55 protein-coding genes (1 of these 55 cut by a window edge) are annotated in these 56,734 nt (G+C 61.8%); 28 read left to right on the top strand and 27 right to left on the bottom strand.

Annotation, left to right across the window (positions count from 1 at the left end):
• Positions 1-228, top strand: the end of a protein-coding gene (locus tag BJN45_RS17490; protein WP_170873024.1) for a transglutaminase-like domain-containing protein. It extends 840 nt beyond the left edge of the window; only the last 228 of its 1,068 coding nucleotides appear in the window; its start codon lies beyond the left edge, outside the window; its stop codon occupies positions 226-228.
• 11 nt (positions 229-239) lie between these two features.
• Here the strand turns inward: BJN45_RS17490 and dnaB are convergent, their stop codons facing one another.
• The 9 genes from dnaB to BJN45_RS04700 form a co-directional block, all read right to left on the bottom strand.
• A complete protein-coding gene (gene dnaB, locus BJN45_RS04745; protein WP_076092673.1) occupies positions 240-1,646 on the bottom strand; it encodes a replicative DNA helicase in 1,407 nt (468 codons plus the stop codon).
• A 60-nt stretch (positions 1,647-1,706) separates the two neighbouring features.
• Positions 1,707-2,153 carry a 50S ribosomal protein L9 gene (gene rplI / locus BJN45_RS04740; RefSeq protein WP_076092671.1) on the bottom strand — a complete coding sequence of 149 codons (447 nt, stop codon included), beginning with the start codon at positions 2,151-2,153 and terminating at the stop codon, positions 1,707-1,709.
• 18 nt (positions 2,154-2,171) lie between these two features.
• The gene (gene rpsR, locus BJN45_RS04735; protein ID WP_076092669.1) at positions 2,172-2,447 is read right to left on the bottom strand and encodes a 30S ribosomal protein S18; all 276 of its coding nucleotides are present in this window, start codon (positions 2,445-2,447) and stop codon (positions 2,172-2,174) included.
• Entirely contained in the window at positions 2,419-2,733 is a 315-nt protein-coding gene (priB, locus tag BJN45_RS04730; protein ID WP_170873057.1) for a primosomal replication protein N, read from the bottom strand. The genes rpsR and priB overlap by 29 nt, the downstream gene beginning before the upstream one ends.
• 40 nt (positions 2,734-2,773) lie before the next feature.
• On the bottom strand, positions 2,774-3,151 hold the full coding sequence (gene rpsF, locus BJN45_RS04725; protein ID WP_076092665.1) for a 30S ribosomal protein S6: 378 nt from the start codon (positions 3,149-3,151) through the stop codon (positions 2,774-2,776).
• A gap of 149 nt (positions 3,152-3,300) precedes the next feature.
• Positions 3,301-5,070, bottom strand: coding sequence for a type IV pilus assembly protein FimV (locus BJN45_RS04720; RefSeq protein WP_139326288.1), 1,770 nt, complete (start codon positions 5,068-5,070; stop codon positions 3,301-3,303).
• 43 nt (positions 5,071-5,113) lie between these two features.
• Complete coding sequence (locus BJN45_RS04710) at positions 5,114-5,779, bottom strand: energy-coupling factor ABC transporter permease (protein ID WP_076092659.1); 666 nt, start codon at positions 5,777-5,779, stop codon at positions 5,114-5,116.
• Between the two features lie 9 nt (positions 5,780-5,788).
• Complete coding sequence (locus tag BJN45_RS04705) at positions 5,789-6,721, bottom strand: electron transfer flavoprotein subunit alpha/FixB family protein (RefSeq protein ID WP_076092657.1); 933 nt, start codon at positions 6,719-6,721, stop codon at positions 5,789-5,791.
• A 1-nt stretch (position 6,722) separates the two neighbouring features.
• Complete coding sequence (locus BJN45_RS04700; RefSeq protein ID WP_076094059.1) at positions 6,723-7,472, bottom strand: electron transfer flavoprotein subunit beta/FixA family protein; 750 nt, start codon at positions 7,470-7,472, stop codon at positions 6,723-6,725.
• Positions 7,473-7,584: 112 nt separating this feature from the next.
• Here BJN45_RS04700 and BJN45_RS04695 point away from each other — a divergent pair, with 112 nt between their 5' ends.
• Positions 7,585-8,208, top strand: a complete 624-nt coding sequence (locus tag BJN45_RS04695; RefSeq protein ID WP_083650848.1) for a TetR/AcrR family transcriptional regulator — start codon at positions 7,585-7,587, stop codon at positions 8,206-8,208.
• Between the two features lie 9 nt (positions 8,209-8,217).
• Here the strand turns inward: BJN45_RS04695 and ppx are convergent, their stop codons facing one another.
• From ppx to BJN45_RS04675, 4 genes are all read right to left on the bottom strand, one after another.
• Positions 8,218-9,705 (bottom strand): exopolyphosphatase, encoded by a 1,488-nt coding sequence (ppx, locus tag BJN45_RS04690; protein ID WP_076092655.1) that lies wholly within the window; start codon positions 9,703-9,705, stop codon positions 8,218-8,220.
• Positions 9,706-9,835: 130 nt separating this feature from the next.
• On the bottom strand, positions 9,836-11,728 hold the full coding sequence (locus BJN45_RS04685; protein WP_076092653.1) for a propionate--CoA ligase: 1,893 nt from the start codon (positions 11,726-11,728) through the stop codon (positions 9,836-9,838).
• 50 nt (positions 11,729-11,778) lie between these two features.
• Positions 11,779-12,894, bottom strand: a complete 1,116-nt coding sequence (locus BJN45_RS04680; RefSeq protein ID WP_076094054.1) for a GGDEF domain-containing response regulator — start codon at positions 12,892-12,894, stop codon at positions 11,779-11,781.
• A 1-nt stretch (position 12,895) separates the two neighbouring features.
• A complete protein-coding gene (locus tag BJN45_RS04675) occupies positions 12,896-13,891 on the bottom strand; it encodes an oxidoreductase (protein ID WP_076092651.1) in 996 nt (331 codons plus the stop codon).
• Positions 13,892-14,027: 136 nt separating this feature from the next.
• Here BJN45_RS04675 and BJN45_RS04670 point away from each other — a divergent pair, with 136 nt between their 5' ends.
• The 3 genes from BJN45_RS04670 to BJN45_RS04660 all read left to right on the top strand — a co-directional run bounded on the left by BJN45_RS04670 (position 14,028) and on the right by BJN45_RS04660 (position 16,404).
• The gene (locus BJN45_RS04670; RefSeq protein ID WP_076092649.1) at positions 14,028-14,537 is read left to right on the top strand and encodes a C40 family peptidase; all 510 of its coding nucleotides are present in this window, start codon (positions 14,028-14,030) and stop codon (positions 14,535-14,537) included.
• A 114-nt stretch (positions 14,538-14,651) separates the two neighbouring features.
• Positions 14,652-15,668 (top strand): Fe(3+) ABC transporter substrate-binding protein, encoded by a 1,017-nt coding sequence (locus tag BJN45_RS04665; RefSeq protein WP_076092647.1) that lies wholly within the window; start codon positions 14,652-14,654, stop codon positions 15,666-15,668.
• Between the two features lie 70 nt (positions 15,669-15,738).
• Positions 15,739-16,404, top strand: coding sequence for an ankyrin repeat domain-containing protein (locus BJN45_RS04660; RefSeq protein WP_076092645.1), 666 nt, complete (start codon positions 15,739-15,741; stop codon positions 16,402-16,404).
• A 10-nt stretch (positions 16,405-16,414) separates the two neighbouring features.
• On the opposite strand, the gene BJN45_RS04655 is transcribed toward BJN45_RS04660, so the two are convergent.
• Positions 16,415-18,052 (bottom strand): ABC transporter permease, encoded by a 1,638-nt coding sequence (locus BJN45_RS04655; protein ID WP_076092643.1) that lies wholly within the window; start codon positions 18,050-18,052, stop codon positions 16,415-16,417.
• Positions 18,053-18,082: 30 nt separating this feature from the next.
• Between BJN45_RS04655 and BJN45_RS04650 the strand changes: the two genes are divergently transcribed.
• From BJN45_RS04650 to BJN45_RS04610, 9 genes are all read left to right on the top strand, one after another.
• Entirely contained in the window at positions 18,083-19,222 is a 1,140-nt protein-coding gene (locus tag BJN45_RS04650) for an ABC transporter ATP-binding protein (protein ID WP_076092641.1), read from the top strand.
• Between the two features lie 10 nt (positions 19,223-19,232).
• On the top strand, positions 19,233-19,934 hold the full coding sequence (gene aat / locus BJN45_RS04645; RefSeq protein WP_076092639.1) for a leucyl/phenylalanyl-tRNA--protein transferase: 702 nt from the start codon (positions 19,233-19,235) through the stop codon (positions 19,932-19,934).
• Between the two features lie 5 nt (positions 19,935-19,939).
• The gene (locus BJN45_RS04640) at positions 19,940-20,686 is read left to right on the top strand and encodes an arginyltransferase (RefSeq protein ID WP_076094052.1); all 747 of its coding nucleotides are present in this window, start codon (positions 19,940-19,942) and stop codon (positions 20,684-20,686) included.
• A gap of 157 nt (positions 20,687-20,843) precedes the next feature.
• A complete protein-coding gene (locus BJN45_RS04635) occupies positions 20,844-22,055 on the top strand; it encodes an EAL and HDOD domain-containing protein (RefSeq protein WP_076092637.1) in 1,212 nt (403 codons plus the stop codon).
• Between the two features lie 76 nt (positions 22,056-22,131).
• On the top strand, positions 22,132-22,725 hold the full coding sequence (locus BJN45_RS04630) for a LemA family protein (protein WP_076092635.1): 594 nt from the start codon (positions 22,132-22,134) through the stop codon (positions 22,723-22,725).
• 6 nt (positions 22,726-22,731) lie between these two features.
• Positions 22,732-23,547, top strand: a complete 816-nt coding sequence (locus BJN45_RS04625) for a TPM domain-containing protein (RefSeq protein WP_076092633.1) — start codon at positions 22,732-22,734, stop codon at positions 23,545-23,547.
• Position 23,548: 1 nt separating this feature from the next.
• Entirely contained in the window at positions 23,549-24,046 is a 498-nt protein-coding gene (locus tag BJN45_RS04620; protein WP_076092631.1) for a TPM domain-containing protein, read from the top strand.
• Positions 24,047-24,121: 75 nt separating this feature from the next.
• Positions 24,122-24,583: an ankyrin repeat domain-containing protein gene (locus BJN45_RS04615; protein ID WP_076092629.1), complete on the top strand. Its 462-nt coding sequence runs from the start codon at positions 24,122-24,124 to the stop codon at positions 24,581-24,583.
• Positions 24,577-25,068 carry a DUF411 domain-containing protein gene (locus tag BJN45_RS04610; RefSeq protein WP_076092627.1) on the top strand — a complete coding sequence of 164 codons (492 nt, stop codon included), beginning with the start codon at positions 24,577-24,579 and terminating at the stop codon, positions 25,066-25,068. Before BJN45_RS04615 ends, BJN45_RS04610 begins: the two co-directional genes overlap by 7 nt.
• A 3-nt stretch (positions 25,069-25,071) precedes the next feature.
• Here BJN45_RS04610 and BJN45_RS04605 read toward each other — a convergent pair whose 3' ends face one another.
• The 5 genes from BJN45_RS04605 to BJN45_RS04585 form a co-directional block, all read right to left on the bottom strand.
• Positions 25,072-26,319 carry an NAD(P)/FAD-dependent oxidoreductase gene (locus BJN45_RS04605; RefSeq protein ID WP_076092625.1) on the bottom strand — a complete coding sequence of 416 codons (1,248 nt, stop codon included), beginning with the start codon at positions 26,317-26,319 and terminating at the stop codon, positions 25,072-25,074.
• 99 nt (positions 26,320-26,418) lie between these two features.
• Entirely contained in the window at positions 26,419-27,639 is a 1,221-nt protein-coding gene (locus BJN45_RS04600; RefSeq protein WP_076092623.1) for an ABC transporter permease, read from the bottom strand.
• Positions 27,636-28,334 carry an ABC transporter ATP-binding protein gene (locus BJN45_RS04595; protein ID WP_076092621.1) on the bottom strand — a complete coding sequence of 233 codons (699 nt, stop codon included), beginning with the start codon at positions 28,332-28,334 and terminating at the stop codon, positions 27,636-27,638. Before BJN45_RS04595 ends, BJN45_RS04600 begins: the two co-directional genes overlap by 4 nt.
• Entirely contained in the window at positions 28,334-29,524 is a 1,191-nt protein-coding gene (locus tag BJN45_RS04590) for an efflux RND transporter periplasmic adaptor subunit (RefSeq protein WP_076092619.1), read from the bottom strand. The genes BJN45_RS04595 and BJN45_RS04590 overlap by 1 nt, the downstream gene beginning before the upstream one ends.
• Positions 29,521-30,855: a TolC family protein gene (locus BJN45_RS04585; RefSeq protein WP_240494491.1), complete on the bottom strand. Its 1,335-nt coding sequence runs from the start codon at positions 30,853-30,855 to the stop codon at positions 29,521-29,523. Before BJN45_RS04585 ends, BJN45_RS04590 begins: the two co-directional genes overlap by 4 nt.
• A 146-nt stretch (positions 30,856-31,001) precedes the next feature.
• Between BJN45_RS04585 and BJN45_RS04580 the strand changes: the two genes are divergently transcribed.
• From BJN45_RS04580 to BJN45_RS04535, 10 genes are all read left to right on the top strand, one after another.
• Positions 31,002-31,718, top strand: a complete 717-nt coding sequence (locus tag BJN45_RS04580) for an AzlC family ABC transporter permease (protein ID WP_076092615.1) — start codon at positions 31,002-31,004, stop codon at positions 31,716-31,718.
• A complete protein-coding gene (locus tag BJN45_RS04575; RefSeq protein WP_076092613.1) occupies positions 31,715-32,035 on the top strand; it encodes an AzlD domain-containing protein in 321 nt (106 codons plus the stop codon). Before BJN45_RS04580 ends, BJN45_RS04575 begins: the two co-directional genes overlap by 4 nt.
• A gap of 74 nt (positions 32,036-32,109) precedes the next feature.
• Complete coding sequence (locus BJN45_RS04570; protein WP_076094051.1) at positions 32,110-33,156, top strand: quinone-dependent dihydroorotate dehydrogenase; 1,047 nt, start codon at positions 32,110-32,112, stop codon at positions 33,154-33,156.
• A 74-nt stretch (positions 33,157-33,230) separates the two neighbouring features.
• Positions 33,231-33,815, top strand: a complete 585-nt coding sequence (gene rsxA, locus BJN45_RS04565; RefSeq protein WP_076092611.1) for an electron transport complex subunit RsxA — start codon at positions 33,231-33,233, stop codon at positions 33,813-33,815.
• A gap of 5 nt (positions 33,816-33,820) precedes the next feature.
• Complete coding sequence (rsxB, locus tag BJN45_RS04560; protein WP_076094049.1) at positions 33,821-34,393, top strand: electron transport complex subunit RsxB; 573 nt, start codon at positions 33,821-33,823, stop codon at positions 34,391-34,393.
• Complete coding sequence (gene rsxC, locus BJN45_RS04555; protein ID WP_076092609.1) at positions 34,393-36,120, top strand: electron transport complex subunit RsxC; 1,728 nt, start codon at positions 34,393-34,395, stop codon at positions 36,118-36,120. The genes rsxB and rsxC overlap by 1 nt, the downstream gene beginning before the upstream one ends.
• Entirely contained in the window at positions 36,117-37,139 is a 1,023-nt protein-coding gene (locus BJN45_RS04550; RefSeq protein WP_076092607.1) for an RnfABCDGE type electron transport complex subunit D, read from the top strand. Before rsxC ends, BJN45_RS04550 begins: the two co-directional genes overlap by 4 nt.
• Positions 37,136-37,804, top strand: coding sequence for an electron transport complex subunit RsxG (gene rsxG / locus BJN45_RS04545; RefSeq protein ID WP_076092605.1), 669 nt, complete (start codon positions 37,136-37,138; stop codon positions 37,802-37,804). The genes BJN45_RS04550 and rsxG overlap by 4 nt, the downstream gene beginning before the upstream one ends.
• The gene (gene rsxE, locus BJN45_RS04540; protein ID WP_076092603.1) at positions 37,801-38,499 is read left to right on the top strand and encodes an electron transport complex subunit RsxE; all 699 of its coding nucleotides are present in this window, start codon (positions 37,801-37,803) and stop codon (positions 38,497-38,499) included. The genes rsxG and rsxE overlap by 4 nt, the downstream gene beginning before the upstream one ends.
• An 11-nt stretch (positions 38,500-38,510) precedes the next feature.
• Positions 38,511-39,584 (top strand): RNA methyltransferase, encoded by a 1,074-nt coding sequence (locus BJN45_RS04535; protein ID WP_076092601.1) that lies wholly within the window; start codon positions 38,511-38,513, stop codon positions 39,582-39,584.
• On the opposite strand, the gene BJN45_RS04530 is transcribed toward BJN45_RS04535, so the two are convergent.
• Genes BJN45_RS04530 through BJN45_RS04520 form a run of 3 tightly spaced genes read right to left on the bottom strand, consistent with a single transcriptional unit; the run spans position 39,549 to position 44,125 of the window.
• Entirely contained in the window at positions 39,549-42,131 is a 2,583-nt protein-coding gene (locus tag BJN45_RS04530; RefSeq protein ID WP_076092599.1) for an EAL domain-containing protein, read from the bottom strand. The two genes, BJN45_RS04535 and BJN45_RS04530, sit on opposite strands and share 36 nt — an antisense overlap.
• Positions 42,132-42,139: 8 nt before the next feature.
• Positions 42,140-43,153, bottom strand: coding sequence for a cytochrome-c peroxidase (locus BJN45_RS04525; RefSeq protein WP_076092597.1), 1,014 nt, complete (start codon positions 43,151-43,153; stop codon positions 42,140-42,142).
• A 6-nt stretch (positions 43,154-43,159) separates the two neighbouring features.
• On the bottom strand, positions 43,160-44,125 hold the full coding sequence (locus tag BJN45_RS04520) for a sensor domain-containing diguanylate cyclase (protein WP_076092595.1): 966 nt from the start codon (positions 44,123-44,125) through the stop codon (positions 43,160-43,162).
• A gap of 93 nt (positions 44,126-44,218) precedes the next feature.
• On the opposite strand from BJN45_RS04520, the gene nth reads away from it, so the two are divergent.
• From nth to BJN45_RS04500, 4 genes are read left to right on the top strand one after another with little or no spacing between them, the layout of a single operon-like run.
• Positions 44,219-44,851, top strand: a complete 633-nt coding sequence (gene nth / locus BJN45_RS04515) for an endonuclease III (RefSeq protein ID WP_076092593.1) — start codon at positions 44,219-44,221, stop codon at positions 44,849-44,851.
• Positions 44,848-45,879, top strand: a complete 1,032-nt coding sequence (locus tag BJN45_RS04510) for an FIST C-terminal domain-containing protein (protein WP_076092591.1) — start codon at positions 44,848-44,850, stop codon at positions 45,877-45,879. The genes nth and BJN45_RS04510 overlap by 4 nt, the downstream gene beginning before the upstream one ends.
• Entirely contained in the window at positions 45,860-46,291 is a 432-nt protein-coding gene (locus BJN45_RS04505) for a DUF1841 family protein (protein ID WP_076092589.1), read from the top strand. The genes BJN45_RS04510 and BJN45_RS04505 overlap by 20 nt, the downstream gene beginning before the upstream one ends.
• Before the next feature lie 40 nt (positions 46,292-46,331).
• Positions 46,332-46,988, top strand: coding sequence for a hypothetical protein (locus BJN45_RS04500; protein WP_076092587.1), 657 nt, complete (start codon positions 46,332-46,334; stop codon positions 46,986-46,988).
• Here BJN45_RS04500 and BJN45_RS04495 read toward each other — a convergent pair.
• The 5 genes from BJN45_RS04495 to htpG all read right to left on the bottom strand — a co-directional run bounded on the left by BJN45_RS04495 (position 46,985) and on the right by htpG (position 56,511).
• Positions 46,985-47,758, bottom strand: a complete 774-nt coding sequence (locus BJN45_RS04495) for an MBL fold metallo-hydrolase (protein WP_076092585.1) — start codon at positions 47,756-47,758, stop codon at positions 46,985-46,987. The two genes, BJN45_RS04500 and BJN45_RS04495, sit on opposite strands and share 4 nt — an antisense overlap.
• A gap of 75 nt (positions 47,759-47,833) precedes the next feature.
• Positions 47,834-49,618: a GspE/PulE family protein gene (locus tag BJN45_RS04490; RefSeq protein ID WP_076092583.1), complete on the bottom strand. Its 1,785-nt coding sequence runs from the start codon at positions 49,616-49,618 to the stop codon at positions 47,834-47,836.
• A 46-nt stretch (positions 49,619-49,664) separates the two neighbouring features.
• Positions 49,665-54,173, bottom strand: coding sequence for an EAL domain-containing protein (locus tag BJN45_RS04485; protein ID WP_076092581.1), 4,509 nt, complete (start codon positions 54,171-54,173; stop codon positions 49,665-49,667).
• 185 nt (positions 54,174-54,358) lie between these two features.
• Positions 54,359-54,571: a DUF3820 family protein gene (locus tag BJN45_RS04480; protein WP_076094047.1), complete on the bottom strand. Its 213-nt coding sequence runs from the start codon at positions 54,569-54,571 to the stop codon at positions 54,359-54,361.
• A gap of 29 nt (positions 54,572-54,600) precedes the next feature.
• The gene (htpG, locus tag BJN45_RS04475) at positions 54,601-56,511 is read right to left on the bottom strand and encodes a molecular chaperone HtpG (protein WP_076092579.1); all 1,911 of its coding nucleotides are present in this window, start codon (positions 56,509-56,511) and stop codon (positions 54,601-54,603) included.
• Between the last annotated feature and the right edge of the window lie 223 nt (positions 56,512-56,734).

Below are 56,734 nucleotides of genomic sequence, written 5' to 3'. Positions count from 1 at the left end.
ATTCCGGAGCACGACAGCCGGCTCACTTCGCTGAAACGGATTCTCTTCGGTGTCTGGGAGATGAACTGGACGGCCTTCCATGTCGGCACTGACCTGCGGCTACCGGAGCACCCCGACCGCCTGCCTTTTTTCGTCATGCCCGAACTGTATCTCAATGGTCAGCGGGTCAATGAAGCGCACCCGGCAAAAATGGCCTATTCGATCAGCGCACGCCAAGTCGAACTTTAATCCGCCCAGAATTAATCTCTTGCGTCCTGGAAACCGCCCGACGCGAGGTTTTCAAATCGCGTGTATTCGCCCAGGAAGGCGAGGCGTACGGTGCCGGTCGGACCATTACGCTGCTTGCCGATGATGACTTCTGCCATACCCTTGTCTGGCGTGTCCGGCTTGTAATATTCATCGCGGTACATCATCAGGATCACGTCGGCATCCTGCTCGATAGCACCTGATTCGCGCAAGTCGGACATCATCGGGCGCTTGTCGGTACGTTCTTCAACCTTTCGCGACAACTGCGAGAGCGCAACGATGGGCACCTGCAGTTCCTTGGCCAGCGACTTGATCGAGCGGGAGATTTCGGAAACTTCAGTCGCCCGGTTTTCGCCCTGCTTGTTACCACTCATCAACTGGATGTAGTCGATGACCAGCAGGCCGAGTTTGCCGCCGTACTGGCGGGCCAGGCGGCGCGCCCGGGCGCGCAGGTTGGCCGGGCTCAGGCCACCTGTCTCATCGATATAGATCGGTGCTTCATGTAGTTTGCCGAGCGCGAACGACAGCCGGGACCATTCGTCATCCGACATCCGCCCCGTCCGCAAGCTCTGCGAGTTCAAACGACCAATTGACGCAAGCATACGCATGGCCAGCTGGGCACCACCCATTTCCATGGAAAACACACCGACCGGCAAGCCGGTATCGACAGCCACGTTTTCAGCGATGTTCAGCGCGAATGCAGTCTTCCCCATCGATGGGCGACCGGCCACGATAATCAAATCTCCCGGCTGGAAACCTGAGGTTTTCTGATCCAGGTCGACAAAACCTGTCGGCACCCCGGTGATGTCAGAGGGATTGTCCCGGTCGTGCAGCTCCTGAATACGCTCGACCACCTGGGTCAACAGCGGATTGATATGAACGAAGCCCTCGGCATGCCCGGCACCCGCTTCAGCAATCTTGAAGATTTTCGACTCGGCTTCGTCAAGCAACGAGGCCGCGTCACGCCCCAATGGATTCAGGGCATCGGAAGCAATTTCATCTGCCGTCGCCACCAGTTGGCGAAGCACGGCTCGCTCCCGGACGATTTCCGCATAACGGCGGATATTGGCCGCCGATGGCGTATTCGCCGCGAGTTCACCAAGATAGGCCAGACCGCCGGTCTGATCGCCCTCCCCTGCCGCATCCAGTGCTTCGGCAACAGTGACGACGTCGGCCGGTTTGGCCTTTTCCAGCAGATTGCGGATTTGACGAAAGATTCGCCGGTGCTCATCACGATAGAAATCCGTCTCGGCTACCTGATCGCCGATCCGGTCCCAGGCCTGATTGTCCAGCAGCAAGCCGCCAAGCACCGATTGCTCCGCTTCGATGGAATGCGGAGGCACCCGCAGCATATCGAGGGAGGGATCAGTATTTCTGGGCTTGTTCGGACGCTGGTTCATGGTGACTTAAAGTAAAAAGGCCTCGCAATTGCGAGGCCTTGAAGCGTAAGTTAAACCGTCTTACTCGGCAACAACGGTCACCGAAATATTGGCCAGCACATCGGTGTGCAGCGCAACATCAACCGGGAACTCGCCAATCGCCTTGAGCGGACCGTCCGGCAGGCGGATGGACGACTTGTCGACGGTGAAACCGGCAGCAGCCAGCGCCTCGGCGATGTCGGCATTGCCAACGGAGCCAAACAAGCGACCGTCCATGCCTGCCTTGCGGGCGACGGAAACGACAGTACCGTTCATCTTGTCGGCAACAGCCTGAGCAGCAGCAAGCTTCTCGGCAGCAGCCTTTTCCAGTTCGGCACGGCGTGCTTCGAACTCGGCCATGGCAGCCGGCGTGGCACGCTTGGCCATGCGTTGCGGAATCAGGAAGTTACGGGCGTAGCCATCCTTGACCTTGACCACGTCACCGAGGTTACCCAGGTTGACAACCTTCTCGAGCAGAATGATTTGCATGTTTCGTCTCCCCGGAAATTATTGATGGTTGTCGGTGTAGGGCAGCAGGGCCAGGAAGCGGGCGCGCTTGATCGCGGTGCCCAGCTGGCGCTGATAGCCGGCCTTGGTGCCGGTCAGGCGAGCCGGCATGATCTTGGCGTTTTCCTGGATGTATTCCTTGAGGACGTCGACGTCCTTGTAGTCGATCTGCTCGACCTTTTCCGCGGTGAAGCGGCAGAACTTGCGACGCTTGAACAGGCTGTTGCCGCGACGCTTTTTCTTGTCATCAACCTTCTTCTTGAAGAATCGTGCCATTTTCGTTTCCTTCCAAATATTCGATAGTGTTCGCGTGGATCACGGGTGTTCTGCTGTTGCGTCCCCGGGCAGCGACGAATCCTTCGATTCGCATCATGCCGCCGAGCGGTGCTGCTTCGAGCCAGCGCGCTGCATCTCCCAGAGCCAGGACTGCCATTTCAACTTCCACCTGTCTTTCGCTGCCGTTTTCGATCAGCGCCGAGTGGTGTTGCAGCCTGCCTTCACTGACCGGGATGCCTGCCGGTGTGTAGCGCAAGGGTTTGCGCTCGACCAGGCTGCCGGACAGGGTGATGTTGTTCAGTACGCTATTTCCCGTGAAACCCGGATCAGGCAGCAGCGACTTCGGCTGCAGCTTCGGTTTCGCCAGCCAGCAGCGACTTCGACTTTTCTTCCTTCATCATCGGGGAAGGCGTCGTCACGGCGGCCTTCATCTTGACGGTCAGATGACGCAGGACTGCATCATTGAACTTGAAGGAATGCTCGAGCTCGCCCAGCGTCTCGCCGTCGCACTCGATATTCATTAGCACGTAGTGTGCCTTGTGGATCTTCTGGATCGGATAAGCCAGCTGACGGCGGCCCCAGTCTTCCAGACGGTGCACCGAACCACCCTTGGTGGTCACGATGGAACGATAGCGCTCGACCATGCCGGGCACTTGTTCGCTTTGGTCCGGATGGACGATAAAGCAGATTTCGTAATGGCGCATGCAAACTCCTTTTGGGATAAGCCCCCCGTCATGCGATAGCGGTAGGGCAAGGTGGAAAAGCCCACGACTATAACATCAATCGTGGGCTTTATGAACAAAAACAAACCAGAACAATCCGCCAGCCAGTCCCTTAAGCTCAGCACACAGCATCACCCGTGCCTGGCAATTTCCTTCTCCATGCGATTGGCCGTCTCCTTGAGCTCGATCAGGAACAGGATTTCCTCCACAACCGGCAAGGCAAACCCCTGGCGCTGGCCGCCACGGTTGTCGCGCAACAACTGGTACAGATAACCAACCACATCTTCGGAATCCCACATCCTCACGACACCACTCATGATGCGTGGCATGTCTTCCAAGCCCTGTGCCTTGGGGGGCTGCGAGAGATTTTCGGAAGCCGTTCCATCATCCAGGACCAGATCAACCGGCGCACTTCCTGCGACATCCCAGGATTGCACCTCGACGTTGAACTGCTGGTTCAGGTTTCGGGCGACGGCATCGAATTCATCCCGCATGCCCGCCATACGGTAAACATCCATCAAACGAATCCACGGCTGCAGTGCCTCCTGGGGATTATTGTCGATGTATTCCTGAAGCGCCTGCGCTGCCCCCTTGACCCGCCCGAAAGAAAGCATGATGTCAGCCAGCTCCATCACTGGATTGGCTTCAAAGTGCTCGTCCAGCGTCGTTGCATTGATGGACAGTACCGAATCCCCCGGGCGTGCGGCAACTGGCGCGCGAGCGACAGGCGCGGCGACTTCCGAGGAAACATTGCTCTCAAGCTCCAGATCAACCTGCAGCGGCGCTCCCATGGCAGAAGGCTCAAGATGCAGGTCCACCCCGCCCTTTTCTTCAATTTCACCCTGCCGCGGCGCATCGACAATCGGCTCAGGAGAGACCGCAACAAATCCAGCCAGCCCCCCCTCTCCCGGACGATGCTCCCGGCGATTTCGCCAGAACAACCACCCACCAAGACCTAACAACAATCCCAGCAACAAGCCGTATAGCGTCCAATCAGAAAACCACGGCTCCTCAACCGGCGGTTTCAATGATTCATCAGGCGACTGTTTACGGGGCGCAGCATCAGTTGGCGGGGCACTTGCTACTGCATTGGCACTCTCGGTCATTGCCAACGCCTTGCCCTGCAACTCTCCCAGCGTCGCCTCCATGTTGCGCAGTTTTTCGGCCGCCTCCAACTGGCTGGTGGCCTGCTCATGCAACGCTGACAGCATGCGGAATTCAAGGCGCAGGATTTCCCGCTGGGCCTCGGCCAGATCACTGACAAGCATATGCTCGCCAAGCGCCGTGGAAAGACGCAAGAAGCTGTCACCATCACCATCTCCGGCAGACAGCAACAAACGATCTGATACAGGCTCGACCGGCATGGCCGGCGCTGCCGGAAGCAATTCCGGCGTGGGCGATTTCGGCTGTTGACGCGCAGGTACAGAAGCAGGCTTTCTGCGCGGAGCGACTTCACGCGCAGCAACATCCCGGCGCACGGGAGACTCCGTCTTGACTCGAGGGACGACAACGGGTTCTGCGAGCGGTACCTGATAAGGCGAGGCCAGCAGTGTGTACTCCCTGTACACCTCGTAGCCACAAGCCAGATGTACAGCGACCTGAATCACTGGCTCACGCAGTACCTGCGCGGAACGAATCCTCAGGACAGGAGGCTTGCCGCCCCCGACTAGGAAATCTGCCTGGCGAAGCCATGGCAGATCATCTCCTCCCTGCGGCTTGACCAAACGAAAACAGGCTGCATCCGGTGGAGTACGCTCGACACCAAGAATGCTGACGGTCAACTCAAGACGATCACCGAGAATGGGCTGCCCACGCAACTCGCCGAGACCAACGGCCGACACCGCGCCTGAAACAGCAACCATCAGCACACCCAGCGTGACGCGAAAGCCCAGTCGATTCAACGACGCACCCCTCAATGACGATCAAATATCCCGATTGTAGCGCTTATTTCCCGGAAAGATAACGAGAATCATCGAAAGATACCACCCATTGCGGCCGATAGACGACAAACAGGGTAATGATCATTCCCGATAACCATGCCTCCGAAAACGCGAGTAGAAAATAATAGGGGAAATATTCGTCAAACAGATAATCCCACGCATAGACACCAGCAAATCCGAGAACACCACTGGACACCAATCCCACACCAAGAATTACCAGCGCAGCGGCCAAAAATCCGTTGACGAAAATGTAGATGAAAAAATGTTTCGGCAGAATAGTGGAGAACATCCGGAATAACTGATAGCTCAGGAAGACGGGGAGCGCAGCCAGCAGAAGCGCATTGGCCCCGTAGGCAAAACTGCCAGCGGCCCCATTCAAGGTAATGCCCAATGTAACCAGACAGAGACCGATAAAGGCCAGATGCGGACCAAATGCCAGGGCAAAGACATTGGCACCCAGAAGATGCAGCGTGAGTCCCGGCTTGACTCCGGCTTTCAGGCTCCAGAGCAGGACCAGAAGAACCACCATGCCCAGCCAGAGATTCGACTGTTCCGAGTCGCCAAGACGTTTCCACGGCGCCCGCCAAACGCTGCGGGCGAAAAGAGGTATCCAGACGGCCCAAGCCACCCAGTACCACGTTTCGCCCAGCAGGTTATCGGTCAGATTCACGCGGCCATTTTAGCCGAGTGCGTTCTCCAGTTGCGGAACCGTTTCGAACAAATCAGCCACCAAGCCATAATCAGCAACCTGGAAGATCGGCGCATCCGGGTCCTTGTTGATCGCAACGATCACCTTGGAATCCTTCATGCCAGCCAGATGCTGGATCGCACCGGAAATCCCTATCGCCAGATAGAGTTGAGGCGCAACGATTTTTCCGGTCTGCCCCACCTGATAGTCATTCGGCACAAAACCGGCATCAACTGCTGCACGGCTGGCACCAAGCGCAGCACCAAGCTTGTCGGCCAGAGGCTCAAGCAACTTGTGATAGTTTTCACCACTACCCAGACCACGGCCGCCCGAGACGATGATTTTGGCCGCACCCAGCTCCGGACGCTCCGACTTCGTCAGTTCACGCCCCTGCAACTGGGTCATGCCGGCATCGGCCACTGCAGCCAGCGACTCAACCGGCGCATTGTTGCCACCCGCCACCGCATCAAACGCTGTCGTCCGAACGGTAATGACCTTGACGGCATCGCCACTTTGTACCGTGGCCAGGGCATTGCCCGCGTAGATCGGACGCACGAAGGTATCGGCCGATTCGACCGCGGTGATTTCCGAAATCTGAGCCACATCCAGCAGGGCTGCGACACGCGGCAGAAGGTTCTTGCCGTAGGTCGTCGCCGGCGCGAGGATATGCGAATAGCCGGCGGCATTGGCCACCACCAGCGCAGCAACGGTTTCCGCCGTCTGCGCCTCATAGTGCCCGGCATCGACGACAAGCACCTTGCTTACCCCCTGCAAGGCTGCCGCCTGAGCGGCGGCTGCAGCACAACCAGCGCCGGCAACCAGCACATGGATATCGCCACCGATCCTGCAAGCTGCCGCCACGGTATTGAGGGTGGCAGCCTTGATGCTGTGATGGTCATGTTCGGCAATTACGAGAATGGTCATTTCAGATCACCTTCGCTTCGTTCTTGAGTTTATTCACCAGTTCAGCCACATCGGCCACCTTGACGCCAGCAGAGCGCTTGGCCGGCTCGACAACTTTCAGGGTTTTCAGGCGCGGCGCGACGTCGACCGCAAGATCTTCCGGCTTGACGGTTTCCAGCGGCTTCTTCTTTGCCTTCATGATGTTCGGCAGCGTCGCGTAGCGCGGTTCATTCAGGCGCAGATCAGTCGTCACAACCGCCGGCAGCGAAAGCTGCAGCGTTTCCAGACCGCCATCGATCTCGCGGGTAACCACGGCCTTGCCGTCGGCAATGACGACCTTCGAAGCAAAAGTCGCCTGCGGCCATCCGGCCAGCGCGGCCAGCATCTGGCCCGTCTGGTTGGCATCATCATCGATGGCCTGTTTGCCACATACCACCAGCTGCGGTTGCTCCTTGTCGCACAGCGCCTTCAGCAACTTGGCCACCGCCAGCGGCTGCAATTCGACATCGCTTTCCACCAGGATGCCACGATCGGCACCGATGGCCATCGCCGTGCGCAGGGTTTCCTGACAGGCGGCAGGGCCGCAGGAAATTGCCACGACTTCGGTTGCAATCCCGGCCTCCTTGAGGCGAACGGCCTCTTCGACAGCAATTTCGTCGAAGGGATTCATGCTCATCTTCACATTGGCCAGATCGACGCCACTGCCATCCGCCTTGACCCGGACCTTGACGTTATAGTCCACCACCCGCTTGACGGGAACGAGAATTTTCACTGGCATCTCCTTTTATCGGTCAGTATTTTTCGAAACTATCGCCGTTTGACAGACGACTTGGCAAACCGCACAATCTCCATACTGTGTCGTATGGAAAAGCGTACGGTAGCGTATGGAAAATAAAGCTGTCAAGCTCCCTGCAAAAACATCCCGCATCCGTGCCACCGGCAAGGCTGCCAGCGCACGCACTCCACTCGACCCCGTACGCTGGGTCGATACCGCAATTGACGTCCTGGCCCGCGAAGGTGTTGCCGGATTGCGCGTTGAAGTACTGGCCAAGCGCTGCGGCGTCACCAAGGGGAGTTTCTACTGGCACTTCAAGGACCGTCAAGCGCTTCTTGACGCCGTGCTCGAACGCTGGCGCGAAGGACGCATCCGCGATATCGAGAAAACAACTGCGGTGCAGGCTGGGCAGGAACGGGAACAACTGCATTACGCGATTGAGGTCTACGGCGCCAGCAAGAACAGGAAAGGCATGTCGATCGAACTTGCGGTACGCGACTGGGCTCGCCATGACGCAAGGGCTGCCGCCGTCGTCGAATCGGTCGACCTGTACCGACTGGAGTGCACTCGCCGCCTGTTTGTCGCCTCCGGCATGTCGGATGCCGAGGCCAAAAGCCGCAGCTTGCTCCTGTACGCTTGCGTATTCGGCCTGTCGCTGATGCATTACACGCATTTCGATGACAACCCCGGCGATCTCAAGCAACGCATTGCCGAGCGGATCGTCGCCGGCTGACCCCGCCAATCAGACCAGCGGGCGAACGACGAACACCCTGCCGATCTGTTTCCAGACCACGGTTTCTTCACCCAGAGCGGCCGCAGTCCAGGGATTTTCCGCCAGCCACTCGTCCGGCAACTCAAGCAGGAAACCCCTGTCCGTTGTGGTTACACGCCATGCCGGCAACGCCCGGTCATCGCGCGTGCGATGGAGCGAGACTGCCAGGCGTAAACAGAAAACCAGTCGCCACATCGTGTCGACCGCAGGAACCGCACCCAGTTTTTCCAGCTTGCCACGATGTCCAAGCACCAGCATCGCCAGACGCGCCTGATCCTTCTTGGAAAACCCCGGCATGTCGGCATAGGTCAGAATATAGGCGCCGTGCTTGTGATAGGCGTTATGCGCCACCGAAATTCCGATTTCGTGCAACCGGCAGGCCCAGGACAGGAACTGCAGGTCCGACTCGTCGGGCGTACCGCCGCTCAACTGAGTCAGTGCCGACAATGCGGCCGTTTCGACGCGCTCGACCTGATCGCGCTCAACCTGATAGCGGCGGCGGAAATGCGCCACCGTCGCATCGCGCATGTCATGGTGATGGAAGCGGCCGAGCAGGTCGTAGAGTACGCCCAGACGCAAGGCACCATCGGCATAGGTCATGCGCTCGATATCAAGCTCCTCGAACACCGCAGACATGATGGCGATTCCGCCGGGCAGCACCGGCATGCGGTCGCCCTTGACCCCACGCAGATCCAGCTCGTCGGCTGAGCCGGCCTTGACCAGCATCGAACACAGGCGCTCCAGACCGGAGCGGGTGATACCACTCTCTCCGCCCGGGTTCATGTCGTTCATTTCCAGAATATCGGCGATGGCGCGCGCCGATCCGGATGAGCCAACCGCTTCCTTCCAGCCCAGACGCTGGTAATCGTGTGCGATCAGTTCAATTTCCTTGGCCGCTGCCACCTGAGCTTCGCGCAACCTGCGCTTGTCCACCCGTCCACCGGGAAAATAGCGCATGGTGAAACTGACGCACCCCATGTACAGCGATTCCATCAACTGCGGATCATGGCGTTTGCCGATGATGAATTCCGTTGATCCGCCACCGATATCGACAACGAGACGTTTGTGATTGGCCGTTGGCAGGGAATGCGAGGCTCCCAGATAGATCAGCCGCGCCTCTTCCCGCCCGGCAATGACTTCAATGGGAAAACCCAGAGCCTCTTCGGCCAACGGCAGGAAAGAACTACCGTTCTTCGCCACTCGCAGGGTATTGGTGGCGACGGCACGTACGGCACCAGCATCGAGTCCGCGCAAGCGCTCGCCAAAGCGGCGCAAGGCATTCAGCGCCCGCTCCTGGGCATCGGCATCGAGCATTTTTTCTGCGGTCAGGCCGGACGCCAGCCGAACAGGCTCTTTCAGTGAGTCGAGCGGGTAGATCTGGTCATCAACGACACGCCCGACCTGGAGACGAAAACTGTTCGAACCCAGGTCGACCGCAGCTACGGTTTCATAAATCATTGATAGGCATCATCGCTAAGATCAGGCAGTCGGCAATTTTAGCACCCCGCCCATCACCAGATTCTTACAAAGCGTCACATAAAAAAACCCGCCGGGTTCAGCGGCGGGTTTTCAATCACTGCAACAGCACTCAACTGGCCAGCGCGTTCCTGATCTGTTCCAGCGTGGATGGATCCTCGATCGTCGTCAGGTCACCCGGGTCGCGGCCTTCGGCCAGCGCTTGCAACGAGCGGCGCAGCATCTTGCCCGAGCGGGTTTTCGGCAGACCGGTGACGAAATGCACGCGGGCCGGCCGGCCGATCGCACCAAGAATGCCATCGACGGTCGAAAACACTTCCTTCTCCAGCGCCTTGACCAGTTCCGGCGTCGCCACCCGGGTAGCATCCTTGACCACGGCAAAAGCCATCGGCACCTGCCCCTTGAGCTTGTCCTCGACGCCAACCACGGCCACTTCGGCAATCGCCGCATGGTTCTGGATGGCCTCCTCGATTTCGCGCGTCCCCAGGCGATGGCCGGCAACGTTGATCACGTCGTCGGTACGGCCGAGGATGGTGAAATACCCGTCGTCGTCCTTGATCGCCCAGTCGTAGGAGGAATAAACCAGCGGCTCCTTGAACAGCGTGAAATAGGTACTGACGAAACGATCATCCTGCCCCCAGACAGTGGACAGGCAGCCGGGCGGCAGCGGCGGAATGACCGCAGCGATGCCCTTCTCGTTGGCACCACATTCGGAACCGTCCTCACGGAAAATCTTCAGGTTGTAGCCGTAGACCGGAAAACTCGGCGAACCGAACTTGATCGGCGTCTTTTCGACGCCGTGCAGCGCGGCCAGCATCGGCCAGCCGGTCTCGGTCTGCCAGTAGTTGTCGATGACCGGGCGCCCCAGTTCGTTCTGGAACCATTCGTGCGTCGGCTGATCGAGCGGCTCGCCGGCCATGAACACATGCTTCAGCGTCGACAGGTCGTACTTGTGCATGTAGGCCGGGTCCTGCTTCTTCAGCACACGGGCGGCAGTCGGTGCCGAGAACATCACGGAAACCTTGTACTTCTCGACGATCTGCCACCAGATGCCCGGGTCCGGACGCAGCGGCGTGCCTTCGTACATGATCGTCGCCATGCCGGCGATCAGCGGGCCGTAGATGATGTAGGAGTGACCGACGACCCAGCCGATATCGGAGGTCGAGAAGAAGGTCTCGCCTTCGCCACCGCAGTAAATATGCTTCAGCGACGAAGCCAGTGCCACGGCATAACCGCCGGTGTCGCGCTGCACGCCCTTCGGCTTGCCGGTGGTACCGGAGGTGTAGAGGATGTATGACGGCTCGGAGGATTCCAGCCATTCGCACTCGACCCGGGCATTCAGGTGCTGCTCGCGCAGCGTCGCGTAATCGACGTCACGACCGGCAACCTTGTTGAAACCCTTGTCCAACCCGCGATCGACCATCAGCACATGGTTCGGCTTGTGTTCGGCAATCTCGATGGCTTCGTCGAGCAGGTGCTTGTACGGCACGGCCTTGCCGCCGCGCATGCCGGCATCGCTGGAAACGATCAGCGCCGGCTTGGCATCGTCGATGCGGGTAGCCAGCGAACCAGAAGCGAAGCCGCCGAACACCACCGAGTGGATGGCACCGATCCGGGCCGCCGCGAACATCGCGAAGGCTGCCTGCGGAATCATCGGCATGTAGATCAGGACGCGGTCGCCCTTCTTGACGCCGAGACTCTTGTAGATCGCCGCCATGCGCTCGACTTCGGTCTGCAACTCGGCGAAGGAGTAAATCTTCTCCTCATCGGTCTCCGTCGACACGAAGATCAACGCATTGTCATTCGGACGCTTGGCCGCATGGCGGTCGATGGCGTTGTGGCACAGATTGGTCTTGCCACCGACGAACCATTTGGCAAACGGCGGACGCGAAAAATCGCAAACCTGGGTGAACGGTTCCTTCCAGTCGATGAGCTGGGCCTGCTCGGTCCAGAATGCATCCGGTTGCTCGATCGAATACTGGTGAAACTCCTTGTAAGTCGCCATATAACTCCCTCTAGCTAGTGGTTTCCTGCACTTCAAAACAAATGAACGGGCTATTTTTTATCGCTTTTCCGTTCGCCTAAATAATGTTCAAGCTCTGCAATCGGCAGAGTCACATCCAGTTCCTTGTCCATCAGGGAAAGCAGCGGCAGCAACTGTGCCAGCAAGGCGTCCAGGTGCGGCAAGACCGGGCCCTGACGATTGGCGCGCAGCAATTCCAGCGCATGTTGCAGCGAAATCGGCCGGGTTGCCGGCAGGATGCCGCCGGATTCGATCCGGTTGCCGCCAGCCTGCATGGCCATCTGCATACGTTGAGCGGCAAGATCAAGCAGCGCCCCCGCCGAACTGACCAGATCTGTCGGCACACTGGCCAGACCGATACTGACCGTCAGCGCCAACGACTTGCCTTGAACGGAGAGACGGGAAACCTCGACTGCCTGGCGGACGCGCTCGGCGAAACTGGCACAGTAATTTGGCGCAGTCCCCGGAGAAACAACTGCAAACTGCCCCTCACCCATGTGGCCAAGACTGTCTTCCTGGCGCACCTTGCCGGCAAGCATCTTGGCAAAGCGATTACCAACCTCTTCCGCCAGGGTTGGTCCCAGCTTGTTGCTCAGCTCGCTGTAGCCATCGAAGCCCAGCACCATCAGACTGACATCGATGCCGTGCCGGGCGGAATGAGAAAGGGCCTGCGCCGCCTGGAGTTCGAGGTACTTGCGGGTAAACAGACCGCTGGCCGGATTCTGCACCATGTGCTCGCGACCGGTATCGAGATGCTCCTGCGCCTGTTGCAGGGCCAGCAGATTGCCCAGGCGGGCGAGAATTTCGATGCTGCCGCTGCCCTTGGTGATGAAATCGGAAGCCCCCAAACCACGGGCTTTGCCCCGCTCCTCTTCCGTTTCCTCGCCAGACACGAGAATGAAGGGCATTTGCTGCAAACGGCGCAGACGCGACGAGCGCAGACGCTCCAGCAATTCGTAGCCGTTCATCTTCGGCATCTGCAGGTCGGAGACCACGGCCCGGATCGACTGATCAAGGACCAGCGTCTGCCACGCCGCCTCACCATCGGCCTCTTCCTTCACGTCATAACTCGCCTTGATGTGCTGCACCAGCGAAGCCCTGACGAGCCTGGAATCATCGACGACCAGGACGCGCGGCAGATCCGGCATTTCAGCCACCGGCAACTTCCACGACAACCCGCCCCTTGGCACGCCCGCCGATATATTCGTCGAACGTGGCCGGCAAGTCGGCAAACGGGATGGAACGCGACATTCTTGCCAGATGCGGCGGTCGCAGGTCCGTGGCCAGGCGCTGCCAGACACCACTCCGGTAAGGTTCGCGGATATAGCCTGAATCGACGCCGAGCAAGGAAACGCCGCGCAGGATGAAGGGCGCGACTGTTGTGTTCAGTGACATGCTCGCTGCCAAGCCGATACTGGCAATCGTACCGCCCTGCTCCATCGTGCTGGCAATCCAGGCGAGAACATCGCCACCGAGGTTGTCGACCGCACCAGCCCAACGCGCACGGTCAAGCGGACGAATCTTCGACAGATCAAGACTCTGGCGCAGCATGACTTCCGCCGCCCCGAGGCTGCGCAGGTAGTCGGCCTCGCTCTCCTTGCCGGTCAAGGCGACGACGCGATAACCGCGTTGCGCCAGCATGTCGACCGCCAGGCTACCGACGCCGCCGGTCGCACCAGTAACGATGACGGAGCCTTTCTCCGGCGTCAGTCCGTTTTCTTCCATGCGCACGATCGCCAGTGCCGCGGTGAACCCCGCCGTCCCGAGCGCCATCGATTCATACAGGGTTAGCCCGGCAGGCAAGGGCACAACCCAGTCGGCCGGCACGCGAGTCATTTCGGCGTAACCGCCATGATGTGCGACACCGATGTCGAAACTGGTCGCGATGACCTGGTCGCCCGGCTTGAAGCGCGCATCCGCACTATCAACGACGATACCGGAAAGATCGATGCCACCGACACAGGGAAAGCGCCGGATGATCTTGCCGCTACCGGTTGCTGCCAGCGCATCCTTGAAATTGATGCTCGAATAGGCAACCCGGATGGTCACCTCACCAGCGTCGAGATCGTCGACGCCCATGGTGACGAAACGGTTACCAACTTTGCCTTCCTGTTCCTCAATCAGCAGTGCCTTGAAGGAATCCATTGTGGTGTGCTCCTCGCTACTCAGGGGTGAAATTGTATTCATAATTACGGATTATGAACATAGTTGCGGCACACGCAGGTCGTTTGTTTATCAATCGACTTTACAGTACCGATGATTTCAAATAAATTACGCGCCCATGCACCAGAAAATCGCTTCCTTCCTCACCGCCACCTGCCTCGCCTTGGGCTGCCTAAGTGCCGCCCACGCGTCGGAAACCGGTAGCATTCAGGAAGCGCCGATGTCCTTCGTTGAACGTTACACCAACGCCACGCAGGATGTCATCCTCGAAGGCCTCAAACTGGTTGGCGTCCGTTACAAGATGGGTGGCAACAGCATTGAAAACGGCCTGGACTGCAGCAGTTTCGTGCAGACGGTCTTCAAGGAAAGCATTGGCGCCTACCTGCCCCGAACCGCCCGCGAGCAAAGCCTACTTGGCGAACAGATCGACCTCAGTCAGTTGAAACCGGGCGATCTGGTGTTCTTCAACACCATGCGCCGGGCTTTTTCGCATGTCGGCATTTATCTGGGCGACAACCACTTCCTGCACGCCCCGCGCGCTGGCGCGGAAGTTCGCGTCGAAAGCATGAACAACAGTTACTGGATGACGCGCTTCAACGGTGGTCGCAGGATCATCGAAGCCCGCTGAATCGACAAACGGCCGCCTGGCCGTTTTTTATTGCCACAAACCAATAACGGTTCTCATTAACAAGTCTTTACAGTAAACTGGAACAATTCTCATACCGCAAATACAGGAGTTGTCATGAAGCTAAAAGCCACGCTCGTCGCGCTGTCCATCGCCGCAGCCCTCCAGCCAGCCATCGCCCAGGAAAAGGTCCTCAACCTCTACTCGGCACGTCACTACCAGACCGATGACGCGCTTTATGCAGACTTCACCAAGCAAACCGGTATCAAGATCAATCGCATCGAAGGCAAGGAAGACGAGTTGCTCGAGCGCATCCGCAACGAAGGCGCCAACAGCCCGGCCGACATCCTGCTGACTGTCGATGCATCGCGCCTGGCCAAGGCCCGTGAGATGGGCCTGTTCGCCCCCTTGAAGTCGGCGGTGCTGGACAAGCGCATCCCGGCTCACCTGCGCACCGAAGAATGGGCTTCCTTCTCGACCCGCGCCCGGGTCATTGTTTACAACAAGGCTCGCGTTCAGGCTGCCGATGTCCAGAATTACGCCGACCTGGCTGACCCAAAACTGAAGGGCAAGGTCTGTTCGCGTTCCGGCTCCCATCCGTACAATCTCTCCCTGCTTGCCTCGGTGATCGCGCATGAAGGTGAAGCCAAGGCAGAAGCTCTGGCCCGCGGCATGGTCGCCAACTTCGCCCGTAGCCCGAAGGGTGGCGACACCGACCAGATCAAGGCAGTTGCCGCTGGCGAATGCGGCGTGGCGATTTCCAACAGCTACTACGTCGCCCGCCTGATGCGGTCGACCAAGCCGGAAGACCAGAAAGTGGTCGAGAAGATCGGTGTTGTCTGGCCAAACCAGGCGACGACAGGCACGCACATCAACATCTCCGGTGGCGGTGTGCTGAAGCATGCGCCGAACAAGGAAGCTGCGATCAAGTTCCTCGAATACCTGGCATCCGATTCGGCCCAGCGCTACTTCGCTGATGGCAACAACGAATGGCCGGTCGTCGAGTCGGTCAAGGTCGACAATCCCGCCCTGGCAAAACTGGGCAAGTTCAAGGCTGACAAACTCCCGGTCAACAGCCTGGCCATGTACCAGATCAAGGCGCAAATGATCTTTGATCGCGCCGGCTTCAAATAATCAGCCACGGCAGGGCTCGCCAAAGCGGTTGGCATCCCCTAGAATTCCCCCACTTCAAGGGAAGGAAACCATGGGATCCAACAGCTTTGGTGCCAGCGCACTGATTGAAGCGATCCGTGCCAATAGCCTGCACCGGGTCGTCTCCGCCCTCGACGATGGCGCCGACATAGAAGAAACCGACATCCACGGCTTTGCCGGCTTGCCGCTACGCACCGCCTGTTTTACCGGTGAGATTTCCATCATCAGGGAATTGATCAACCGCGGCGCCGATGTCAACGCACTGACGGCCGACGGCACCGGCGCCCCGCTTCGCCTGGCCATGCGCGCGGGACACACGGATATCGTGGCCCTGTTGCTGGCCAACCAGGCACAGGTTCCCGAAGACCTCGACATTCCGCCTTCAGTTTTCGAACGCGCCCGGGAAATCTCTGCCGGCCAGATCAACAGCCTGGACGTCCCCATGCTGGAATTCGAAAGCCACCCACTTCCGGAAACGCCGGCGCCGGGACCGGCAGACCTCTCGACTTCCGGCATGATTGGCGACAACATCATCGAGTTCGACAACACCGCCAGCGATGAACACATCGAACATGTCGACATGAAGGGCGTATACGGCGTGGACACGAATATCCTGGCGATCGATTTCGAACGCAGCGGTGGCGCCTGGGAAAAGGTCAGCCCGGCCAGCGACCCGGCCAAACCCATTAGCCCGGAAACGCCAGGCAGCAAGGAATAAGACGTGGCGCTCAGCGCCGGCGCGATGCCGATATCTGTCGCGACAACAGGACCAGCGGCAGCAACCCCACCAGCACGATGGCCAGCGAGGCTGTCGACGCCTCGGCAAGACGCTCGTCGGAAGCCAGCGTATAGGCCTGGGTGGCCAGCGTATCGAAATTGAACGGACGCATGACCAGGGTTGCCGGCAGTTCCTTCATCACATCGACAAAAACCAGCAGGCCGGCAGTCAGCAGGCTGCCACGCAACAAGGGCGTATGCACCCGGCGCAAGGTCTCGCCCTGCCCCAGGCCAAGGCTGCGGGCCGCGTCATCCATGCTCGGCGTGATTTTGGCCAGGCTCGATTCGACGGTGTGCAGCGCCACCGCCAGGAAGCGGACGAGATAGGCATAAACCAGCGCGGCGATACCGCCCGTCAGCAGCAGGCCGGGGTTATGACCAAACCACGTTTCCCATTGCCCTGACAGCCAGTGATCGAGCCGGGTCACCGGAATCAGTACACCGACGGCGATCACCGCCCCCGGCACGGCATAGCCGAGGCCGACCAGACGATTCAGCCCGGCGGAGAACGAAGTTTGCGAAAGCCGGGCACCGTAAGCCAGCAGCAGGGCAAGCAGGACACCGATGCAGGCCGTCGTTCCGGCCAGCAGGAAACTGTTGCGCGACAGGATCAGGAAACGCTCGCCGAACTGTGCGTCGCCATCGGTCAGCGCCATTTTCAGCAGCAGCAGGGCCGGCAGGACGAAACCCAGAAACAGAGGCATGGCACACGCGAATGTCGCGGCAACACCTTTGATACCGCGCAACTGCGCCCCGGCCATCGGCCGGTTGCGGCCGGTCGTGTTGTGATAGCGCGCACGGCCACGTGATATCCGCTCGGCCATCAGCAGGAAAAGCACGAAGCCGAGCAGCATTGCCGCCAGTTGCGCGGCGGCAATGCGGTCGCCCAGCGAGAACCAGGCGCGGTAAATACCGGTGGTGAAGGTGTTGACCGCAAAATAGGCCACCGTGCCGTAATCGGCCAGTGTTTCCATCAGCGCCAGCGCAATGCCGGCCACGATGGCCGGCCGTGCCAGCGGCAGCGAAACCATGAAGAAGGCCCGCCACGGTCCCATGCCCAGGGTCCGGGCTGCTTCCAGCATGCCGCTGGCGCGTTCGAGAAAGGCGGCGCGGGCCAGCAGGTAAACATAGGGGTAAAGGACGCAGACGAACATCGCCATCGCCCCCGGCAGCGTCCGGATGTCGGGAAACCAGTAATCGCCGAATTCCCAGCCGAACAGGTCACGCAGGGTGCTTTGCACCGGTCCGACGAACTGCAGGAAATCGGTATAGACATACGCCATGACGTAGGCCGGCACGGCAAGCGGCAGCACCAGCGCCCACTCGAAAAAACGCCGACCGGGAAAATCGTGCATTGCCGTCAGCCAGGCGGTTGCCACGCCGACCACGCCGACCCCCAGACCGACCCCCAGGCATAGCCACAGGGAGTTGGCGATGTATTCGGGCAATACCGTATGCGACAAATGCGACCAGGTTTCGCTGGTTCCGCCGGCAAACAGGTTGAGGCCGACGCTGGCGACCGGCAGGCCGGCCAGCAGGGCGACGGCAATGCCGATGATGAGCAGGGGAGAGTAAGTGGATGCGCGCATGGACATGAATGCGAATTATAATCGAGCACCATGACACAGCTCGAATTGATTGGCGTAATCCAGCGCTACGGCAAGCATACCGTCGTCGACGGCGTCGATTTTCGTCTTGAGGCAGGACAGATTGCCTGCCTGCTCGGACCCTCTGGTTGCGGCAAGACGACCTTGCTGCGCTGCATCGCCGGTTTCGAGGAAATTGCCGGCGGCGAAATCCGCCTGCACGGCGAAACCGTCAGTCGCCACGACAGCCGGGTCGCCCCGGAAAAACGCCGGATCGGCATGGTTTTCCAGGATTACGCGCTGTTTCCACACCTGACGATCGACGAGAACATCGCCTTCGGTCTCGACCGCAAGCAGCGCGAGGACGCCAGTCTGCGCGTACGCCAGTTGCTGGCCACCGTCGGCCTCGCCGGTCAGGGCAACAAATATCCGCACGAACTTTCCGGCGGCCAGCAGCAGCGCGTCGCCCTGGCCCGCGCACTGGCCCCTCGACCGGCGCTGATCCTCCTTGACGAGCCCTTCTCCAACCTGGACGTCGGCTTGCGTGAACGGCTGTCGGTCGAGGTCAGGGAAATCCTCAAACGCGAGGGGTCGACCGCAGTCATGGTCACCCACGACCAGAACGAAGCCTTCGCCATGGCCGACGAAATCGGCATCATGCACAACGGCCGGATCCAGCAATGGGATACGCCTTACAACCTGTACCACCGGCCGGCCAACCGCTTCGTCGCCGATTTCATCGGCCAGGGCGTGCTGCTGTCCGGTGTCGTCGGCGAAGGCAACAGCGTGCGCATGGAACTGGGCACGCTGATTTCCGACACCCCGGTCGAATGCCACGAAAGCTGCGACCATTGCGAGGATGGCTGCGCTGTCGACATCCTGTTGCGCCCGGACGATATCGTCCATGACGATGCCAGTGCGGTCCAGGCGGAAGTGCTGCACAAGGCCTTTCGCGGCGCCGACATCCTGTATACGCTGCGCCTCGCCAGCGGCAGCGAAGTCCTGTCGCTGGTCCCGTCGCATCACAACCATGCGCTCGGCGAAAAAATCGGCATCCGGCTCGATGCCGACCACGTGATTGCCTTCAAGAAGCACGACGCCTGCGGCGATGATCCCGAGTGCGAAATCCGGATCGAGCAAAACACCGCCAAGGCGGTGAGCTGGCACCGCTGATCGTCATCGCATGATTCCCTTCCTCGGCCCGCTCGACCCGTTTCCGCCGGTCGCCGCAGCGCACGCCGAGATGAACGGGCTGCTCGCCGTCGGCGGGGAACTGCTGCCGGACCGCCTGCTCGATGCCTACCGCCGTGGCATCTTTCCCTGGGGCACGGTCGAAGGACAGCCGCTATGGTACAGCCCCGATCCGCGCATGGTGCTGTTCCCGCCGGAGTTCCGGCTCACCCGTTCGCTGCGCAAAATCCTGCGTAACGGCCCGTTGACCGTAAAATTCGACAGCGACTTCGCCGGCGTCATCGACGGCTGCGCCGCGACACCTCGCCCGGGACAGGACGGCACCTGGATCACCTCCGACATGCGCGACGCCTACCTCCGCCTGCATGAACTTGGCTGGGCACATTCTGTCGAAACCTGGGAAGAAGGCGAACTGGTCGGTGGCTTGTACGGCCTGGCCATCGGTCGCATGTTCTACGGCGAATCGATGTTTTCCCGGCGCGACAACGCTTCCAAGTTCGCCTTCGCCCACCTGATCCGCTACCTGCAGCACCATGGCTTCGGCATGATCGACTGTCAGATGTACACCACCCACCTCGCCTCGCTCGGTGCCCGCGAAATCCCGCGCAGCCAGTTTCTCGACCGTCTGCAGCAACTGACGGCCGCTGGCGGCCGGGCCGACTGGTCGGCCACCGGCCTGCCTGCGAAATGGTGATCGCCATGGCCCAGCCCGACGACGCCGACCTGCCCTTCTCGCTGCTCCAGTTCTACGCGACATCGGCCTACCCGTGCAGCTACCTCGATGACCGCGAAGCCCGTTCGCAGGTCGCCACGCCGGCCCACCTGATCGACAGCGAGATCTACAGCACGCTGGTCCGCGCCGGCTTCCGCCGTAGCGGCATCTTCACCTACCGACCGCATTGCGACCACTGCCGGGCCTGCGTGCCGGTACGCCTGCCGGTTGCCGCACTGAATCCGTCGCGCAGCCAGCGCCGCGCCTGGAAACGCCACGCCGACCTCCACGTTCGCGAACTGCCGCTGATTTTCGTCCCCGAACACTTCCAGCTTTACGTGCGCTACCAGCGCAGCCGCCATCCGGGGGGCGGCATGGACGAGGACAGCAACGACCAGTACGCCCAGTTCCTGCTGCAAAGCCGCGTCGACACCCGGCTGATCGAGTTCTCCGAAAACGGCGTGGTCCGCATGGTCAGCGTCATCGACGTCCTCGACGACGGCCTGTCGTCGGTTTACACCTTTTTCGACCCGGATGTCGCCGGCGCCAGCTACGGCGCCTACAACATCCTGTGGCAGGCCAGGCAATGCGCAGCCCTGCAACTGCCTTATCTGTATCTCGGCTACTGGATCGGTGAAAGCCGGAAGATGGCCTACAAGGCGAAATTCCGTCCCATCGAGGGGCTGACCGACGGCCTCTGGCTCCCCCTGGAGACCGCATCACCCGCCGGGTAAACGGCATTCCTGAAAACCCCTGGCTGGCCTATGATGGCGGCTTGATCGACGACGGGTTCGCACCTTGCAATTTCTCAGGAAACTTTTCGGACTCCGGACCGCTGCGCCAGAACCGGCCACGCCGCTGACGAGCGCACCGCCGGTAACGACTGCGACGGTGGCAAAACCGGCGACACGCATCCTTTTTGCCTGGCAGGAAATGATCGATGGCAATTCGCGGATCGCCGGCTACCGCATCCAGCCCAGGGCATTCAGCGACTGTGACAACATCGACGGCGGCGCGCTGGAAGCATGCCTGCAGCAGGAGAATGCCCGTCAGTTCGCCAGCCGGCGCCCGCTGCTGATCCCGCTGACGACAAGCCAGTGGTCGGCCACCGACTTCTCCGCCGTCATTGCCACCAACACCTGTTTCCTGCTCACCGACCTGGCCCGCCAGCCCGAGCCGCGGCAATTGATCGATGCCATTCACGCGGCCGGCGCCAAAGTTGCGACCTACCACGGGTGGAGCACGGATGAAGAAGACGGCACCGCCGACTGGCCGGTCGACCTGCTGCTTTTCGATTTCCAGGAAGCACCGCTGGCTGCTCTCGAGCAGCGGCTGCGAGCCCTGCGCCGGCGCCGGCCCGAGGTACAACTGGTCGCCGACCAAGTGCACACCTGGCCCGAACACCGACTGTGCCAGCGTCTCGGCTTCACCTTCAGCATCGGCGGCTTCGCCGCCAGCCGCGACGAGGAAGCTCCAACCGGCAAGATCAGTGAAAGCCGGCTGGTCGTCATCGACATGCTCAACCAGATCCGCAGCGATGCCGAACTCAAGGACATCGCCTCAACCGCCATGCGTGACCCGGCGGTTGTCGTCAAACTGCTGGACATGGCCAATTCGCCGCTCTACGGACTGCCGCGCAAGGTCGCCGGCATCGAGGAGGCAATCACCCTGCTCGGCCGTGATGCGCTCTACCGCTGGCTATCCCTGGCGATGTTCCACATCGACGCCGACAGCGGCCGGGACCGCACGCTGCTCGTCATCGCCCTGTGTCGCGGCGCGCTGCTCGAAGGACTGGTCGGCAACGCCGACCGGCAACGTGCCGACGAACTTTTCCTGGTCGGCCTGCTGTCGGTCATCGACTGCCTGCTCGGCCAGCCGATGGCCGACATCCTCAACCGCATCCGCCTGCCCGAACAGGTCGCTGCCGTCCTGCTGCGCAACGAAGGTCCGTACGCCCGCTACCTGCAACTGGCGATCATGATCGAACGCTGCCGTCTCGACCAGGCCGTCGTCCTGGCCGGCGCCATGCAGATCGCCCCGGCCGCGCTGATCGACTGCTACCGCGAAGCGCTCGGCTGGGCCAGCGGCGAACTGGGCAAGTAAGTCCCACCAAAATTTACGTTCGTCGCCCCCTGCGGCTGCTAATCTTCCGCCCATGATGAATTCAGGAGTCCCTGCCATGCGCCTTCGCCTTTTTGCCCTTGTCGCCCTGTTGACCGCAATGCTCTCCGGCTGCGGCTACAACCAGATCCAGATCAACGATGAAGGCGTCAATGCCGCCTGGTCGGAAGTGCTCAACCAGTACAAGCGACGCGCCGACCTGGTGCCCAACCTGGTCGCCACCGTCCAGGGCTACGCCGCCCACGAGAAGGAAGTGCTGACCCGCGTCACCGAAGCCCGTGCCAGCATTGGCGGCATCAACGCGACGCCGGAACTGATCAACGACGAAGCGGCCTTCGCCAAGTTCCAGCAGGCCCAGGCCGAAATGAGCAGCGCCCTGGCCCGGCTGCTGGTGGTTGCCGAAAACTATCCGCAACTCAAGGCCGACGCCAATTTCCGCGACCTGCAGGCGCAACTGGAAGGCACCGAGAACCGCGTCACCGTCGCGCGCAACCGCTACATCGAGTCGGTCCGCGTCTACAACATCTCCGTGCGTACATTCCCGAACAACCTGACGGCGATGGTCCTCGGCTGGAAGCCCAAGGCCAACTTCACGGTGGATAACGAAAAAGCCATTGCCGAGCCGCCGACCGTCAAGTTCGACAGCAAGTAAGCCGCCATGCTGCGCTGGCTGTTCGCCTGCTTTCTCGCCCTGCTGCCGCTGGCCGGCTGGTCGGCCGATCCGGTCGCGCTGCCGGCACTGGTCGAGCGTGTGGTCGACAGCACCGGCACGCTGAGCGCTGAGGACCAGGCCGGACTGGTCGCCCGGCTGAGCGAACTGGAACAGGCCAAGGGCGCGCAGATCGCCATCGTCATGCTGCCGACGACGCAGCCGGAAAGCATCGAGCAGTTCGGCATCCGCCTGGCGGAAGCCTGGAAGATCGGACGCAAAGGCGTCGACGACGGTGTCATCGTCATTGTCGCCAAGGACGACCGGCAGATGCGCATCGAGGTTGGCTACGGGCTGGAAGGCGCGATTCCGGATGCCATTGCCAAGCGCATCATCGACGAACAGATGGTGCCGCGTTTCCGCGAAGGCGATTTTGCCGGCGGCTTGCGGTCGACCGTGGAATTACTGGCAAAAGCCATCGACGGCGAGCCCCTGCCGGCACCGAAAGATCAACCGGATGACAGTGGCGGCGCCAGCGACACCCTGCTCTTCGTCGCCATCTTCGTCGCCAGCATCGCCCGCGCGCTGTTCGGCATCGCCGGCTCGCTGGCCGTCTCGGCGCTGGCCGGCTGGCTGGCCTGGATGAGTTTCGGCTCGGTGATCGCCGCGCTGATCGCCGCGGCAATCACCTTCGGCGCCTCCTTCCTGCGCTCCGGCGGCGGCGGTGGCGGCTGGCATTCAGGCGGTGGCGGACGCAGTGGTGGTGGCGGATTTTCCGGCGGTGGCGGCAGTTTTGGTGGCGGCGGCGCCTCGGGGAGATGGTGAAATGGGCCTGCTGCGCAAACTGAAACACCTGACCGCCCCCGGCTGGCTGGTCCGGCGCGCCTTCCGCAAGGCCGACCTGGATGCCGTGACGGCAGCGATCAGCCAATCGGAAACCCGGCATCGCGGCGAAATCTGCATCGTCGTCGAAGGCCCGCTGCCGTTTGCCGCGCTCCGTCACGAAACCAGCAACCGCCAGCGTGCCGGCGAATTGTTCGCCCTTTATGGCGTCGACCGCACGCGTGAAGCCAGCGGCATCCTGCTCTACGTGCAACTGGTCGATCACTGCGTCGAAATCCTCGCAGACCGTGGCATCGCGGCCGTCGTCGCGCAGACCGAATGGGATGCGATCTGCCGTGAAATCGAAACCGATTTTGCCGCAGGTCGCTACCGGAATGGCCTGGTGAACGCCGTCGACCGCATGACTGCGCTGCTTGCCGCCCATTTTCCGGCCGGCGACGACAACCCCAACGAACTCGGCAATCGCCCCCGCCTGATCTGAAATTTCATCTGGATCAAAGCTGGGCGGAGCCAGCACGGCAACAATCGGAACCTTCCCCCGCTTGCCGAGGCCATCATGCGTTTCCTGTTTCTTTTCCTGCTCACCTGCCTGGGCGCCGCACCGGCATTCGCGGCTGACCAGGCCATCCACAACGCTGCCCGCCAGGGCAGTGGCGATGATGTACGCCGCGCCCTGGCGGCCGATCCCGGCGCACGCGACCTGCGCACAGCCCATGGCTCGCAAGCCATCCACCTGGCAGCCATGAACCCCGACCTCGGCGCGCTGCGGGCGCTGATCGCCGCTGGCGCCAACATCAACGCCCGCGACGGCGAAGGCGCCACGCCGCTGCACATGGCCGCCTACGCCAGCCGCGCGACGCACGCCCGCGTGCTGCTCGAAGCCGGCGCCGACCCGCTGGCGACCACCGACAATGGCCGCGACCCGACGTCGATGGCGCGCAAGGTCAAGGCCGACGAAGCGGCGGGCGTCATCTCGCTGTGGGTGCTCAAGGGCTGCAAGGCCGGCAAGCCATGCTGAAGCGCCTCGCCTGCACCCTGCTGCTCGTGGCCGCACAGCACGCCGGCGCTGGCGAACTGCCGCCGATCGCCGTCTACATGCCCAAGGTCTGCCTGGCCTGCATCGACTGGGCGGAACACCTGCGCCAGCACGGATTCACCGTCAAGGTCACGCAGACCGACGCGATGGACGCGGTCAAGCGCAAGCTGAAGGTACCGAAGGATCTCGAAGCCGTGCCCAGCGCCAGCATCGCCGGCTACTTCATCGAAGGCCATGTGCACGCCGACCAGATCAAGGAATTGCTGAACGAGAAACCCAAGGCCCTCGGTCTCGCCGTTCCCGGGCTACCGCTCGGCGCACCCGGCCGCGAATATTCCAGCCCGATCTGCCAGACCGCCTGCACCGTGCTCGATACGGAAACCGCAGCCCCGCGCATCCGCCGCGAATTCTACGAAACCCTGCTGGTCAAGCCCGACGGCCAGACCTCGACCTGGGCGCGCCACTGAGCGCTAGAGAAAACCTGCGTACTGGCCGGCGGCCCAGGCGACATCTTCACCCGCCGGGTTCGGTCGGCGGACCTGCCTGACCTCCTGCAACAGGAAACCGTCGCCGCGCAGGCGATAGGACGTTTCGATCCGCGTCCCGGCGTCCGGATCGACCCCGGAAAGCAGGTGACAGAGGCTTTCCGGCAACATCGGCGTTTGCCCGCCAGCAATCTGCCCGGCGACGATGGCGCCCATCCGGCTGGCGACATGGCCGGTCTTCGGGTAATGACCGAACAGCGGCGAAACCACCCCGGCGGCGTCGCCGATGATGAAAATCCGTTCGTCGTCACGACTGCGCAGGTCGAGCGCGCCCTGCGCCGCCCAGCCGTCAGGCGCGCCGGTATTGGCATCGGCGCGGATCAGCCCGGCCGGCCAGAGCAGCCCGGCGGCCTGTTGCGGCGGACTGAGCAGCGCCATGTCGAAACGGATGTCATCGATATCGGTGCTCAACGTGCGCCGCTCAAGATCGACACTGCGCACCTGCGCATGGTCAAGGTAAGTCACCTGGTCACGGAAACGTTCGAGCAGTGCATGGCGGAAAGCCGGCATCAGCGGATTCGGATCGACGATGATCAAGCGCCCGGGAATCCGCCGCGTCTTCAGCCACCAGGCGATCAGCAGCGCCCGCTCGTACGGCGCCGGCGGGCAACGGTAGGGCAAGGGCGGGATGGTCAGCAGCAGGTCGCCGCCGGTGAACGCCTGCAAGCGCGCCTTCAGTGCCGGCAATTCGCCGGCATGCACCATGGCGCCGGAAAATCGCTTTTTCAGCAGGTCGACCGCAGCAGGATCGCTAATCTGCCAGGCGGAAAAATCCTCGCGGATGCCCGGCGACAGTACCAGCCAGTCGTAGGGCAGCGCGCCGGCCGAAGTCATCAGGCGCTGCCCGGCACGGTCGATGCCGAGGGCTTCGGCCTGAACGAAGCGGTAGCCGCGCGCTGCGGCGACGGCAGCATAATCGCGCCGCATCGGTGCCGGCACCTGGCCGTGATCGACCAGCCAGCGATTGCCAAGTGCGAAGGAATGGAAGGCGGCCTGGCGGTCGACCAGCGTCACCGCGAGATCCGGCGCCTGCCGGCACAGTTGCGCGGCGGCCGCCAGGCCACCCCAGCCGCCACCGACCACGACAACCTGACGCACTGCCGCGCGCAGCGGCCGGTACAGCGGCAACAGACCACCGGCAAGCAGCAGACGGCGGCGAACGGGATTGATCATCAGCTATTCCACAACGAGGGGAATCCAGCTTAATGCTGCGGTCGACCGCGCCATAGCGGACAAATCAAAAAAAAGCGAAGCGGCCGGCCGCGCCGGGAATCACTGGTAGCGCAAGGCCTCGATCGGATCGAGCCGCGCCGCCTTCTGCGCCGGGTACCAGCCGAAGAAGATGCCGACGCTGGCAGCCACGACAAAGGCCAGTACGGCCGCCGTACCGGAAATGACGACGACCATGCCGGTGAAAAAATTGATGCCGAGGGCGATGGCGATGCCGAGCAGCAGGCCGAGCAGGCAGCCGGCAAAGGAAATCATCACCGCTTCCAGCAGGAACTGGCTGAGGATGTCCTTCTGACGCGCGCCGATGGCCATGCGGATGCCGATTTCGCGGGTCCGTTCGGTGACCGACACAAGCATGATGTTCATGATGCCGATGCCGCCGACGAGCAGCGAGATTGACGCGATGGCGCCGAGCAGGATCGACATCGTCCGGGTCGTCTCGGCTTCCGACTCTGCCGCTGCCGACAGGTTGCGCATGAAGAAATCGTTGGGCGTCCCCTCACGCAGGCGATGCCGCTGGCGCAGCAGCGACTCGACGCTGTTCATCGTCTTTTCCATGCCCTCGGCCGAATCGGCCTGGACCATGATCATCCGCACCGAGCCCACGAACGGCGTGCCGAAAACCTTGCGCTGCGCCGTACTCAGCGGAATGATCACGGTATCGTCCTGGTCACGGCCATCGAGGTTCTGGCCCTTGGCGCCGAGCACGCCGACGACGATGAACGGGCTCTGCTGGATGCGCAGCGTCTTGCCGACCGGGTCCTCGTCGCCGAACAGGTTTTCCGCCACGGTCTTGCCGATGACCGCCACCCGCGTTGCCGAACGCACGTCGGAATCACCGAAACTGCCCCCATTGACGATGTTCCACGCGCGCGCATCGAGATAGGCCGGGGTCGTGCCGATGACCTGGCTGCTCCAGTTCTGCGCGCCATAGACCAGTTGCCGCGAGCCCTGGTGCGTCGGCGCGACGTTGGCGACTCCATCGAGTTCGGCGATGGCTTCGCTGTCGCTGACGGTCAGCGTCGGCCCGCCACCGCTGCCGCTGCGCACGCCGGCGGTGGTCGACGAGCCGGCGAGAATGATGAACAGGTTCGAGCCCATTGTGTTGATCGTCTGCTGCACGGCATATTGCGCGCCCTGGCCGATGGCCAGCATGATCACCACGGCGCCGACACCGATCACCATGCCGAGCATCGTCAGCGCCGTGCGCAGGCGGTTGGCGCCCATCGCCAGCCAGGCTTCTCCGAGCATCGGACGGATCATGCGGCGGCTCCGGTGAGTTGGTCGCTGACGATCTCGCCATCGAGGAAGCGGACCTGCCGCCTGGCGTGAACCGCGATATCCGGCTCGTGCGTGACCAGCACGATGGTGATGCCGTCGGCGTTGAGTTCACCGAACAGGCGCATGATTTCCTCGCTGGTGTGACTGTCGAGATTGCCGGTCGGCTCGTCGGCGAGGATCAGCCGCGGCTCGTTGACCAGCGCCCGGGCAATCGCCACGCGCTGCTGCTGGCCACCGGAAATGCGGTTGGGCAGCGACTCGGCATATTGCCCCAGGCCAACCCGTTCAAGCAGCCCGCGCGCCCGTGCCCGCCGGGTTTCCTTGTCAAAACCGGCATAGACCAGCGGCAGCGCGACATTGTCCTGCAGGCTCATCCGCGGCAACAGGTTGAAGCCCTGGAAGACGAAACCGAGCGTCCGGTTGCGCAGGATGGCCAGCGCGTCCTTGTCCATCTGCGCGACATTTTCGCCGGCCAGGAAATAGTCCCCGGTGGTCGGCGTATCGAGACAGCCGAGCAGGTTCATGAAGGTCGACTTGCCCGAGCCCGACGGCCCCATGATCGCCAGGTAGTCGCCCGCCTCGATGCTCAGACTGACACCGCGCAACGCCGGAAAAAGGCCCGCTGCGGTCTGGTAGGACTTGCCCAGACCGCTGACCCGGATGACCGGTTCAGCCATCAGAACATCCGCATGCCGACCGAGGACGGCGGCTTGCTGCCATTGCTGTTCTCGCCGACGACGATGCGCGCACCTGCGGTCAGTTCGCCCCCCACGACTTCGGTATTGCGACTGTCGGTAATGCCCAGTTGGACGCTGACCGGCTGCAGTTTTCCGTCGGCCAGCACGTAAACCGTCGCCCGCTGGCTGTCGCGCTTCTTGCCATTCTTGCCCGCAGCGCCGGCCGGCGGTGTCGCCGCCGGACTGTCAGGCTTTTTGTCCACGGCCTCGGCCGGCTTGAAACGCAAGGCCGCGTTCGGCACCAGCAGCACATCCTGGCGCTGCTGCACGCCGATCGTGACATAGGCCGTCATCCCCGGCAGCAGCAGATGGTCGGGATTGGCGACGGAAATGCGCACGTTGTAGGTGACGACATTCTGCTGCGTTGTCGGATTCAGGCGGATCTGCTGCACGACCCCGTCGAAATTCCGGTTCGGAAAGGCGTCGACCGTAAACTTTGCCTTCTGGCCTTCGCGAATGCTGCCGATATCGGCTTCGGCAAAGCTGGTGTCGATGCGCATCTCGGCCAGATCGCGGGCGATCTTGATCAGCGTCGGCGTCTGGAAGCTGGCCGCCACCGTCTGGCCGAGATCGACCACGCGGTCGATGACGACGCCGTCCACCGGCGAACGGATCACCGTGAAACCGAGATTGGCCTGATCGCGGGAATTCTGCGCCTGCGCCTGGGCCAACTGGGCCCTCGCCGACTTGAGCACCTGGCTGGCCTGGTCATATTCCTGTTTCGAGACGAATTCCTGCGCCAGCAAGGCCTTCATCCGCGCCTCGTTGGCCTGCGCCAGATCCAGCGAGGCCCTGGCATTGGCGACCGTGGCTGCACTCTGGCGCTCGCTGGCGGAAACCAGCGCATCGTCGAGTTCGAGCAGCGGCTGGCCGGCCTTCACCTTGTCGTTGAAATCGACATAGAGCTTCTTCACCGTGCCCGAGACCTGCGTGCCGACGCTGATCAGCACCACCGGATTGAGCGTGCCGTTGGCCGATACCGTCTGCGTCACCTCGCCACGTTCGGCCGGCATCGTCCGGTAGCGTTTCTCCGGGTCCTGCTCGCCGCGCACGCCGAGATACCAGGCACCGGCGCCGGCCAGTCCGGCGAGGATCAGCACGCCAAGCAGCAGCTTGCCTTTAGTTTTCATGGTCTTCCTTCCGCTGCCTGCAGCAGCGAGTAATCAAGCGCGCCCATGGCCTGGGCCAGCGTGGCGCGGTAAATGTTCCAGTCGAGTTCGGCCTGGATGCGCTGCACGCGCGCACTGGCCAGCGCACTTTGCGCGCTCAGCAGATCAAGCACGGTGCCGACGCCGGCCTTGTAACGTCCGAGGGCAACCCGTTCGGATTGCTCGGCGCTGGCCAGCAGGTCGCGCGATGTCTGCACCGTCTGCGTTGCCGTCGTCAGGCTCTGGTAAGCCTGCCAGACATCGAGCGCCACCTGGTTGCGCAGGCGGTCGCGCTGGGCGGCGCGGGCCTCCAGTTGTGCCTCGGCCGAACGCACGCGGTAGGTATTCTCGAAACCGGTGAAGATCGGCACATTGAGCGTCAGGCCGATGCTGCCGGTGCGCGTCGTTTCGCCTTCGAAACGCTGCCAGTTCGGCCCGGCCGCCAGCGACAGCGTCGGCCGGCCCTGAGCCCGGGCCACGGCAATCGACGCATCGGCGGCACGCAGTTGGGCTTCGGCGGCCTTCAGGTCGGGCCGACGCACCTGGGCGGCAGCGATCAGCGCATCGACATCCTGCTGGAATTCGTTCGCCGCAGCGACTGCCGGCAAGGCGGCAAGCTGCAGCGGCGTCTGCGCCGGGAAGCCGAGCGCGTTGGCCAGCGCGCCTAGCGCATTGCGCGCATCGCCTTCAGCCCGTTGAGTGTTCAGGCGGGCCTGCGAGGCGGCGGTCTGCGCCTGCAGACGATCGGCCGGGGTGGCGATGCCGACCTGGTAGCGCAGTTCGGCCGCCGCCAAGCTTTCGCGGGCCGAACGCTCGGCATCGCTCGCCGCCTGCACCGCCGCCTGCGTGGCCTGGGCGCGGTAATAGGTCTGCAGCGCGGCAAGGAACAACGACTGCACCGTCGCGTCGCGCGTCGCCAGCGCGGCGTCGAGCAATTGCCGGGCATTGTCGATGTTGGCCGACCGTTGCCCGGAATCGAACAGCAGCCAGGACAGGCTCAGCGCCGCGTTGCGCTGGGTTAGCTGGCTGTCGTCTGTGAAATTGCGGGTCACGCCGGCCCGGCCGTCAAGCGACGGCAGCCAGCCGGAACGGGCAACCCCGACCTGGGCCGCCTGCAGTCGCGCCGAAGCCCAGACTTCGCGGGTCTGCGGGTGGTTGCACAGCGCCAGATCGACCGCATCAAGCGGCGTCAGCGGCGATGCCGGCAATTCGCTGGCGCACGGCCGCTCGCCGACGCGCGCTGCCAGTGCCGACGCCGAACGCAAGGGCAGCATGGCCTCGGTCGCCAGCGGATCGGCCAGCCTGGCGGACAAGGATTCCGCCTGCACGCAAAAACTTGCGGTCAACGTCGCCAGCAGCGGAAAAATTCTTATGAAAACTCGCATGGGCGACAGTTTAGCGTTGTCGCCGCAATCCGAGCTGTTACAAATTGTTTGCCAGCTGTTGTATCTTCGCCGCCATGTCCGCCACCTCTGATTCCTCATTCATGCTCGGCGCCCGCGAGGGCTTCGCCGCTTTCCTGCCGTTCTCCGTCGGCCTGGTGCCGTGGGCGCTGGTCATGGGCATGGCGATGACCAGCACCGGTTTCTCGCCGCTGGAAGCCATGGGCATGAACATCATCGTCTTTGCCGGTACCGCCCAGCTCGGCACGCTGCCATTGATCGCCGCCGAGGCGCCGCTGTGGCTGATCGTCGTCACCGCGCTGGCACTCAACCTGCGCTTCGTCATCTTCAGCGCCGCCATCGCCCCCGGTTTTCGTGGCGTCGGCCTGCCGGCCCGCTGGCTCTCCGGCCACCTGCTGACCGACGGCGTGTTCGCCACCTGCGTCGACCGGATGCAGCATGTCGACGACCCGCGCTGGCGGCTCGGCTATTACCTGGCGCCATCGCTGTGGTCGTGGCTGCTGTGGCAGAGCTTCACGCTGCTCGGCATCTACGCCGCCGCCATCGTGCCGAAAAGCTGGTCGCTGGAATTCATGGCGACCATCGCCCTGATCGTGTTGCTGGTACCGATGGCGCGCATCCGACCGATGCTCGTCGCAGCACTGGTCGGCGGCGGCAGTGCAACGCTGTTGCGCAACCTGCCACTGCGCCTGGGCGTGGTCGTCGCCATCGTGCTCGGCATCGCCGCCGGTTTTGCTGCAGAACATGTCGAACACCGGAGGAAACAGCAATGAACGATGTCTCACTGTGGCTGATTTTCATCCTGATCGGGCTGGCGACGACGCTGCCGCGCGCCAGCTTCATCGTCCTCGGCAACCGCGTCGCGCTGCCGGCGACACTGCAGCGCGCCCTGCGCTACGCCCCGGCCGCCGCCCTGGCGGCAATCGTCGCCCCCGACCTGCTGCTCGTCGGCGACAGCGTCGATGTGCTCAACGCCAAGCTCGGCGGCGGCATTGCCGCAGTTTTGGCTGCATTATGGTCGCGCAACCCGTGGCTGCCGTTCATCGTCGGCATGGCGGTGTTGCTCGGCCTGCGCCAATTCGGCGCTTAAGGGAAATCCACAGGCAAAACAGCCGCTTCCGGGCGGGCGCGACCGGCATCAATTGCGCTAAAATGCCGGCCACCATGATCTATCCGCTCATCCGCAAATTCTTCTTCGCGCTGGACGCCGAAAAGGCGCACGGCATCGGTCTCACCGGCATGTCCTTCCTTGAGGCGGCAGGCATGCTCGGCATCCTGGCCAAGCCTGCGCCGGCGTGCCCGGTCAAGGTCATGGGCCTGAGCTTCCCGAATCCGGTCGGCCTGGCCGCCGGCCTCGACAAGAACGGCGAGCACATCGACGCGCTGGCCGGCCTCGGTTTCGGTTTCATCGAAATCGGCACGATCACGCCGCGCCCGCAGGACGGCAATCCGAAACCGCGCCTGTTCCGCATCCCGGAAGCACAGGGCATCGTCAACCGGATGGGCTTCAACAACGCCGGTGTCGACCAGTTGCTGTTCAACGTGCGCGCGGCGAAATTCCCGAAGCGCGGCGGCATCCTCGGCATCAACATCGGCAAGAACGCGACGACGCCGATCGAGAAAGCCGCCGACGATTACCTGACCTGCCTCGACAAGGTCTACAACGACGCGAGCTACGTCGCCGTCAACATCTCGTCGCCAAATACCAAGAACCTGCGCGAACTGCAGAAGGACGAGGCGCTTGATGATCTGCTGGCGCAACTCAAGGCACGTCAGCAGGCGCTCGCCCAGCAGCACGGCAAATACGTGCCGCTGGCGCTGAAGATTGCGCCCGACCTCGACGACACGCAGATCACGGCGATTGCCGATGCGTTGCGCCGGCATCGTTTCGACGGCGTCATCGCGACCAACACCACGCTGTCGCGCGACGGCGTCGACAACCTGCCGAACGGCAACGAGACCGGCGGCCTGTCCGGCGCTCCGGTATTCCTGCGGTCGACTGCCGTTCTCGGCAAATTATCGACGGCGCTGGCCGGCGAAGTGCCGATCATCGGTGTCGGCGGCATTCTCAAGGGCGCCGACGCTGCCGCCAAGATCGACGCCGGCGCCAGCCTGGTCCAGGTCTATAGCGGCTTCATCTATCGCGGTCCGGAACTGGTTGCCGAAATCGGCCAGGCCGTCGCCCGCGCCCTGCAACAGAAAGGCGCATGAAGCCATAAACGGCGCGCGGTTGTTTGCTCAGCCGCAAAGCCCGATAATGACGGCCTTCGCTCCATCCCCAATCAATGAGCCACTACATATTCATCCTCGTCGGTGCGGTGCTGGTCAACAACGTCGTACTGGTGAAGATCCTCGGTCTTTGTCCGTTCATGGGCGTTTCCAAGAAACTGGAAACGGCTTACGGCATGGGCGCGGCAACGACCTTCGTGCTGACGCTGGCGACCGGGTCGAGCTACATCATCGATCATTTCCTGCTCATTCCGTTCGGGCTGGAATACCTGCGCACGCTGTCGTTCATCGTCACCATCGCGGCCATCGTCCAGATGACCGAAATGGTCATCGCCAAAACGTCGCCGACGCTGCAGCAGACGCTGGGCATCTACCTGCCGCTGATCACCACCAATTGCGCCGTGCTCGGCGTGCCGCTGATCAACATCGCCTACGGCTACAACTTCGTCGAATCGCTGTTGTTCGGCGCCGGCAGCGCGATCGGCTTCTCCGGCGTGCTGATCCTCTTTGCCGCCGTGCGTGAGCGCATCGAAGGCGCCGACGTCCCCCGCCATTTCCGCGGCTCGGCCATTGCGATGATCACCGCCGGCCTGATGGCGCTGGCCTTCATGGGCTTCGCCGGCCTGGACAAGTACCAGTAATGGATATCCTGCTCGCCATCGCCATCATGGCCCTAGGCGCCGTCGTCCTCGGCGCCGCGCTGGGTTTTGCGTCGATCAAGTTCAAGGTCGAAGGCGACCCGCTGGTCGAGAAAATCGAAGCCATCCTGCCGCAGACGCAGTGCGGCCAGTGCGGCTACCCCGGCTGCAAACCGTACGCCGAGGCCATCGCCAAGGGTGAATGCGACATCAACCTGTGCCCGCCGGGCGGCATGGAAGGCGTGCAGCGCCTGGCCGACCTGCTCGGGCGCGAAGTCAAGGCGCTCGAAGCCGAAGAGAAGCCGAAACAGGTGGCGATCATCGACGAGAACACCTGCATCGGTTGCACGCTGTGCATCCAGGCCTGCCCGGTCGATGCCATCGTCGGTGCCGCCAAGCAGATGCACACGATCATCGCCCAGCAATGCACCGGTTGCGAACTGTGCCTGCCGCCCTGCCCGGTTGAATGCATCCACATGGAAGTCATCCCGGAAACGCTGGACAACTGGAAATGGAAATTCCCGGTGATCGAGATCAAGTCGGCGCCGCACGATTCGGCGCCGGCCAAGGAAGCCGCGTGATGCTGAACAAGCTGTTCAAGTTCTACGGCGGGGTCAAGCCGCCGTCCAACAAGACCCTCTCCAACGCGCTGCCGATCGTCCAGGCGCCCTTGCCGTCGCGGCTGGTCGTGCCGCTGCACCAGAGCATCGGCGGCATGCCACGCCCGGTCGTCCAGGCCGGCGAACGGGTATTGAAGGGCCAGTTGATCGGTCAGGCCGACGGCTGGCTGTCGGCCGCCGTGCATGCGCCGACGTCGGGCACCGTACTTGAAGTCGCCATGCATGTCCGGCCGCATGTCTCCGGCCTCGATTCGCTGTGCGTCGTCATCGAACCCGATGGCCAGGATGAATGGATCGCCCACGGCCCGCCCGACATCGCAACGATGAGCCCGGCCGACATCTGCAATTACCTGCAGCAGCATGGCGTGGTCGGCCTCGGCGGCGCCGGTTTTCCGACCCACGGCAAGTTGACCGCAACACCCGCGGTGCCGATGGCTGAACTGATCATCAACGCCGCCGAGTGCGAACCCTACATCACCTGCGACGACCTGCTGATGCGCGAGCGCGCCGACGACATCGTGCGCGGCATCGCGGTCTTCCGCGACATGCTCAAGCCGCAAAGCGTCATCATCGGCGTCGAGGACAACAAGCCGGAAGCGATTGCCGCGATGCGTGCTGCGGTCGACGCGCAGAATGAAGCATTTTCCGTCGTTGCCGTGCCGACGCTGTATCCGGCCGGCGGCGCCAAGCAGTTGATCCGCGTGCTCACCGGCAAGGAAGTCCCGGGGTCGATGCGGTCGACCGCCGACATGGGCGTCCAGGTGTTCAACGTTGGTACCGCCTACGCCGCCTGGCGCGCCATCGGCCACGGCGAGCCGCTGATTTCGCGCATCGTCACGCTGACCGGCAATGTCCGTCAGGCACACAATGTCGAGGCGCTGATCGGCACGCCGATGAACGAACTGCTGCAACTGGCGCAGCCGCATCCGGACACCGACGGCATCATCATGGGCGGGCCGATGATGGGCTTCCTGGTGCCCAACGAGAGCGCGCCCATCGTCAAGACCAGCAACTGCCTGATCGCCCATTCCGAGCGCCTGTTCCCGCCGAAGGCACCGGAAATGCCGTGCATCCGCTGCGGCGCCTGCGCCCGCGCCTGCCCGCACGAGCTGCAGCCGTTCGAGCTGTACTGGCACGCCCGCGCCAAGGATTTCGGCAAGACCCAGCAATACAACATCTTCGACTGCATCGAGTGCGGTTGCTGTTCCTTCGTCTGCCCGTCGCGGATTCCGCTGGTCCAGTATTTCCGTTTCGCCAAGAGCGAAATCTGGGCGCGCGAACGCGAGAAGAAGGCCGCCGACGAAGCCAAGACGCGCTTCGAATTCAAGCAGTTCCGCGAAGAGCGCGAAAAGGCCGAGAAGGCTGAAAAGCTGGCCAAGGCCGCCGCCGCCCAGGCCGCCAAGAAAGCGGCGGAAGCAGCTGCGGCTGCGGCAGCCGCCGGCGATGCCCCCGACGCACCGCCGGCCGACAAAGCCCCGGATGTTGCGGTCGACCCGGCCCAGGCAGCAAAAAAGGCCGCCATCGAAGCCGCCATGGCCCGAGCCAAGGCCCAGCGTGAAGCCGCCCAGGTGAAAAATACCGATGACCTGACGCCCGAACAGGCAAAGGCCATGGCCGACATCGAAGCCCGTCGCCAGCAGGCCGGTATCGCCGAGCCGGCCACGACTACCGAAACGAAACCCGAATGATGTTCGCCCCCGCCCCCTTCCTGCTCAAGGATGCCAGCGTCAGCCAGGTGATGACCCAGGTCTGCCTGGCGCTGATTCCCGGCATCGCCGCCTACGCCTGGCTGGTCGGCCCGGCGATCCTGGTCCAGCTGGTGATCGCCTCGCTCACCGCCGTCGCCGCCGAAGCCGCGATGCTGAAGCTGCGCGGCAAGCCGCTGGCGATGTTCCTGTCCGACGGTTCGGCCATCGTCACTGCCTGGCTGATCGCCCTCACCTTCCCGCCACTGGCGCCGTGGTGGCTGGTCGTTACCGGCACGCTGTTCGCCATCGTCATCGCCAAGCATCTGTACGGCGGCCTCGGCCAGAACCCGTTCAATCCGGCGATGGTCGCCTTCGCCGCCTGCATCGTCTCGTTCCCGGCCCTGATGTCGCAATGGCCGAGCGTCGGCCTGCAGATGCCCTTGCTCGACCAGCTGAACGTCATCCTCGGCCTGGCCCCGCGCGTCGATGCGCTGTCCGGCGCGACACCGCTGGATGCGATGAAGACGGCACTGAAACTGGGCGAAGGCCAGATCGACATCGCCCACCTGCTGGCCAACCAGGACATCTACGGCAACTTCGCCGGGCGCGGCTGGGAATGGGTTGCCACAGGCTACCTGCTCGGCGGTCTGTGGCTGTGGCGGCGCAAGCTGGTCACCTGGCACGCGCCGGTCGCCTTCCTGGCGGCAATGGTGCTGGTTTCCGGAGCCCTCTGGCTGTATCAGCCGGCCAGCTTCGCCAGCCCGGTCTTCCATCTGCTGTCCGGTGGCACCATGCTCGGCGCCTTCTTCATCATCACCGACCCGGTTTCCGGCTGCACGACACCGCGCGGCAAGCTGATCTTCGGTTTCTCCGCCGGCCTGCTCGCCTACATCATCCGCGTCTTCGGCGGCTACCCGGACGGCGTCGCCTTTGCCGTGCTGCTGATGAACCTGTCGGCACCGCTGATCGACCAGCTCACCCAACCGCGCATTTTCGGCATGAAGGGCAGGCAGTCATGAGCAGCACCCCGCGCGAATTCACCGCCCCCGCGATGGCGCTGCGGACCGCAGCGATCCTTTTCGTTTTCGTCATCATATTCACCGCTTTCCTCTCTGCGGCCTACAACTGGACCCGCCCGGCGATCGAGGCTTCGGCCCTCGAAGAGAAGATGAAACTGCTGAACGAAGTGCTGCCGGCGGCCGATTACGACAACCGCCTGCTCGAAGACACGCTGACCCTGCCGGCCACGCCGGAACTCGGCCTGAAGGAGCCGAGCACGGTTTACCGCGCACGCAAGGCCGGACAGCCGGCGGCGCTGGTCTTCGAAGCGGCGGCCCCGGATGGCTATGCCGGGCGCATCAGGCTGCTGATTGCGCTGCGTGCCGACGGCACGCTGGCCGGCGTACGCGTCACCCAGCACAAGGAAACACCGGGGCTGGGCGACTACATCGATCCGCGCAAGGACAAGAACAAGGCAGCACCCTGGATCGGCCAGTTCGTCGGCCTGTCGGTCAGCGGCACCCCGGAAAAGGCCTGGCGCGTGCGCAAGGATGGCGGGCAGATCGACTACCACGCTGGTGCCACCGTCAGCCCGCGCGCGATCACCAAGGCCGTGCGCAAGGCCGTGCTGTGGGCCGACATCCGGCGCGAGCAACTGTTCTCAGAAGGAGGAGCCGCCCGATGACCCGCGACGAATTCACCACCATCGCCCACAACGGGTTGTGGAAGCAGAATACCGCGCTCGGCCAGTTGCTCGGCCTGTGTCCGCTGCTGGCCGTCAGTACCAACATCGTCAATGGCGTGATGCTGGCGCTGGCGACCATTCTGGTGATGGCGCTGGCCAACGTCGCCGTCGCCTCACTGCGCAATTTCATTCCGCACGAAATCCGCATCCCGGTGTTCATCCTCATTGTTGCAGCACTGGTCACCGTCGTTGACCTGCTATTCAACGCCAACCTGCACGAACTCTACGTGGTACTCGGCATCTTCATCCCGCTGATCGTCACCAACTGCATCGTGCTTGCCCGCGTCGAAGCCTTCGCCGCCAAGAATCCGCCGCTGAATTCGACGGTCGACGGCATTTTCATGGGCCTCGGCCTGCTGTGGACGCTGGCCGTGCTCGGCGCGATGCGCGAACTGCTCGGCAGCGGCATGCTGTTCGGTGGCATCGACATGGTTTTCCCGGGCCTCAGCCCGATCCAGGTGCTGCCCGAGTCCTATCCCGGTTTCCTGCTCGGCCTGCTGCCGCCCGGCGCCTTCATCCTGCTCGGCTGCATGATCGCCTGGAAGAACTGGATGGATGCGCGCGCCGCCGAGCGTGCCAAGCGTCAGGCACCGCCGCCCGCCGCCCCCGCCCCGACCGCCGAAGCCGGCGCCTGATCGCACACTCCATGCAGCTGGCCGATATCCGCCAGGCCCTGCGGGCGCTCGGCGCCAAGCCGGCGCACGAGGAACGCATGCTGCGCGCCTGGCTGCAGGCGAAGCCGCTGGACAGCGGCACCCGCCGGCAGGCCTCAGAAAACTGGCTGCCGCTGGCGATCCGTGAGGCACTCCCGGAACTGACCGACAAACTGGCCGCCCTTGCCCGCGTCGTCTCGGAACACCCGGGCGACGACGGCGCCCGGCTGCTGGTCGAACTGGGCGACGGCCAGACGGTCGAAAGCGTACTGCTGCCGCGCGACGGTGTCTGCATCTCGACGCAGATCGGCTGCGCCGTCGGCTGCACCTTCTGCATGACCGGCCGCGACGGCCTGCTGCGCCAGGTCGGCAGCGCCGAGATGGTCGCTCAGGTGGTGCTCGCCCGCCAGCGCCAGACCTTGCGCCGGGTGGTCTTCATGGGCATGGGCGAACCCTCGCACAATCTCGACAACGTGCTCGACGCCATTGATCTGCTCGGCACCGCCGGCGGTTTCGGGCACAAGAACCTGGTCTTCTCGACCGTCGGTGATCCGCGGGTGTTCGAGCGTCTGCCGCAGCAGCGCGTCGTCCCGGCACTGGCGCTGTCGCTGCACACCACTGACGCCGGACTGCGCACCCGGCTGCTGCCGAAGGCGCCGCCCCTGACGCCGGCCGAGCTGGTCGAGCTGGCGGAAATCTACGCTCGCCGCACCGGTTACCCGATCCAGTATCAATGGACGCTGCTCGAAGGCGTCAACGACAGTTTTGCCGAAATGGACGGCATCGTCCGCCTGCTCGCCGGCAAGTACGCGATCATGAACCTGATCCCGTACAACACGACGGCTGCGCTCGATTACCGCCGGCCGTCGACCGGGCACGTCACCGAACTGGCGCACTACCTGCACGCCCGTGGCATCCGCACGACCGTCCGCCAGTCGGCCGGCCAGGACGTCGACGGCGGCTGCGGACAATTGCGGGCACGCAGCCGCGATGGTTCGGCCGCGCCATTGCGTCGCCAGTGCCGGGCCGACTCAGGCGGCGTGGTCGAGTTGCCGACCGGCCAGTAAGGCGCCGAATTCATCGACCGGTTGCGGTCGACCGTACAAATAGCCCTGAAACTGGTCGCAACCATGCTCGACCAGATAACGCGCCTGAATTTCGTTTTCGACGCCTTCGGCAATCACCGACAGATCCAGCTCATGCGCCATGGCGATGATTGCCGAAGCCAGCCGCACCGACTCGCCATGCTCGCCGATCTGGCTGACGAAACTGCGGTCGATCTTCAGCGACTGCACCGGAAACTGGCGCAGATAGCTGAGCGATGAATAGCCGGTACCGAAATCGTCGATCGCCACCTGCACGTGCATCCGGCGCAGCGTCTGCAACACGGCGGCGGCCCGCGCCGAATTGCGCATCAGCAACGACTCGGTCAGTTCAAGTTCGATCAGTTGCGGCGGCAGGCCATATTCGGCGAGTACATGCGCCACCATGTTCGGTAGATCCTGCTGGGCAAACTGTTGTGCAGAGACGTTTATTGCCACCGGCACGACCAGCAGCCCGGCATCCAGCCAGGCGCGTTGCTGCGCGCAAACCGTGCGAATCGCCCATTCCCCGAAAGCATTGATCAAACCATTTTCCTCGGCCAGCGGGATGAACTGCTCGGGCGAGATCATCCCCCGCTCGCGATGGCGCCAGCGCATCAGCGCCTCGGCGCCGACAATCCGGCCATCCGCTGCATCGACCTTGGGCTGGTAGTACATCAGCAGTTCGGCGCGCTCCAGCGCGCCGAACAGATCGTTCTCGAGCAGCAATTCGCCGAGCGTTGCCGTGTTGATTTCCGCCGAGAAATAGCAGAACGTGTTTCGCCCTTCTTCCTTGGCGCGATACATCGCCGCATCAGCCTTGCGCAACAGTTCCGAAGCCGTTTCGCCATCTTCCGGATAAAGGGCAATGCCGGCACTGCCGCTGACCGTCAGTTCGTGCCCTGCCAGCAAATACGGCTGGCACAGCGCCGACAGTATCTTGCGACAGACATGTGCGGCATCCTGCCGGCTTTCCAGCTCCGGCAGCACGACGACGAACTCGTCGCCACCCTGCCGGCACAGCGTGTCGGTGTCGCGTAGCACGTGCAGTCCGCGCTGGGCAGCCTGGATCAGCAGCGTGTCGCCGACAGCGTGACCCAATGTGTCGTTGATGTTCTTGAAGCGATCGAGATCGATGAAGATGATCGCCATCTGCCGCTGGCCCCGTTTCGACTTGAGGATACCCTGCTCGATCCGGTCTTCCAGCAAAAGACGATTGGGCAAACCGGTCAGGGCATCGTGGTGCGCCAGGTGATGGATGCGCGCCTCGCTCTGCTTGCGTTCCGAAATATCGGTAAAGACACCGATATAGTGACCGGATTCGCCGCCATCGTCAGACACGGCGGCAATCGACAGCCATTCCGGAAAAATCCCGCCATCCTTTCGGCGATTCCAGATTTCCCCTTGCCATTGGCCGGTTTCGCGCAGCGACATCCACATCTTGCGGTAGAAGTCTTCGCCTTGACGCCCCGAATTGAGCAAGGCCGGCGTACGCCCGATGACCTCGTCGGGTGTGTAGCCGGTTATTGCACAAAATGCCGGGTTGACCGCAACAATCCGCGAATCGGCATCGGTGATCGTCATGCCTTCGGCGGCATGGGTGAAGACCGTGCCGTACAGCCGCAATTCGTCTTCGGCACGGCGCTGGGCTTCGTAACGCGCCTCCAGGTCGGCATGCGCCAGCAACAGCGCCCGCCGGTCACGCTCGATGCGGAACAGGGCATACAGCGCATAGCCGACCAGCAACATCGAGATGGCGTAGAGCAGCGTGCGGTAATAAGCAGCGGTGGCGGCTGCCGTCTGGTAAGCATCGAGATAGCTGCGCGCCAGATCTTCGTGCAGCACCGAGGTCGGCGCCCGGATGATCCGGTCGACCAGCGCCGCAACCTCCGGCCCGCGGGCCATGATGATTTCGGCATGGACCAGGACCTGCTTCATTTCCCTTCGCGCTTCATCTCCTCCCCCGTCTGCCTGCAGCCGCACCAGGCTGTCGCGCAGACTGGCGGCCTCGGCGTCATCCAGCGTACGGGTCAGGCCAAAGCCGATCAGGCGCCGGATGAAGTCCTCGAAGGCATCCGCTTGCGGCCAGGCCGGCCGGGCCAGCAAGGCATCGGCCGCCTGCGGCAGATAGAGCGTGGAATTGCGCAGGACCGAATTGGCCCGCTGGAAGCGATCGATATCGAGCGCTTTCGCCTGCCCGGCATCGATCAGCGCCTGAATCCGTGCCTCGATCCGCTGACGGTCGCCAGCATCGAGCCAGGCTGGCATCTCCCTCAACTTCACGCCGGTTTCGCGCAGCCGGCCGAGATAGTAGGCCATCCCGTCATAGTTCTGCACCAGCCCCGCGTAGCTGGCAACTACCTTCGAATTCAATTGCTCGTCGAACTGCTGGAACTGATGCAGCGTGCGGGTATAGCGATGATGCACCTCCGGCGATATTTCGCCGGCTTTGAAAAAGAGCCAGGTGAGCAAGCCGGTCAGGATTCCGATCAGCAGGATCTTCCAGGCACGGTGGGCGCGCAGCGCAGCCATCCGTCCCCTCATTGCTCGCTCGCTCTCTCCGGTATCTGTCCGGTCAGTGAATTCAGGAAGGCGACAATCGCCGTAACATCGTCGGGCAAGAGATCGCGGCCCAACTGGTAGCGGCCCATCACCGCCACCGCCGTCTCCAGCGAACTGGCCGACCCGTCGTGAAAATAGGGGGCGGTCAGCGCAACATTGCGCAGGCTGGGAACCTTGAAGACATGCCGGTCTTCCTCACGACCGGTCACATTGTAACGGCCCAGGTCGGCCTGGCTGACCGGACGGCCGGCAAAATAGTCACCGAGCACACCGAATTTCTGGAACATGTTGCCACCGACCAGCGCCCCCTGGTGACAACTGATGCAACCGAAATCGCGGAAACGGTGATAGCCGTCAATTTCCAGTTCGCCAATCGCCTGCCTGTCGCCACGCAAGAACCGGTCAAAAGGCGCGTCGACCGTCAGCAGCGACTGCTCGAAGCTGGCGATGGCATCGGCCACGTTGGCCGCAGTCAGACCATCCGGATAAGCGGCGGCAAAATCCCGGCGCATGCTGTCGTCAGCGGCCAGTCGCTCCAGCACCTGCGCCCAGGACGAGCCCATCTCCAGCGCATTGTGGATCGGTCCGGCAGCCTGCTCCTGCAGATTGGCCGCCCGACCATCCCAGAACTGCACGAAATTCAGGCTACTGTTGAAGACTGTTGGCGCATTGATCGGCCCTTCGGCGCCGTTGATGCCGAGCGAAACCCGACGCCCGTCAGCGCCCCCCAGATCAAAGCGATGGCAGGAGACACAGGCGACCGAATAATCGGCCGACAGGCGCGTATCGGTAAACAGGCGTTCGCCGAGCAATACCCGTTCAGGGGGTAGAGCAGGCAGCGGCGGCAAGGCGCGCAAGGGCTGTACGGTATCGTCAAAAACCGGCGCAAAGGCCTCCTGGATCAGCGTCGAGTCGTCGCGTGATGGACGGGAAAACCACGCCGAACCTAGCACGATAACCAGCAGCAACACAGATGCAACTATTTTCTTCATATCAGCCTAGGCCTGCACAACGCAGTTTTTCCCCTGTCGCTTGGCAGCATAAAGTGCCTCGTCAGCGCGCCGGATGAATGTCTGCTCATCCTCTCCCCGCTGCCACTCGGCGACACCGATGCTGACGGTGGCGGAAATCGTCTCGCCACCGGCCGCCGGCAAACGAACGGCGGCAAATCCGCTGCGCAATCGCTCCGCCAGTGCCATCGCGGCAGCGCTGCCGTTTTCCGGCATCAGGACGATGAATTCCTCGCCCCCGTAACGATAGGCGGTATCGCTGCTTCTCAGGCAATCAGCCACAACCTTTGCCAGCGCCTGTAAAACCCGGTCGCCTTCGAGATGACCGAAACGATCATTGATCACCTTGAAATCATCGCAATCGAGAACCAGCAGTGACAACGGCCGGCCATAGCGCTCGGCCCGGTCGATTTCCTGTACCAGGCTTTCCCACAGCGAACGCGAGTTGCGCAACCCGGTCAGCGCATCAGTCCGGCTCAACTCACGGTAGCGCTCCTCGCTGGCGCGCAATGCCTCTTCGGCACGCCGGCGCTCGGTAATGTCCTGCAAGGTCTCGATGGCACCGACGATCTCCCCGGCGTCATTACGAATCGCCGCCGCGGTGAAGAACAGCCAGCGGCCAACGTCGCCGAATGCCGGGAAGAAATCCTCGGCCTCGTAAGCGCCCTCAATCAGATCGGAACGCCTGAATTTTCCGTGATAGAACTCGTCGACCACAGCATCCATGGCCCCGTCGATGATCAGGTCAGCCATGATCGGACGTGGATCGGGATAAAAGGCTCGCCACTGCTCCCGGGTACCGACGATTTCCTCTGCCGGTACGCCAGTCATGACGGCACAGGCCCGATTCCAGTGAGTCACGCGATGCGCCGCATCGATGACGATGGTGGCAACCGGATTACCGTCGATTAGTTGCGCGAGGGCTATTTTTCCCCCGTTCGTTGTGAGGTACATAAACCCTCGTGGTTTCTCCGTCGGTTAGAATCGTCTTTACTGCAATATCGCGCATTCCTGAGACAGTTACAATCCCCCGAACAGCCTCCCGCCGTGAAAAAATCCGTCGTCGAACAGTTCTACCAGCGCCTGCGCGAAAACAATCCCGCACCGACCACCGAACTGGATTACGCCAGCCCTTTCCAGTTGCTGATCGCCGTCATCCTGTCGGCGCAGGCGACCGACGTCGGTGTCAACAAGGCAACCGCCCGCCTCTTTCCCGTCGCCCCGACGGCCGAAACCATGCTGGCCCTCGGTGAGGCGACGCTGACCGACTACATCAAGACCATCGGCCTCTACCGTACCAAGGCCAGAAATGTCATCGCCACCTGCCGGATACTGGTCGAACAGTACGGTGGCGAAGTCCCGGCAGACCGTACCGCGCTGGAAGCCCTGCCCGGCGTCGGCCGCAAGACCGCCAATGTGGTCTTGAACACGGCTTTCGGCCAGCCGACCATTGCCGTCGATACGCACATTTTCCGGCTCGGCAACCGCACCGGACTGGCCCCCGGAAAAACCGTGCTCGACGTGGAAAACAAGCTGCTGCGCGTCACCCCCCGGGAATTCATGAAGGATGCACACCACTGGCTGATCCTGCACGGCCGTTATGTCTGCAAGGCGCGCAAACCGGAATGCAGCCGCTGCTGTGTCGTCGACCTGTGCGAATTCCGGGGCAAGACAGTGTGATCGTCGCCAGCGGACAAGCCACCGGCCCCGCCCCGCTGCCGGCGCTAGCCGAAAGGGCGGTACAGGATGCGCTGGAACGGGCGGGCATCACCCGGGCCGAGCGCGTCCTGCTGCTGCTCAGCAAGGACTTTTGCCGCCAGGGAGCAGCAGCCCTGCGCGCAGCCGCCGGCGCCGCCGCCTGCCTGCAGATATCGGGTTGCACGGCAAACGGTTTGCTGACCGAGACGGGCTGGCAGATCGATCAACCGGCAGCGGCGGCACTGGTTTTTGCCCACCATCCATGTGTGCCAGGCGAAGATGAATCACCGCTACTGTCCTTCAGCGGGCAGGGGCGACTGGCCTGGGACTGGCTCGACGACACACCACGTGCCGGACTGGTCGATAGCGATGCAAACGCCTGGCAACAGGCGCGCGAATGCGGTGATGCGCGCAGCACGCTGGCGCTGCCGGGATGGCATGGCACACCGCTGTTGTCGCGTGGGCTGCGCTGGCTGGGCGAGACACAGGAGGTCACCGCCGCAGACGCCCACGAATTGCGCCGGCTCGGCACCGGGACAGCCGTCGACAGCCTGCTGCGCGCACTGCCCGGTGACTTGCGCGCCCGGCCGCCGCTGCATCAACTGACGCTGGTCCGCGCAGACCGGCTTCCCGGCATCGGCATCCTGTCGCTCAACAGCGATGGCTCGCTGACACTGGGCAGTCCGTTGCAGGCTGGCGACATGGTGACCTGGGCGATTCGCCAGCCACTGGCGGCGGAGCAGGAAATCCGTCAACAGTTCGCAGCTGCGGTCGACGCCGGAAAACGCCCGGAATTCGCCCTTATGTTCTCCTGCATCGGCCGCGGTCCGCTGTTCTATGGCAACGACGATCGCGACCTGCTTGCCTTTCGCGAACACTTTCCGCAAGTGCCGCTGCTCGGCGCCTACGGCACCGGCCAGATCGTTCCCGGCGACAAGGGCAACCAATTGTTCCAGAATACCGTCCTCACCCTGCTCTACGAAAGAAGCAATGTTCAATCCCACCCGTGACCAGGTCCGCGAGTTTTTCTGTTCGGCCTGGAAAAAGCATGTCGAACGCCTGCCACTGGTCGGTGCCGAAGTCACCGCTGCCGACATCGCCGCCCGCCATCCGGAATACCATGCCCTGCTCGCCAATCCCGACGCAGCACTCAACCAGGAATGGGCACCGGAAAGCGGCCAGATGAATCCTTTCCTGCACCTGTCGCTGCATCTGGCCATCCACGAACAGACCAGCATCGACCATCCGCCGGGTATTCGTGCCGCCTTTGACCAGTTGCGTGCGCGCATGGACGCCCATGACGCCGAACACGTGCTGCTCGAGTGCCTGGGCGAAACGATCTGGCGCGCCCAGCGCGAAGGTCAGCCGATGGATGCACTGGCCTATGTCGATACGATACGCCGCAAGGCCAGTCTGCTTTAAAATCCGGCTGTCTGCGGTCAACCGCCCAACGGGAGCAAAAATGCAACGTCGAAGCCTGCTGAAGAGCCTGGTCGCACTGACCCTCGCCGAACGACTGGACTTCCTGCACGGCGCCTGGGCGGCCGGCAACAAACTGGCAGCACCGGGGTTCTACAAGATCCGCGGTCAGGTCAGCATCAACGGCCAGCCGGCACGCGAAGGCATGCTGGTCAATGCCGGCGACACCATCGTCACCGGCCCGGGCAGCGAGGCCATCTACGTGATCGGCCAGGATGCCTACCTGCAACGCGACAACTCGGCCGTCGCCGTCGCTGGCGACATCCTGAAAAGCGGCCTGCGCGTACTCAATGGCAAACTGCTGTCGGTATTCGGCAAGGGCAACAAGCGGATCGAGACAGCGACCGCCACCATCGGCATCCGCGGCACCGGCTGCTACCTCGAAGCCAGCGCGGAAAAGACCTATTTCTGCCTGTGCTACGGCCTGGCCGACATCGCGCTGGCCAGGGACAGCCAGTCGGTACGCACCGTGCAAACCACGCACCACGAGCAACCGCTTTACCTGCATGCCGATCCTCGCCAAGGCATGGCCATGGCGCCAATGGTCAATCACAGCGATACCGAACTGGTCATGCTCGAAAATCTGGTTGGCCGCCTGCCGCCCTTTGTCGGCTTGCCGAGCTATGGCAGCTATCGCTAGTGAGGCACCTGGTAGCTGTTCTGCGTCATCAGGTCGACACCGCACTCGATGCCTTCGACCCAGGAAATGAAATCCCCGACCGCCTGCTTGCCGACAAAACGCGAGCCGTGCTGCGGCACGATCTGCTCGATATCGAGCTGGCGCACCATGTTGGCCCAGAAACGGCAGACCTTGCGTGACACGATGTAGCGTTTGTGAAACCCTTCCATGTAACGCACATGGCTGTAGAAATCCGTAACCGGCGTGGCCGCCTGTTCATGCGTGACCAGCGAAGCCCCGAGATCGCCGGAAAAGAGGATCTTGGCCACCGGATCGTAGAACTGGAAGTTGCCCTCCGCATGCATGAAGTGCGCTGGTAGTGCGAGAATTTTGCTCTGCCCCAACTGAATCACCGTACCCTGGTCGGGAATGCCGAGAATGCGCTGCGAAACATCCTTGCCGGTGGTGAAGTGCGGGACGAAACGCGTCCACAGGGACGAGATCATGACCTTGCAGTGCGAGGCAACAAACCATTTGTTGACCGACGCGATGATGTCCGGATCCGGATGCGATGCCAGGATGAAATCGAGATCCTTGGACGAGAAATATTTCTGCATGTCCATCAGGAGGCCGGTATAGGTCATGTTGCCACCAGGATCGACCAGCGCACCATGTCCGTGATCGACGATCAGGAACTGGTTGCACTGGACAGCACCACCCGGTGAATCATCGACCAGATCGTAAAAGGCGTGGACGATGTGCTTGCCGTCATTGAACAATTCAACTGCCATAACCCCTCCTGCTGACAAGGGTATGGATTATCCGCCCACTACCGCTTTGTGACTAGTCCGAAAGAGGTAGGATTCCTAATTGTCATCGGCTGGCGGCACTTGCTTGATCAATTCCTCGATGGTCGTCATCCCCTGCGCAACCTTCAGCGCCCCGGATACCCGCAAGGGGCGCATGCCTTCGCGGAAAGCCTGCTCCCGGACCCGGGGAATTTCCGTGCCGGGTTTGATCAGGCGACGGACTTCGGGCGAATTGAGCAGGATCTCGTACACACCGATACGCCCGCTGTAGCCCGTCATCCGGCACTCCAGGCAGCCGACCGCATGATGCACGTGCGTAGGTTCTGCTGCCTTCCAGGGATGTACGAGCGAGCGCCAGGCAGCACGCTCCTCCTCGTTGATCGGCTCACTCTTCTTGCAATGCGGGCACAGCGTCCGTATCAGGCGCTGCGCCATGATGCCGAGCAGCGTGGAGTTGATCAGGTAAGCCGGCACGCCGAGATCCAGCAACCGGGTAATAGCGGATGGGGCGTCGTTGGTGTGCAGGGTCGACAGCACGAGATGTCCGGTCAACGCTGCCTGAATGGCCATTTCTGCAGTTTCCAGATCGCGGATTTCACCGATCATGATGATGTCCGGATCCTGGCGCATCAGGGCGCGCACACCGTCGGCAAAGTTCAGCCCGATACCGTGGTGCACCTGCATCTGGTTGAAGGCTGGCTCAACCATCTCGATCGGGTCCTCGATCGTGCACACGTTGACCTCCGGGGTCGCCAGCTGCTTGAGCGTGGTATACAAGGTCGTCGTCTTGCCGGAGCCTGTCGGGCCGGTAACCAGCACGATACCGTTCGGTGCCGCCGTCATTTGCTGCCAGCGCGTCTGGTCCTCCTGCGAGAAACCCAGCGATCGGAAATCGCGCACCAGAACTTCCGGATCGAAGATGCGCATCACCAGTTTTTCACCGAAAGCTGTCGGCAAGGTGGACAGGCGCAGTTCGACTTCCTGCCCGCCCGGCGTCCGGGTCTTGATCCGGCCATCCTGCGGCCGTCGCTTCTCGATCACGTCCATGCGTCCGAGCAGCTTGATCCGGCTGGTCATCGCGTTCATCACCGTCATCGGTATCTGGTACACCTGATGCAGCACGCCGTCGATGCGAAAGCGGACGATGCCGAGATCACGCCGTGGCTCGATATGAATGTCCGAAGCGCGCTGGTCGAATGCGTACTGCCACAACCAATCAACGATGTGGACGATATGCTGGTCATTGGCGTCGAACTGGCGATTCCCCTTCCCCAGTTCCACGAGTTGCTCGAAGCTCGACAGTCCGGCAGTACTCTCGCCCCGGGCTGCCGCTTTCTTGACCGACTTGGCCAGGCTGAAGAATTCGACCAGATAACGGCTGATATCCTCGGGATTGGCCATCACCCGCCGGATATCCTTGCGCAGGATCTGGCGCAACTCAGCAACCCATTCGCTGACGAACGGCTCGGCCGTCGCGATGATGATCTCGCGCGCCGTCACCTGCACCGGCAGGATGCTGAAACGGGCAGCGTAGGCACTCGACATCACCTCGGAGACACCGGTGAAATCGATCTTGAGCGGATCGATATGGAGGTAGTCAAGCCCACAACGGGCTGCCAGCCATTCAGTCAGCGCATCGAGCGACAGCATTTTCTGCGGCGGGCGCGAACTACGCCACTTCTGCTCGGCAATGACCAGCAGCGGATGCTGCTTGTCGCCGTGCAGGCGCCGCTCAAGCTTCAGGGATTCAGCGGCGGCAGCATCAACAATGCCGTCCGTCACCAGCATCTCGAGCACTTCGACCAGATTGATTCGATGTTCCCGGATCGCTGTTTCTGTCATCGGTGGACTCGTCCTTCATCATCCGGAAAAAATGTGGGAAGCCCTGTTAACGGGCGTTGAATCCCTTCACCAGATCGTCCGGCATCATCGGTCTGGCAAACAAATAACCCTGGCCGATATTACATCCGATTTCGCGCAGGACCGCCAACTGCTCCTCACTCTCGACCCCTTCGGCAACAACCGAGAAGCCGAGGGTTTGCGACATGGCCATGATGGTCTGGGCAATCGCCCGGTCATCCAGATTCTGCGCGATGTCAGCAACGAATGACTTGTCGATTTTGAGCTCGTCCAGGGCAAACCGTCGCAGATAGGCGAGCGACGAGTAGCCAGTGCCGAAATCGTCGATGCTGAGCTGGATACCCAATGTTTTCAACTCACGCAGCATCTGCTGCACGCGCTCGACATTGTCGAGCAGTGCCGTCTCGGTCAGTTCGATGACGATTCGCGTTGCATCAAGGCGGTAGTGGCCAAGCAAACGGCGCATCAATGCCGGCAGATTGGTTCGCCGTAACTGGTCAGCGGAGACATTGATCGAAACCCGGGGAACCTGATGCCCCTGGGCAATCCATAGTGCCATCTGGCGGCAGGCAGTTGCTGCCACCCATTCACCAACCTGATCGATCATGCCGCTCTTTTCCGCCATCGGAATGAACTTCATCGGCGGAATCAGGCCATCTTCAGGATGCTGCCAGCGCAGCAGCGCCTCGACCCCGACCAGGCGACCGGTCGCGATATCGATCTGGGGCTGATACATCAGGAACAACTCGTTGCGCTCGATCGCACCGCGTAGACCGGTTTCGATCTTCAGACGCTCGTCAGCTGCCTGCTTCAATTCGTCGGTAAAGAAGTGATGCGTGCTCCGGCCGCTGTCCTTGGCCTGATACATCGCGCTGTCGGCATTCTTGAGCAGGGTTTCGGCATCAAGCCCGTCATTGGGGAAAAGGCAAATCCCGATGCTGGCGCTGGGATAAACACTCTGCCGACCGATCAGATGAGGTCTTTCCATGGCTTCGGCAACGCGGCGCGCCGTCATTTCGGCATCCTCGGCCGATGCGTCTTCCAGCAACATGGCGAATTCATCACCGCCAAACCGGGCCACGGTATCCGAGCCACGCACGCACTCACGCATGCGCCGGGCGATTTCAATGAGCAGGTCATCGCCTGCGGCATGGCCCATCGAATCATTGACCACCTTGAAGTTGTCGAGATCGATGAACAGCACGGCAAAGGTGGAATCGGTCCGGGTCGTGCGCGCCACGGCCTGGCGGACCCGGTCGAGAAACAGTGCCCGATTGGGCAGGCTGGTCAGTTCATCGTGAGTTGCCAGAAACTCGACCCGGCGTTGCGATTCCTTGACGATTGTAATGTCGCTGAAGATGCCGACAAAATTGACCACCTTGCCCTCGGAATCCTTGACCGAGTTGATGGTCAACCACTCCGGGTAAATCTCGCCATTCTTGCGCCGATTCCACACCTCGCCTTGCCACCATCCCTGGTTCTGCAAACGCGACCACATCTCCAGGTAAAACTCCTTGTCATGCTTGCCCGACGCCAGCACCGCCGGTGTCTTGCCGATGACCTCTTCACCTGAAAAACCAGTAACCTGGGTAAATGCCTCGTTGACCGTAAGAATGATCTGCTTGGCATCGGTCACAACAATGCCCTCGCCGGCCCGGTCGAAAACACGGGCAGCCAGACGCAACTGGTCTTCTGCATGCTTGTGTTCGGTCACATCGACCGACTGGGTGCAGATGCTGTATACCGTTCCATCCTCGGTCAGCAACGGGAAACGGATTGAATGCAGGAAACGGTCGCCCACCGACGGGAAAGACAGGTGATCCTCGAATTCAAGCGCCTTGCGCTGGCGGACGACATCAAGCTCCTTGGCCCGGAAATCATCGGCCACTTTCCGTGACAACACCTTGGCATCGGTCTTGCCGATGACTTTTTCGGCGTTTACGTCGAAGAACGTCTCGAACTGACGATTGACGAACTCGTAGCGACCTGCCAGATCCTTCAACGTGATGATCGATGTCGAATTATTCATGATCGCCAGCAGCATTTCGCGATTCTTTGTCAGCTCCCGTTCAGCAACCAGGCGTTCGGTATGGTCCAGCATCACCAGAATCGCTCCACGACCACCCCGCATCTTGGTTTCATAAGGGGAAACGTGCAGCAGATAATGACGCTCGCTGGAAAAAACCGGGCCTTCCACCGGCCGGTTGGACTCGATGGCCTGACGAACCAGCCCGGAAAAATCCTGCATGCCAGGCGGTAAACGCAGCATCGTCATGGGTTGCTTGATCGATGCGGAAGACAAGGAAAACAGTGCGGCAGCCGGACTGTTGAAACGCGACAAGCCAAGATCCTCATTGCACACGAGAATCGGAAAACCAACGCTGTTCTGGATATTTTCCAGGTCGTTCAGGGTATCGGCCAGTTCGCCGGTTCTGACCTGTAATTCCTCGTTGACCGTAGTCAGCTCTTCATTGGTGGACTGCAGTTCCTCGTTGGCCGCTTCCAGTTCCTCATTGGATGACTGGAGCTCCTCATTCGCTGCAACCACCTCTTCGTTGAGAGCCTGCATTTCCTCGTTCGAGGTCTCCAGTTCCTCGATTACCGTCTGCAGGCGCTCCCTGGTCGATACCAGTTCGTCTTCAAGCTCGCGGACATTTCTCCCGTCCTCGGCCACGGCACTCGTTGCTGCCCCGTTGGCGTCCACGGTTTCCAGCGGCGGCAGTATCTCGAACGACACCAGGAAGAAAGGGCTGACAACCCCGCGCTCGAGCGCATGCACTGCCAGGCGTATGTCGCGCTGACCATCCAGCGTCTTGATCGAATGCCGCCGGCCAAACACCGACTCCTGCTTGTGTTCGGCCTGATGCTGCAGCAATTGCAGGTCGGCCCGCATCTCCCGGCGCAACAGATGTTGCAGGTTGAAATTCGGCTTTCCCGGAAGAACGGTCAGATACTGGCTGACATCGCCGTGAATCTGCAGGATATCGAAGTTGCTGTTGATCAATACCGATGCCGGGACATAGCGCCGCACCGCCGCATCCAGCAAGCGCCGTTCGGCGTCAGGCGCAACAGCCGGCGCGGTGCGTTCGACATTTTCCGGCAAGCGGAATGACGGCATCGTCATGCGCGACTCACCATCGCGTCGACGATAAATGCGTGCTGACTTGTCGACAACATCGTACAGCGACTCTTGCTGGAAAATACCTTCCGACTGACCGAGGAACAGGATGCCGCCGGGATTCAGGCCATAGTGGAAGGTCGCCAGCACCTTGGCCTGCGGATCGTTCTGGAGATAAATCAGGAGATTGCGACAACTCACCACGTCAAGACGCAGAAACGGCGGATCCTGAATGATGTCCTGACGGGCAACGACGACCATGTCACGAATATGACGGGCAACTTCCAGACGATTGCCAACCTTCTGGAAATAACGCACGACCAGTCCAGGCTCCAGATCGGCCAGTGCGCTGTCGGCATAGGATCCCTTGCGGGCAATGGCCAGCGCGTTCAGGTCGATGTCGGTCGCAAATATCTGGATCCGGTATTGCGTGACGCTCGGCCCGAGTGTTTCGGCAATGATGATGGCGATGGTATATGCCTCTTCGCCGGTCGCACAACCGGGAACCCAGACCCTGATTTCATCACCTGGTTGCTTGGCTTGCAGGATGCTTCGCAGCATTTCGCGCAATGCTTCGAATGATTCGGGATCGCGAAAAAAGGCTGTGACCGAGATCAGGATATCCTTGCCCAGATGCTCCAGCTCCTCGGGACTGGCATCGACCAATGTCAGATAATCATTGAGACTGACCACATGCTTTGCCGCCATGCGTCGCTCGATACGCCGCCACAAGGTACCTTCCTTGTAGCCCGAAAAATCGATACGCGTCTGCTGCTTGACCTTCATCAGCAATTTTTTCAGCGCCGTTGCCGCCACCGGTGGCTTTGTCGTTACCGTGACCGTGCCATGCGAACGTGCGATGATCGCAATTTCCTCGGCAATGCCGTCAGGCGTCAATACCCAGTCTACGCAACCCGTATCAATCGCCGATTGCGGCATTCCGGCATACTTTGCGCTCTGCGGATCCTGGGCAAAGGTATACCCCCCTGCGGCCTTGATATCCCGCAAACCTGCAGCGCCATCACTGCCAGTACCCGAGAGCACGACGCCAATGGCATCCTCGATTTTTTCGGCCGCCAGCGAGGTGAAAAAGACATTGACCGAAGGCCGCGGCATGGCCTCACGCGGTCCCTCGATCAGGACGAAACAACCATCCTTGATGATCACGTTGCGGCTGGCCGGTGCTACGTAAATGGTATCCGGCTCCGGCTGTCCACCATGTTCAACTTCCTGCACCGCCATGGCCGTCTCGCGCCCAAGCAATTGCACCATCATGCTGCGATGGGTCGGCGAAAGATGCTGAAGCACCACGTATGAAATACCGAGATTGGTCGGCAGGGCAGCTATCAATGCTGACAGTGCCTCAAGCCCGCCTGCAGAAGCACCTATCCCGACCAGGTAAGGGCGTAGTGGAGGCAAGCTTCCAGACTTGGCCTTGCGGGGAGCACTCTTGCGTTTTCGTGGCACCGCTACCGATTCAATGGGATCGGCTTTTTTCTTGTCAGTTGTGGTCTTAGGCATCGAGTGAGCTGGAGTTTGTTGGTGGCAATAGCCCTTAATCCCCCAAGAGCAACAGGACTATAACGTAAAACCCCCAGCAGGACTCAGTGTTTGCGCAGTGGTTCAAGCAGTCCGGCCAGTGCGTTATGGTCGAGCTCGTACATGAGCGCGAGCAAGCGCCCCAGCTCTCCCTGCGGAAACCCCTCCCGGGCAAACCAGGCAAGATAGTGCCCTGGAAGATCGGCAATCAGCCGCCCCTTGTATTTTCCGTAGGGCATAGTTCGCGTCACCAGCAACTCGAGATCAGCAGGCTTCATATGAAAAACGGGGCCGTAGCCCCGCTCCATTACTTGGCCGAGATGGCCATCATCAAATCATTGATCCGTTTGACGAATCCAGCCGGATCATCGAGCTGGCCGCCTTCAGCCAGCGTCGCCTGCTCGAAGAGCAGGGCTGCCCAGTCATCGAAACGAACTTCTTCGTATTTCAGACGTTGCACGACAACATGATTCGGGTTGATTTCGAGAATCGGCTTGACGTTCGGCGCCGCCTGACCCGCGGCCTTCAGCAGGCGCGCCAGATTGCCTGACGGGTCGTGCTCGTCGGAAACCAGGCAAGACGGCGAATCAGTCAGACGATACGTTACGCGTACATCCTTCACCTTCTCACCCAGTGCGGCCTTCACCTTTTCCAGCAAATCCTTGTACTCGTCGGCGGCCTTTTCGGCCTCCTTCTTCTCTTCCTCGTCTTCCAGCTTGCCGAGATCGAGTCCGCCTTTGGCGACGGATTGCAATTGCTTGCCATCAAACTCGGTCAGATGTCCAACCACCCATTCGTCAACTCGGTCGGAGAGCAACAGTACTTCAATCCCCTTCTTTCTGAAGATTTCGAGGTGCGGGCTGTTCTTCGCTGCATTGAAGGTATCGGCCGTAACGAAGTAGATCTTTTCCTGGCCTTCCTTCATTCGGCCAATGTAATCGGCCAGAGAGACAGTCTGTTCCGGAGTGTCATTGTGGGTCGACGCAAAACGGATCAGCCCGGCAATCTTTTCCTTGTTGGCATGATCCTCGCCAACACCTTCCTTCAACACGGCACCAAAAGCCGCCCAGAATTGCGAGTACTTTTCCTTGTCGTTCTCGGCCAGATCTTCCAGCATGCCAAGCACCTTGCGCGTGCAACCGCTGCGGATACCATCGATATCCTTGCTCTGCTGCAGGATTTCACGCGACACATTGAGCGGCAGATCGGCCGAATCAACGACACCGCGGACAAACCGCAGGTAGAGCGGCATCAGCTGTTCGGCATCGTCCATGATGAAGACACGGCGCACGTAGAGCTTGATGCCATGGCGGGCATTGCGGTCCCACAGGTCGAACGGGGCACGCGCCGGGATATAGAGCAACTGTGTGTATTCCTGCTTGCCTTCGACGCGGGCGTGGGTCCAGGCCAGCGGATCCTCGAAATCATGGGCGACGTGCTTGTAGAACTCCTTGTACTGGTCATCGGTGATTTCGGACTTGCCGCGCACCCACAGCGCATTGGCCTGATTGACGGTTTCGTCTTCATCAGTGACGACTTGCTCGCCCTTCTCCTGGTTCCACTCCTCCTTCTGCATCACGATCGGCAGCGTGATGTGATCGGAGTACTTGCGGATGATCGATTTCAGTTTCCAGGCACTGAGGAACTCATCTTCCCCTTCCCGCAGATGCAGGATGACATCGGTCCCGCGACTGGCCTTCTCGACCATCTCGACGGTGTATTCACCCTCGCCGCCCGATTCCCAGCAGACGGCCTGATTCGATTCAAGGCCCGCGCGACGTGACACCACGGTAACCCTGTCGGCGATGATGAAGGAAGAGTAGAAACCGACACCGAACTGGCCGATCAGATGGGCATCCTTGGCCTGGTCACCGGTCAATGCCGTGAAGAATTCCTTGGTGCCGGATTTGGCGATGGTACCAAGATGGGCGACGGCCTCATCACGGCTCAAACCGATGCCATTATCGGAAACCGTGATGGTGCGCGCTGCCTTGTCGAAAGAGACACGAATCCTGAGTTCGCTGTCATCGCCATACAGCGCACTGTTGTTCAGCGCTTCAAAGCGCAGCTTGTCGCAGGCATCGGAAGCATTCGAAACAAGCTCGCGCAGGAATATCTCCTTGTTGCTGTACAAGGAGTGAATCATCAATTGCAGCAGTTGTTTGACTTCGGCCTGGAAACCCAGGGTTTCGCGATTTGCGGTGGCAGATTCGGACATGCGTGAAACTCCAAAGGACAGTAATGTGTCCCCGAAGATGGGGGCATCCCAAGGAATTTCAAGCCCGAGAGCAACGGATCTGATTAATTTTCTGTTGAGTAGACGCAAAAACCCCCTGCTGGTATGAGCAGGGGGTTTTGTAATGGGAGCCTGGCGGTGACCTACTTTCGCGAGCGGAAGCTCACTATCATTGGCGCTCATCTGTTTCACGGTCCTGTTCGGG

The sequence above is a fragment of the Azonexus hydrophilus genome, from assembly GCF_001956855.1.
Classification (GTDB): Bacteria; Pseudomonadota; Gammaproteobacteria; order Burkholderiales; family Rhodocyclaceae; genus Azonexus; species Azonexus hydrophilus_A.
The sequence above is the reverse complement of the archived record's forward strand: the minus strand, read 5'-3'. Positions and strand labels throughout refer to the sequence as shown.

What these genes read in the sequence shown, in the direction of transcription:
- BJN45_RS04495 (WP_076092585.1), bottom strand. Translation starts at nt 47,758, where the DNA reads ATGGCAGTTGAATTGTTCAATGACGGCAAGCACATCGTCCACGCCTTT.
- BJN45_RS04520 (WP_076092595.1), bottom strand. Translation starts at nt 44,125, where the DNA reads ATGTACCTCACAACGAACGGGGGAAAAATAGCCCTCGCGCAACTAATC.
- BJN45_RS04595 (WP_076092621.1), bottom strand. Translation starts at nt 28,334, where the DNA reads ATGGCTGAACCGGTCATCCGGGTCAGCGGTCTGGGCAAGTCCTACCAG.
- rplI (WP_076092671.1), bottom strand. Translation starts at nt 2,153, where the DNA reads ATGCAAATCATTCTGCTCGAGAAGGTTGTCAACCTGGGTAACCTCGGT.
- BJN45_RS04480 (WP_076094047.1), bottom strand. Translation starts at nt 54,571, where the DNA reads ATGAAGCCTGCTGATCTCGAGTTGCTGGTGACGCGAACTATGCCCTAC.
- BJN45_RS04575 (WP_076092613.1), top strand. Translation starts at nt 31,715, where the DNA reads ATGAACGATGTCTCACTGTGGCTGATTTTCATCCTGATCGGGCTGGCG.
- rsxA (WP_076092611.1), top strand. Translation starts at nt 33,231, where the DNA reads ATGAGCCACTACATATTCATCCTCGTCGGTGCGGTGCTGGTCAACAAC.
- BJN45_RS04570 (WP_076094051.1), top strand. Translation starts at nt 32,110, where the DNA reads ATGATCTATCCGCTCATCCGCAAATTCTTCTTCGCGCTGGACGCCGAA.
- BJN45_RS04640 (WP_076094052.1), top strand. Translation starts at nt 19,940, where the DNA reads ATGGCCCAGCCCGACGACGCCGACCTGCCCTTCTCGCTGCTCCAGTTC.
- aat (WP_076092639.1), top strand. Translation starts at nt 19,233, where the DNA reads ATGATTCCCTTCCTCGGCCCGCTCGACCCGTTTCCGCCGGTCGCCGCA.
- BJN45_RS04670 (WP_076092649.1), top strand. Translation starts at nt 14,028, where the DNA reads ATGCACCAGAAAATCGCTTCCTTCCTCACCGCCACCTGCCTCGCCTTG.
- BJN45_RS04590 (WP_076092619.1), bottom strand. Translation starts at nt 29,524, where the DNA reads ATGAAAACTAAAGGCAAGCTGCTGCTTGGCGTGCTGATCCTCGCCGGA.
- BJN45_RS04695 (WP_083650848.1), top strand. Translation starts at nt 7,585, where the DNA reads ATGGAAAATAAAGCTGTCAAGCTCCCTGCAAAAACATCCCGCATCCGT.
- dnaB (WP_076092673.1), bottom strand. Translation starts at nt 1,646, where the DNA reads ATGAACCAGCGTCCGAACAAGCCCAGAAATACTGATCCCTCCCTCGAT.
- BJN45_RS04550 (WP_076092607.1), top strand. Translation starts at nt 36,117, where the DNA reads ATGATGTTCGCCCCCGCCCCCTTCCTGCTCAAGGATGCCAGCGTCAGC.
- rsxC (WP_076092609.1), top strand. Translation starts at nt 34,393, where the DNA reads ATGCTGAACAAGCTGTTCAAGTTCTACGGCGGGGTCAAGCCGCCGTCC.
- BJN45_RS04680 (WP_076094054.1), bottom strand. Translation starts at nt 12,894, where the DNA reads ATGCCGGATCTGCCGCGCGTCCTGGTCGTCGATGATTCCAGGCTCGTC.
- BJN45_RS04655 (WP_076092643.1), bottom strand. Translation starts at nt 18,052, where the DNA reads ATGCGCGCATCCACTTACTCTCCCCTGCTCATCATCGGCATTGCCGTC.
- BJN45_RS04500 (WP_076092587.1), top strand. Translation starts at nt 46,332, where the DNA reads ATGCAACGTCGAAGCCTGCTGAAGAGCCTGGTCGCACTGACCCTCGCC.
- BJN45_RS04535 (WP_076092601.1), top strand. Translation starts at nt 38,511, where the DNA reads ATGCAGCTGGCCGATATCCGCCAGGCCCTGCGGGCGCTCGGCGCCAAG.
- BJN45_RS04650 (WP_076092641.1), top strand. Translation starts at nt 18,083, where the DNA reads ATGACACAGCTCGAATTGATTGGCGTAATCCAGCGCTACGGCAAGCAT.
- BJN45_RS04675 (WP_076092651.1), bottom strand. Translation starts at nt 13,891, where the DNA reads ATGGATTCCTTCAAGGCACTGCTGATTGAGGAACAGGAAGGCAAAGTT.
- BJN45_RS04490 (WP_076092583.1), bottom strand. Translation starts at nt 49,618, where the DNA reads ATGACAGAAACAGCGATCCGGGAACATCGAATCAATCTGGTCGAAGTG.
- BJN45_RS04505 (WP_076092589.1), top strand. Translation starts at nt 45,860, where the DNA reads ATGTTCAATCCCACCCGTGACCAGGTCCGCGAGTTTTTCTGTTCGGCC.
- BJN45_RS04630 (WP_076092635.1), top strand. Translation starts at nt 22,132, where the DNA reads ATGCGCCTTCGCCTTTTTGCCCTTGTCGCCCTGTTGACCGCAATGCTC.
- BJN45_RS04525 (WP_076092597.1), bottom strand. Translation starts at nt 43,153, where the DNA reads ATGAAGAAAATAGTTGCATCTGTGTTGCTGCTGGTTATCGTGCTAGGT.
- BJN45_RS04615 (WP_076092629.1), top strand. Translation starts at nt 24,122, where the DNA reads ATGCGTTTCCTGTTTCTTTTCCTGCTCACCTGCCTGGGCGCCGCACCG.
- ppx (WP_076092655.1), bottom strand. Translation starts at nt 9,705, where the DNA reads ATGATTTATGAAACCGTAGCTGCGGTCGACCTGGGTTCGAACAGTTTT.
- BJN45_RS04605 (WP_076092625.1), bottom strand. Translation starts at nt 26,319, where the DNA reads ATGATCAATCCCGTTCGCCGCCGTCTGCTGCTTGCCGGTGGTCTGTTG.
- rpsR (WP_076092669.1), bottom strand. Translation starts at nt 2,447, where the DNA reads ATGGCACGATTCTTCAAGAAGAAGGTTGATGACAAGAAAAAGCGTCGC.
- BJN45_RS04705 (WP_076092657.1), bottom strand. Translation starts at nt 6,721, where the DNA reads ATGACCATTCTCGTAATTGCCGAACATGACCATCACAGCATCAAGGCT.
- rsxE (WP_076092603.1), top strand. Translation starts at nt 37,801, where the DNA reads ATGACCCGCGACGAATTCACCACCATCGCCCACAACGGGTTGTGGAAG.
- BJN45_RS04600 (WP_076092623.1), bottom strand. Translation starts at nt 27,639, where the DNA reads ATGATCCGTCCGATGCTCGGAGAAGCCTGGCTGGCGATGGGCGCCAAC.
- rpsF (WP_076092665.1), bottom strand. Translation starts at nt 3,151, where the DNA reads ATGCGCCATTACGAAATCTGCTTTATCGTCCATCCGGACCAAAGCGAA.
- BJN45_RS04685 (WP_076092653.1), bottom strand. Translation starts at nt 11,728, where the DNA reads ATGGCGACTTACAAGGAGTTTCACCAGTATTCGATCGAGCAACCGGAT.
- BJN45_RS04610 (WP_076092627.1), top strand. Translation starts at nt 24,577, where the DNA reads ATGCTGAAGCGCCTCGCCTGCACCCTGCTGCTCGTGGCCGCACAGCAC.
- BJN45_RS04660 (WP_076092645.1), top strand. Translation starts at nt 15,739, where the DNA reads ATGGGATCCAACAGCTTTGGTGCCAGCGCACTGATTGAAGCGATCCGT.
- BJN45_RS04665 (WP_076092647.1), top strand. Translation starts at nt 14,652, where the DNA reads ATGAAGCTAAAAGCCACGCTCGTCGCGCTGTCCATCGCCGCAGCCCTC.
- BJN45_RS04580 (WP_076092615.1), top strand. Translation starts at nt 31,002, where the DNA reads ATGTCCGCCACCTCTGATTCCTCATTCATGCTCGGCGCCCGCGAGGGC.
- htpG (WP_076092579.1), bottom strand. Translation starts at nt 56,511, where the DNA reads ATGTCCGAATCTGCCACCGCAAATCGCGAAACCCTGGGTTTCCAGGCC.
- rsxG (WP_076092605.1), top strand. Translation starts at nt 37,136, where the DNA reads ATGAGCAGCACCCCGCGCGAATTCACCGCCCCCGCGATGGCGCTGCGG.
- BJN45_RS04625 (WP_076092633.1), top strand. Translation starts at nt 22,732, where the DNA reads ATGCTGCGCTGGCTGTTCGCCTGCTTTCTCGCCCTGCTGCCGCTGGCC.
- BJN45_RS04530 (WP_076092599.1), bottom strand. Translation starts at nt 42,131, where the DNA reads ATGGCTGCGCTGCGCGCCCACCGTGCCTGGAAGATCCTGCTGATCGGA.
- BJN45_RS04620 (WP_076092631.1), top strand. Translation starts at nt 23,549, where the DNA reads ATGGGCCTGCTGCGCAAACTGAAACACCTGACCGCCCCCGGCTGGCTG.